The sequence below is a fragment of the Gloeocapsa sp. DLM2.Bin57 genome (assembly GCA_007693955.1).
Lineage (GTDB): Bacteria > Cyanobacteriota > Cyanobacteriia > Cyanobacteriales > Gloeocapsaceae > Gloeocapsa.
This window is the reverse complement of sequence record RECR01000112.1, coordinates 1-57,671: the sequence shown is the minus strand read 5'-3', so window position 1 is coordinate 57,671 and position 57,671 is coordinate 1. Positions and strand designations below refer to the sequence as shown.

Sequence of the window (57,671 nt, the reverse complement as noted above, 5' to 3'; positions counted from 1 at the left end):
TCCTTCCTGTAGCTGCTAAACTCACTGCATCCACTAGTAAGATTTCTTCTTCTTCTTGGTCTTGTTGTTTAATATATACTTTTAATCCTTCCTCTGTTTTTTCTATTTTGCTGGGTATAGTATGAGTGAGGATATTAATACCATGTCTAATCATTTCTTCTTGAATCGTGGTTCGAATATCTTCATCAAAACCGCGCAAGATTTTATCTTTTCTTACTAATTGAGTTACTGTTGTGCCCAAATTGTGCATAATGCAGGCAAATTCTACACCAATATAGCCTGCACCAATGATTAAAATATTTTTAGGTTGTTCTGGTAGGGTAAACATTCCATCAGAAACCATCGCGTGTTCGATTCCGGGAATATCTGGTTTAACTGGATGTCCTCCTACTGCTATTAAAATCTTATCTGCAGTGATTTTTTTCTCCCCAACTTCTAGAGTATGGGGGTCTAATAATTTAGCATAGTGGGGAAATAACTCAACTTGGGAATTATCTAACATCTTTTGATAAATTCCGTTGAGTCGGGTAACTTCATCATTTACCGCTGTAATCATCTTTGACCAGTCTAGAGTACTACTTACAGGACTCCATCCATAGCCTACAGCTTCTTCAAATTGTCCAGGAAAATGAGAAGCGAATACCATTAATTTCTTGGGTACACACCCTCTATTAACGCAAGTTCCCCCTAATCTATCTGGTTCAGCTATTCCTACTTTAGCTCCATATTCTGCAGCTCGTCTAGCGGTAGCTATTCCACCAGATCCTGCTCCCATTACGAATAAATCAAAATCATAACTCATCTGTTATTTCCCCCTATTAATATTAAAAAAGGCAAAGAAAAGACTCTTTGCCTAGTATTCTAACAATACTGTTATTTCAGACTTTAACCAACAAAAGCTTTACGAGGCTCACAAACTCCTGTAGGTTGAGTACCTTTGAGATAGGCTAACATGGTGTCTGCATCGGATACCTCAAAAGGATCTGTAGGACAGTTGTCAGCAAAATCTGGCTCGATAAACATTTTCTCAATTTTGCAGTCGTTAACAAACATAGAGTAACGCCAAGAACGCATACCAAACCCTAGGTTGGATTTATCTACGAGCATTCCCATTTTACGGGTAAATTCACCGTTACCATCTGGTAGTAATTTTACTTTCTCTGCTCCGATTTCTTTACCCCATTTGAACATTACAAAAGCATCATTAACTGAAATACACATGATTTCATCAACTCCTAATGCTTTGAACTCTTCGTAAAGTTCTTCGTAACGAGGTAGGTGATTTGAGGAACAAGTAGGGGTAAATGCACCAGGTAACGAAAATACGATTACTTTTTTACCGCCAAAAATTTCTTTGGTAGTTGTGTCTTGCCAACGGTAAGGGTTGGGTTTGATTGATTCGTCACGAACACGGGTTTTAAATACTACGTCTGGTACGGTGTCTAGTACTGGCATATTTACCTCTTTAAAATATTTATTTTTGACTCTATCTCAGAATAATTCTTATTTAGGAATAAGTCAATAGTAATAAATACTTATTTTAAAGTAGTGTTATAATCAAAGAATAAGAAAAATCTTTAAGATGATAATGAAAGCTCATCAAATTATTAACGCTCTTAAGTCTAGAGGACTTCGCGTTACTCCACAACGATTCGCTGTTTATGCTAATTTGTTAGGACGTCGTGATCATCCTACTGCTGAACAAATTCTTTTGGATCTCAATCAAGATAGCCCCATTTCTTCTCAAGCGACTGTTTATAGTTGCTTACAAGCTCTACAAGAGGTAGGATTAGTTAGACAGGTTTTATTGTCCGAAGGTGTGTGTCGTTATGATGCTAATATTGAACCTCATCACCACTTTTGTTGTGAAGTCTGTGGGGCGATATCTGACCTGGATTGGGATATTCTCGATGGTGTTAATCTCGATAAACTCCCTTCTGGTTTACGCGCTCAAAGTTATGAGTTAGCTATCTATGGTGTCTGTGATCTATGCGCTATTTAATTAAACATAAAACAACCTATCAATATAATCAATCAGTAATTCTCAAGCCCCATGTAATCCGCCTGCAACCTCGATCCGATGCTTGGCAAAAATTATTGCGGTTTGAGTTAAATATAGATCCACAACCAGAGGGTATCTCTCACACTACGGATCTCGATGGTAATTATTTGATTCAAGTTTGGTTTACTAAACCTACAGAGCAATTAGTAATTAATCTAGAGTCAGAGGTAGAAACCTATAAGGCAAATCCTTTTGATTATCTGCTTGAACCCTGGTCAATACAACTCCCCTTAGATTACCCTAGTTCTTTCAAAAGTCTAATTACTCCCTATCTGGAATTTTATCAGGGTTTTGTTGACCCTGTATCCTTAAAATTAGCTCAAGAAATCTCCCTACAGGTAAACGGTGATGTCACAGCTTTTTTATCTACTCTGAATCAACATATTTATAATCATTGTCGTTATCTCCATAGGGAAACAGGAGATCCTCTCCCTCCAGGGATTACCTGGAATTCTCAACAGGGTTCTTGTCGTGATTTCGCTGTTCTGTTTATGGAAGTATGTCGAACCGTGGGATTACCTAGTCGTTTTGTCAGTGGCTATCAAGAGGGCGATCGCGAACAAGAGCGACGGGATTTACACGCTTGGGCCGAAGTTTATCTCCCTGGTGGAGGTTGGCGCGGTTACGATCCTACCCATGGTCTCTTAGTCAGCGATCGCCATATAGCCTTAGTAGCTAGCAGCATATACAGTTACGCTGCTCCTATTGACGGAGGTTTTACCCCCGTACAACCTTTTCTGGTTACCCAACTAAGTCCTGAATCTTCCCTCGAAGCAGAAATTGACCTAGTTTGTCTCTAGTTAAACTCTTCTGAGACGTTGAGCAAATAATAGTAATAAGTAAATAGTACATAAATAAAGCGTAGCAAGCAAGACAATAAACATGGCAATATTCCCCATTCTCAAGTAAGGTGTACAAATCAGGAGCGAAAGAAAAACGTTGATGCAGTCAACACAAACTTACCCAACCACAACCACTAAGTTGATTAGGTAGTATAAATTTACCAACCTATCCATTAAGGATTTGGTTAATTCCCTGGATACATCGTTTCTTGTTTGATTGGAATAAAGTACTTTAGGAAATCGCTATAAGATAATAGCGACATCTCCCTCTCTGGTTGTTACTTACCTGAGAGCGCATTAGCAGAGCTATACTTATCCTAAAACAACCACGATGTTCCTAGGAATATATTCAATCTTTGTTGATGGGTTTACTTTAGTAGTTTACTTCCGTTGAGCAAAATCAGATTACTCTGACTTTCCTTAAACTCACGCATTACATACCCAAGTCTGTAACTCTCAGTAAACTGTGACCTAGAATACACTTTTATCCTCATCTCCCCAAGGAGACAAAAATTAGAGCGCTGTTCTCTAAATACTTAAATCCCTTACTTTTAAAGTAACATACATTTTGCCAATTTGGTAAAAAATTTTTAGTAAAAAATGGCAAGAAAATTTCTCTCTTGTAAAGATTAGCTTAAAATAAATTAAAGAATATGTAAACTTTCGTAACTATTTTGCCAGATGGGGCTAATCAATGATATCAGCAACTTCCCTGTTTACACCCGTAGATAAAGACCTCAGTCTTTTGACAGAAAACCTCAAGAAACTAATTGGTACACGTCACGCGATTCTAGAAGCAGCAGCAGAACACCTGTTTAGCGCAGGAGGAAAAAGAATCAGACCAGCGATCGTCTTATTAGTATCGAGAGCAACGATGGTAGATCAAGAGATTACCCCGAGACATAGACGTTTAGCGGAAATAACCGAAATGATTCATACCGCGAGTTTGGTTCACGACGACATAGTGGATGAAGCTGAATTAAGACGGAATGTCCCCACGGTTAATAATTTATTTGGTAATCGTATCGCGGTATTAGCGGGAGATTTTCTTTTTGCTCAATCCTCTTGGTATTTAGCTAATTTAGACAATCTCGAAGTAGTTAAACTTCTCTCAGAAGTAATTCGTGACTTTGCCGAAGGAGAGATTTTACAAGGAATCAATCGTTTTGATACAAGTTTATCTTTGGAAACCTATTTAGATAAAAGTTATTACAAAACCGCTTCCCTGATTGCTAATAGCGCTAAATCCGCTTGTTTGCTAAGTGATACATCAGAAACTATAGCTGATAACCTTTACCACTATGGACGTCATCTCGGTTTAGCTTTTCAAATTGTCGATGATCTTTTAGATTTCACTGGTTCTACAGATATACTAGGCAAACCCGCAGGCTCAGACTTAATCAGTGGTAACTTAACCGCACCTGTAATCTACGCTTTAGCAGAAAAACCCTCATTAACGGTATTGATTGAAAGAGAATTTAGTCAAGAAGGAGACATAGAAACAGCATTAGAATTAGTCAGAGAAAGCAAAGGTTTAGAAAAGACCAGAAATTTAGCCCTAGAACAAGCTAACTTAGCCATGCAATACTTAGAAGGGTTAAAACCCTGTCCATCCTTGCAAACCTTACAAGAATTACCAGAGTATGTGATAAGTCGTTTATACTAGATATAATCAATTCGTCTAGCTAATTCAGGTAATTTAGCCTGTTTCTGACCTATAGATCTAGCTTGAAACCCGATTAAACCAATTGGTGTTTTGAGTAAATCAATGGGTTGACCTTCTCCTGTGACGATTTTCAGAGTATCTAAGGGTAATTCTTTAAGTAACCAACGACTTAAACGGTAAACCGTTGCACTGAAGGTTAATTCTGGTCCTAATTCCACTCCGTGTAACTCATGTAGATAACGATTAGAATTGCCATAACGTCGCCATTGTTGGTAAAAATCCCCCAGATTACTACGATGACGATGGTAAACTAGGGCATGGGGAACATATGCTAATTGCCATTGGGTTTGACTCTGAATACGCCAACATAAATCAGCATCACCCCCTGATGTTAAATAAGGACGAAATAAACCCACCTCGGCGATCGCTTTTTGTCTGATCGCTAAATTAGCAGTTTGACCATAGGGAGAAAAAGGATGCTCTACTAACCACTTTTGTGACATCATGTTAACACGTTCAGCGTATTGCTCTAACCAAGTATTTCCTGGTAAAGCTTGAATTTCCCCCACAACTAGAGCGATATTATCTTGAACAAAAGGTTGTACTATTTCGGTTAACCAATCAGCATCAGGACGACAATCAGCGTCGGTAAAGACGAGAATCTCACCAACAGCATCCCGAATCGCGCGATTACGAGCAGCGTAAGCGCTTTGAATCTCCATTTCACTAAGATATTGTAGATTTAAACCTTTTTCGGTTGCGTATTGTACAGCTTGAGTTAATATTTCAGCAGTGCGATCGCTACTATTATTGTCAACCAAGAGATATTCTACTGCAGTCACAGGATAACGTTGCTGATAAATAGCCTCTAACAATCCTGGTAAATCTGCTTCCCCGTTATAAATAGGAATAATTACAGAAACAGTAGGAACGAATTCTAACGTCATATGCCAAAAATTCTCAGACAAATTTGTTTTAACTTAAAAATAATCTCGGTATCCCCCCTATTAATAGCCTTTTTACTTACTGATCAACAAGCAATAATTCGCCAAGACATTGACAGATGGGAGGATTGTTTATCTTGGTCAAAGCGATCGCCCCTTAAACAACTCTTAGCATTACTCCAAGAAGCCCAAGAATTCCGTAATCTCTATTACTATCGTCTCTTCAAGGGTAATATAGCAGGTAAACTAGCCATGTTTTGCCTAAAAATATTCTACCCACCTTGTCCCTACTTATTTCTTGACTTATCCTGTGAAATTGGACCAGGGTTATTCATCCAACACGGGTTTAGTACAATTATTATGGCGGAGTTAGGGGCCAACTGCTGGATTAATCAACAAGTAACCATTGGTTATAAAGACAAAACAGGAAGACCTAAAATAGGTGATAACGTGAGAATAACCGCAGGAGCGAAAGTACTAGGTAACATACAAATAGGTAACAACGTAACCGTAGGAGCTAACGCAGTAGTAGTCAAAGACGTTCCCGATGACTGTGTTGTAGTGGGAATACCCGCTTATGTCCTGAAAAGAAATGGTATCACCGTCAAAGAAAAACTGTAAACAACTATTTTGTTATTATTATTAACCATCCTAATCTTAAAAAAAAGTTAAAGTGTTAAATAGTAGATCTAAATTCAATAGGCCGATATGCACCTAAGTGAAATTACTCACCCGAACCAGTTACATGGCTTGTCGGTTCGTCAACTCGAAACCATAGCACGGCAAATTCGCGAAAAACATTTACAAACCGTAGCCACTAGCGGTGGACATCTAGGACCAGGATTAGGAGTAGTAGAATTAACCATAGCACTTTACCAAACCCTAGACCTAGACAGAGACAAAGTAATCTGGGATGTAGGACATCAAGCCTATCCCCACAAAATGCTCACAGGAAGATACCACGAATTCCATACCCTACGTCAAAAAGAAGGAATAGCCGGTTATCTCAAACGCTGTGAGAGCAAATTTGACCATTTTGGCGCCGGACACGCTTCTACCAGTATCTCAGCAGGTCTCGGTATGGCTTTAGCTAGAGACGCCCAAGGAGAAGATTACAAAGTTGTTTCAGTCATCGGAGATGGTGCTTTAACAGGTGGAATGGCTTTAGAAGCAATCAACCACGCAGGACACCTACCCCATACTAACCTGATGGTTGTACTTAACGACAATGAAATGTCTATTTCTCCCAATGTTGGGGCTATCTCTCGTTATCTTAATAAAGTTCGTTTAAGCGATCCTATACAATTTCTCTCGGATAATTTAGAAGAACAATTTAAACACCTCCCCTTTTTAGGAGAATCTTTGACACCAGAAATGGAGAGAGTCAAAGAAGGGATGAAGCGTTTAGCGGTTTCTAAAGTTGGTGCAGTTATTGAAGAACTAGGTTTTACCTACTTTGGACCAATCGATGGACATAACCTCGAAGAATTAATCAATACCTTTAAACAAGGACACCGCATCAAAGGTCCTGTACTTGTTCACGTAGCTACAGTTAAAGGGAAAGGTTACGAACTCGCCGAACAAGATCAAGTCGGTTATCACGCACAAAACCCCTTTAATCTCTCTACCGGTAAACCTATACCCTCCAATAAACCCAAACCCCCAGGTTATTCCAAAGTATTTGGTCATACACTCACCAAACTAGCTGAAGATAATCCCAAAATTATGGCGATCACCGCAGCTATGGCTACTGGTACAGGTTTAGATAAATTACACGCTAAATTACCGAAACAGTATATAGACGTGGGTATAGCTGAACAACACGCCGTCACCCTAGCCGCAGGTTTAGCTTGTGAAGGAATGCGCCCCGTTGTAGCTATTTATTCTACTTTCCTACAACGTGCTTACGACCAGATTATTCACGACGTTTGTATTCAAAATTTACCCGTCTTCTTCTGTTTAGATCGCGCGGGAATCGTTGGGGCTGATGGTCCTACTCACCAGGGAATGTACGATATAGCCTATTTACGTTGTATTCCTAACATGGTGATCATGGCTCCGAAAGACGAAGCAGAATTACAAGAAATGATCGTCACAGGAATTAATTACACCACAGGACCGATCGCCATGCGTTATCCTCGTGGTAGTGGTTTCGGTGTTCCACTCATGGAAGAAGGATGGGAAGGATTACCCATAGGTAAAGCCGAAATTCTGCGCAATGGGGAAGATGTCTTATTGCTAGGTTACGGTTCAATGGTTTATACGGCTATGCAAACCGCCGAAGTTCTCAGCGAACACGGTATAGAAGCTACTGTGATTAATGCTCGTTTTGTCAAACCCTTAGATACTGAGTTAATTTTACCTTTAGCTCAACGTATCGGTAAAGTGGTTACCCTAGAAGAGGGTTGTTTAATGGGTGGATTCGGTTCAGCAGTAGCCGAAGCGTTAATGGATAATAATATTCTTGTTCCACTTAAACGCTTTGGTATCCCTGATAAATTAGTAGAACACGCCGAGCCTAATCAATCTAAAGCTGATTTAGGTTTAACTAGTCCTCAAATTGCTCAAGAAATTAGAGAGGTTTTCTTTAAAGAGCAATTATCTACTGTTAGTTAGTTATCAAAATGGCTTCAGAATTAATTCTGAAGCTAATCTTTAACTTACTTCAGTAACTGCTCATAAACTTCTACCATTCTCTGAGCTTTTGCAGTCCAAGTAAACTCTTGGGCACGCTTAACAGCATTAACAGACATTGCTTCTCTTAAGGAAGGATTTTCTACTAATGTCTCAATATTTTCTTTAAGTTTTGTTACAATAAATTCTCTAGAGTTCGGCTCAATCTTAAACCCTGTTTCTTCAGTGACATATTCACCAATCCCCCCATTGTTAACTACAATTGCAGGCAGACCATTAGCGAATGCTTCTAAAACAACTGCCCCGCCAAATTCCCGAACCGAAGGGAAACAAAAAATATCAGCATTTCGATAATAATCTACTGTTTGCTCTTGAGGAACCCAACCACTAAATAAGACCTTTGATTCTAAGTTTAACTGTCTAATTTGTTCTTCTAGTTTCTGTCGTTCTGATCCGTCTCCAACAATAGTTAACAAGATTTTTTCTTGCACTAATTGCTTTAAATTACCAATAGCTTCTATGACCATGTCAGCACCTTTATAAGGAACTAGCCTCCCCACAAATAATAGCTTGATAGTTCGTTTTTCACCTTCTTGATCCTTGGCTTCTTCTTTTGACTCTGGATATTTAAAAAACGATTCAGTTAATCCATTTTCATATAGCAATTCTAAACGTTCATCTTCAATGTTAAATAATTCTTTAACTAAGTTTAAAGTATAAGTAGAACCAGCAAATATATAATTAGCTTTTTCGTAAGTTTCTCTATATCCAGGAATAATAAATCTTCCTACTGAACGCAAAAAATTGAAATCACTAAATTCTTGCTTAGCCACTTCTTGTAATCCTTTTGGATAAGGTACACCTCCATTAACAGGACCAATAACGACAGGAGTATTCTGACATACCCTAATCAGCTTTAAAGGATAACGTGGCATCATAGGAGTAAAGAAATGAACTAAATTATATTCCCCTTGAAGAATAGGTTGTTTAAATTGATTATAAACAATATTATTAAATTCTTCGTAAACAGGATATGTAAGAGTGTGATGTATTGGCCAAATAGTCCTATTTTTAAAAGTACTGAGTTTGGCTGCTAATTTATAATACTGCTTAATAGTTTTAGATTCTTCTATGTAAACTATATCTCTATTGTTACGAATTTTTTCTAGTGCATCTTTATTTCGTTCATGAGTCACAAGAGTTAGATCGACAAGCTTGCTTAGATGCTCAAATACCTGATAACCTTCTAATGGAACTGAAGAAAAAGTTGGGTTACACTGTTCACAGACCAATAAAGTTTTTATTTTTTGCCTAAACATAACTACTATTACAGACTAATAAAACTGACTCCAGTATATACCATATTATGAACAAGTCAATTTATGAAATAACCTGTTATTATGTTTATGTCAATAAAGTTTTGTAAATATTCAAAATAATGCTTGCGAAAAAAAACTATATAATAATCGCTTTATTCTTGATTACACTTTTGTCTATTATTTTGTTAAACAGTGTGACTCAACCTCAAAACAATTCAGCGGGATTGGTCGAATCTAAAACAATGGCTCAAAATCCAAGCAATCAGGCTAGTATAGCAGCTAAACCAGCTTTAGGCAATGATATAGGTGGACTAGCTTATTATTCTACTCAATGGGTGTTTGTTGACTTAATGAAACAAGGTTCAGAATGGATTACTCAAAATGTGACTCCAGGAGGTCCTGGGAATACACAAATGATTGATCAGATTCCCCTGGATGAAAACGGTTATCCTTTAGAACTTCCCTTTATTGCACCTGATGGTACTCCTCAAAGAGTTATTACCTTAACAGGTAATCCAAGCTATCCATCAGGAGATTATATCTTATTATTTGACGGAGAGGGAGAAATAGAAATATTTGGCAGAAACCTGAGTTATCGACAAGAAGGACCAGGACGTTATAGAATCACTCGAACCGATGGGGATAGAATTAATATCGCTATTGTTAAATCTGTTAAAGGTAATCATATCCGTAATATGCGTTTGATTATGCCAGGATTTGAGGATAATTACGCAGAACAAATCTTTCATCCACTTTTCCTAGAGCGATTACAACCTTTTGCAGTACTACGTTTTATGAATTTAATGAATACCAATAATAATCAAGTAATAACCTGGGAAGACCGCACAAGGACTGATACTTACACCCAAGCCAGAAATGGCTATGGTATGGCTCCTGAATATATTCCTCAACTTGCTAATAGAACACAAGCTGATATTTGGATCAATATGCCACATCAAGCCGACGATAACTATATCAGAGAATTGGCTACATTATTAAAACAAGAATTAAATCCAGATAAGAAAATTTATGTAGAGTATTCTAATGAAGTTTGGAATGGTCAGTTTCGACAAACTCAATGGTTGTACCAAGTGGGCTGTGATAATCCTGATACTTTTGTAGCAAATCAAGGTAATAATGATTGGGGAATAGCAGGATGTGATGATTTTTTATCCAGTGTTAATTTTCATGTGCAAAGGTTAGCAAGAATAGCTGAAATATTCGATGAAGTTTTTCAAGAGAACTTTGAAGATCGCATTATTATAGTTGCTGCTTCTCAAGCGGTTGGCCCTTATCTATCAGAGCAACTATTAGAACGCTTCAGTAATCCTAAGCTTAATCCTCAAGGATATAAACCTGCAGCATTAGCGGTTGCTCCTTATTTTGCTTTTAGAGCAGATCGAGCGGAAAAAGTTGACGAAAACATTACTGTTGATGAGTTGCTAGACTTAGCTCAAGAACATATAGAAACTAGGGTTTTAGAATTCGCCTTGCAACAAAAACAAATAGCCGATAAGTACAATGTTGCTTTAATCGCCTATGAAGGTGGACAACATTTAGTGCCACGTCCTATGCAAAGACAAACTCAATTAACACAAACCATGATTGAAGCTAATAGACATCCACGTATGGGTGATTTATATCGGGAGTATCTCAAAAACTGGTTTGATACAGTAGGAGGAGGAGTTTTTGCTAATTTCTCTAATGTAGGTACTCCTACTCACTTTGGTAGTTGGGGTGTATTAGAATATCAAGACCAAGCTATTAGCGAAGCACCTAAATATCAAGCTCTTTTGGATATTATTGATTATTTAGAGCAAAAAGCGGGAGTTAACTAGGCTAATCCCCCATTTAATCGCTTCTTGAAAACTAGTAGCATCGGCTTGACCACAACCTGCAATATCAAAAGCTGTACCATGATCAGGGGAAGTTCTTACAAAAGGCAACCCAATAGTAGTATTAACCGCTTGGGCAAAAGCCATTAACTTGACAGGAATTAAACCTTGGTCGTGGTATAGTGCTAGATAAGCGTCAGCAGTCTTAATGGTTTCGGTATTTTGATACCAAGCTTGACCAGGTTTCACCCACAGAGTATCAGGTGGTATTGGACCGCTTAATTTAATATTCTGATAACTTTGGGTTTGTTCTGCTAACCAAGGTATTAACCAATCTTGTTCCTCTGTTCCTAATTTCCCTTCCTCTCCACTGTGGGGGTTTAATCCAGAAATCATAATCTCGGGGTGAGTAATCCCAAAATCTTGAACTAAACAATCAATTAATAACTCTAGTTTCTCTGTCAGGAGTTGGGGGTTAAGTCTTAGGGGAACTTCTGCTAAAGGGATATGAGTAGTAGCCAGAAGAGTTCTCAACACCCAGTTACTATAGGGCGATCGCCCCACAAATAACATTCCATATTTACTCACACCTGCTCTACTCGCTAAAACCTCTGTTTGTCCTGGATAATTATACCCCGCTTTTTGCCATAAAGATTTAGCAATGGGTGCTGTTACAATCCCTGCAAACTTCCCCTCAAGAGTAGCGGCGATCGCTTTTTCTAAATAAATAAAACTAGCTTCTCCTGTAGCTGCTGTTCCCTTTCCAGGTTCAATCTTACTCTCTAAGGGGACATCCCAGACTAAGATATCCTCGGGATTGACTAAGTTTAATTGTTTGTGTAAGCGTTGATAAGTATTTTTCAGTACCTCTAAACTACCAATCACAGTAATATTGCACTCAGTCTGAAATTGAGGGTTACTCAAAGCTTGTAGAATAATTTCTGGACCTATCCCCGCAGGATCGCCCATAGTAATAGCTAGATTAGGTAAAAATGATTTAGGCATATTGTGTCTGAACTGCTTTAAAATAAGTATGATATCTTAGGAGTAAAGTTAATGACAGCAGAAAGTATGTTACTATGGGGTACAATTTTATGCCCTGTTTTGATTCTCTTTGGTTTAGCTTGGGGTTTTCTACTACTCAAAATCCAAGGAAGTCAAGCTGAATAATTTAGCAATTTTGCCCTCTTTAAGAAGATTTTAGCTTCACAGAGGGCAATTGGGGATTACTCAAATCAATATACTCTATCTTACTAAAATCCAAAGGTTCTCTAGCTCCTTTCATGAGTCTAATTACTTCTAACTGTGATTCCAGCTGAGTAGGATAATTACCAAGATAAAATAACCCTAACTCAGTTTTTAACATGATCACTGTAGAACTTGTCCACTCAACCTCAAAGATTCTCACTCCCGAATTTTGACTAAAATTAAAAATATCCACCCAATAAGACTGATATTGAGGAGAAAACCCAATCACAGTCAGGGTAGGTTGAGTAAAATCATCACCATCGCGATAAAAATGCTCAGGAATAAACACCCCTTCTCTATCTAAAAACCCCAATAAGATTTTACTAGGTGAAAGGGTTTGTTGATTTAACTCCGAAGCCAAGACTAAAGCAACGGGTTGTCTCTCTTGAATATAAACATTAACACGCACAGGAAGTACCTGACGTGTAATTTCAGCATCAATAATTGGTTGACTAGATTCTAATTGTTCAATAAGATTATTAATATTCAGACGCCACAAATATTCAGGGTAATCCAGAGCAATCAGAGAACGCACATCATCCTCACCCATTAACCGATTACCCCTAACTTCGATTTGTTGATTAGTTTCAACCATCCAATAGGGTAACTTCAATCCCCAAAATACCCCAGCAGTCAAGCTACTAAAAAACACTAATCGCCAAGTAGCTTGCCAAAAATTAAGACTACGACGCCAACGCAACTCTTTACGTCTTTGTTTGTCAATATTGCTATTAATAGGTTCTATTCTGACCATGGTTATAAGATTTGACTAGAATAAAGAATATTCTACAATTTTTTAGGCTAATCAAATTAGCGCGAAAATACCTTAAAATAAATTTTCAACTAAATCATGGAGTCAAAAATTAGTGTTAGATCTCAAACAAATTAGAAATAATCCTCAAGAGGTACAAAATCGCTTAAACTTGCGGACAGCTAACACATCAGTCTATGATTTAGCCGCAATACTCAAGCTAGATCAAGCACAACTAGAATTAGAAGCTACTCGTACCAGTTTACAGTCTCGTAGTAACGAAATTGGTAAGTTGATTGGGCAAAAAATGCAAAAAGGTGCTACCCCTCAAAGTAACGAAATTACAGAACTCAAAGCCGAGGGTAATCAAATTAAAGCACAATTGAGCGAGTTAGAACCCCAAGAGAAAGAATTAAAAAGCCAAATAGAAGATTTATTATTACAGTTACCTAATTTACCTAGTATCTCAACCCCTATCGGTAAAAGTGAAGCAGATAACATAGAAATTACTACTTGGGGAGATGAATATAAAAACCCTAACCCCAGTATCCTACCTCATTGGGAAATAGGCGAAAAATTAGGTCTTCTCGAATTTGAAAAAGCCGTCAAAATATCTCAAAGTCGCTTTGTCAATCTGATTGGAGTAGGTGCAGCTTTAGAACGTGCTTTAATTAACTTTATGCTAGATAGGCAAATCGCTGCAGGTTATGTAGAAGTAATGCCACCAGTACTAGTCAATAGTAAAAGTTTAACAGGAACTGGACAATTACCCAAATTTGCTGAAGAAAGTTTTAAATGTGCCCAGGATGATTTATGGTTAACTCCTACAGCTGAAGTTCCCCTAACCAATCTCTATCGAGAGGAAATTTTAGAAGAGAGTCAATTACCTATTTTACATTGTGCTTACACTCCCTGTTTTCGTAGAGAAGCGGGAAGTTATGGGAAAGACACCCGAGGATTAATTCGACTACACCAGTTTAATAAGGTGGAATTGGTGAAAATTGTTCACCCTGATACTTCAGAAGTTGAACACCAAAAGATGGTTAAAAATGCTAGCGCTATTTTAGAAGCTTTGCAGTTACCCTATAGAATCATTGAACTCTGTACAGGAGATATCGGTTTTAGTGCGGCTAAATGTTATGATTTGGAAGTTTGGTTACCCTCTGCGGGTAAATATCGGGAAATCTCTAGTTGTTCTAATTGTACAGACTTTCAAGCTAGACGGGCAAATATTCGTTTTAAACAAGCAGGGAAAAAAGGTACTCAGTTTGTCCATACTCTCAATGGATCTGGTTTAGCTGTAGGTAGAACTATGTCTGCTATCTTAGAAAATTATCAACAACCCGATGGAACTATTAAAGTTCCTGAAGTCTTACAACCATATCTAAAAAGAGATGAAATTAAGCCAAATTGTCCCTAAAGTTAGCCATCTAGCACATAGTTTAACTAATAATCCCGAAATTGACCCAGAACTAAGCGGAATCTCTGCTATAGATGAAGCAGTGACAGGGACTATCAGTTATATAGAGGGAAAAAAATACGCTCATTGGGTAGCTAAAACTAACGCTTCCGCTCTGATTATACCTCCTGATCCAGCCTTAGAGGCGATCGCTTCTGAACGTCAGATTCCTTGGTTAACTAGTCGTGAACCACGCTTGAGTTTTGCTCAGGTTATTGCTTTATTCTATCAACCCTTTCGCCCTCAACCTGGTGTCCATCCTACTGCAGTCATTCACCCTTCGGTTAGGTTAAGGAAAAATACTTATATAGGTGCTCACGTAGTTATCGAACAAGATGTTTTTCTCGGGGATGATGTTTGTATTTATCCTAATGTGGTGATTTATCCGGAGGTAACTATAGGCGATCGCACTATCCTCCACGCTAATTGTACTATCCACGAACGCAGTCAAATAGGTAAAGATTGTGTTATCCATAGTGGCGCTGTAATCGGTGCTGAAGGATTCGGTTTTGTGCCTACTCCCACGGGATGGTATAAAATGCAGCAATCTGGCATAACAGTTTTAGAAGAGGGGGTAGAAGTAGGTTGTAATAGCGCCATCGATCGCCCTGCGGTAGGACAAACCCGTATCGGTAAACAAACCAAAATAGATAATCAAGTGCATATAGGACATGGTTGTACTATCGGTGAAAATTGTGCTTTAGCAGGACAAGTAGGCTTAGCAGGAGGTGTAACTATAGGTAATCGAGTGATTCTCGCAGGACAAGTAGGTATAGCCAATCAAGCTAACATAGGAGATGGGGCGATCGCTTCTGCACAAGCAGGTATTCATAATGATATTAAAGCAGGAGAAATAGTCTCGGGTAGTCCTGCTATTAACCATAAAACTTATCTCAAAATAGCGGCTATTACCCTACGTCTTCCTGATATTTATCAATTCTTTCGGGATAAACAGAAATAATCACCAGATTATGAGTACAATTATCTTAGTTACAGGACCTGCTCGTTCTGGTAAAAGCGAATGGGCAGAAAGCCTAGCTCAACAATACCCAAGGGTTACTTATATTGCTACTGCTATACTGACTCCCGATGATGCAGAATGGAATAACAGAATTACTCTGCACCAGCAAAGAAGACCCCAAAATTGGCAAACTTGGGAAATACCCCAGGATTTAAGTACAGCTATTACTCAAGCTAAACCTCCTGGTTGTCTTTTAGTTGATTCTCTAGGAACTTGGATCGCTAATCTTTTAGAAGAAGATGAGTTAAGTTGGCAACAAATCCAAACAGAATTGTTAATCACTCTCCAATCATCCCCCTTAACGATTATATTAGTAGCAGAAGAAACGGGATGGGGAGTAGTCCCCTCTTATCCTCTTGGTCGCCAATTTCGCGATCGCTTAGGTACATTGGTAAGAGAGTTAGGACAAATCGCTAATACTACTTATCTAGTTACCGCAGGTCATGTTCTTAATCTTACTAAAATTGCTACCCCTTTATCTAGTTCGTTAGAATAAAAATTTGGCTGGTCAATATGGCATCAATGACAGAAGTACAACAATATTTAGCCTACTGGTTTCAGTTAGGCAAAAAAATGATTCTCAGCAAAAGCGATCGCACTCTTTTACCCCATAAAGTTTACGAAGGCGATCGCTATTGTGCTGAATTTCTCTCTTGTTGGGAAGAGATTATCTCTCACCCCGAAGAAAACCCTCATCTTGAGGGTACTTATCAAACCATCTCGGAGTTACTTTCCCCTAAATGGGATATCATACCCTGTGCGCGCTGTAATATGCCAGTACCGATGATTAATCTAGGGTTTATTTCTCCTAGTTGTCCTTGCGCTGATATGGATAGCTGGCCCAATCAAGAGTTACCCTCTCCTCGCGCACCCATTAATACACACCAACATCTCGATAAACTTACTCAACGCTTACAAGCTAAAGAATTAGAAGGTAACTAGTTGATTAGTACGATTTCTTGGTATCTCATAGCTCAAAAAATCATAAGCTAATTTAGTATTAGGAAAAATCGCCCTAGCTTCTGCTAAAAGATCATTTAAACTCAAAGCATTTGCAGGACCATAACGAGGACTAAAATGAGTCATCAGTAAAAGTTTAACTTGGGCGGCTAAAGCTACTTGAGCTGCCATAGTTGAGGTAGAATGTAAACGTTCAAACGCCATTTGTGCGTCTTGATGAGCAAAAGTTGCCTCATGAATCAAGACATCAACCTTCTCAGCTAAGGCGATCGCCCCTTCACAAAAAACCGTATCTGTACAATAAGCCATTTTGCGTCCTATTTCTACAGGTCCACACAATTGTTTTCCGTGTATTTTTCTCCCATCAGCAAGAGTAACTATTTCCCCACGTTTGAGGTTACTATAGATAGGTCCTGGAGGGATACCTAAAGCTTTAGCTTTCTCTTGGTTAAATTTACCTGGTTTATCTTTTTCCACAACCCGATAACCATAAGCGGGAATACGATGTTTTAACAGTTGACAACTGACGCTAAATTCTTCGTCTTCGTAGATTAAGCCACCTTTGACAGTGTGTACTCTAATAGTATAGGCAAAATGAGTCTGGGAATACTTCGTACAAGCGCTTAAATATGCTTCTAAACCTTCTGGTCCATAGATATCAATCTCTTGAGCGTGTCCCGCCATACCACAACTAGCTAATAACCCCATGAGACCAAAAATATGATCACCGTGTAAATGGGTAATAAAAATACGTCTGAGTTGGGAAACTTTTAAATCACTCCGTAAGACTTGATGTTGTGTTCCTTCTCCACAGTCAAATAACCACATTTCTGCTCTTTGGGGAAGACGTAAAGCAATACTAGAGACATTGCGCGATCGCGTTGGTACTCCTGAACTAGTTCCTAAAAATGTTATTTCCACTATCTGTTGTTTTTTTCTTCTATTTTAACTAAAATACAATCTCCCAACTTTAATTTTAACCTGTGGGCTGCATTACCACCATTAACCGCGATTTCTAGCCAACCCTCGCTATTAATTAAAGCCAATAATTCTCCTAGTTTCTGTCCACTATAACTAGTTTGAGACTTAATCATTATCCCTACAACTTCCACAAACCAAGTTTTACCCTCCACCACCTTTGCTGGAATATTACTGATTAAATTACCAAAATGGTCTATATCTTGAATTACTCCCCTTATTCCCTCAGAGGTTAGCTGATAACTCGGTAGAGGAAGTCTCACTAAACTATCTACCTCAATAGAATTACCCAACTCAGTAAAAGCTACCCCACTAGCCAAATGTGCTCCCACAGGTGCAAAAATATCTCTACCATGAAAAGTATAACTAGGGTTATGACTACGCCAATAATCAGGATTAGTTAACTCTCTGGCAGCTATTACCTTAATTTGGTTCAAAATACCCGTAAATATACCGTTGTCAGGTCCAACCAAATATGCGCCATTAGCACATTCAAGGGCAATTGCTCTTCTCTGACTACCTACTCCAGGATCTACCACTGCTACATAGACAGTATCAGCAGGAAAATAAGCAAAAGCATTCCCTAGACAAAAACTAGCTTTAAATACATCTTGGGGTGGTATATTGTGGGTTAAATCAACGATCGTCAAATCACGACTAATGTTACTGATAACTCCTTTAAGAACACCTACATAGATATCTTGTAACCCAAAATCGGTGAGTAAAGCGATGTTCATGATGATAGAATAGATAAAGGAGAAAATAAACGTCGAGAACTGAAATAATTATTCTAACCTAGCCAATTTATAATACTAGAAGTTTAAGCTCAAAGGTTAGTTAAGATGAAAAAAGGTTCACTAGTACGTGTAGTCAGAGAAAAATTAGAAAATAGCCTCGAAGCCAAAGCCAGCGATTCACGCTTCCCCGATTATCTATTTAACAGCAAAGGGGAAATCCTAGAAGTTGATGCAGAATACGCCCTAGTTAAATTTTATGTTCCTACTCCTAGTGTTTGGCTTCGTCTTGACCAATTAGAATTAGCATAAGGATAGAATCATGGAACTTGCCCCTACTTTACTCCCAAGCTGTGCATCTATTAAGGTTTCGGTAATCGGCGCAGGTAAAGTTGGTAGTACATTAACCCAACGCATAGCTGAAAAAAACCTCGCTGACGTAGTCTTAGTAGATATCGTCGAAGGATTACCCCAAGGTATCGCCCTAGACTTAATGGCAGCCCAAGGGATAGAATTACACGATAGCCAGATTATCGGGACTAATGACTATGGGGCAACCGCCAATTCTGATATAATTGTTATTACAGCGGGAATGGCGCGCAAACCTAATATGACTAGGGATGATTTAACCTTAATCAACGCTAAAATTGTCGCCGATATCGCTAAAGAAACCATCCAACACTCCCCCCATGCTATCTATATTGTCATTACTAATCCCTTAGATGTGATGACCTATCTAGTCTGGAAAGTCACAGGATTACCTACTTATAGAGTTATGGGGATGGCGGGGGTGTTAGACTCCTCACGTTTACAAGCTTTTATCGCTATGAAACTAGGAGTCTATACTGCTGATGTCTCAGCCATGGTTTTAGGAGGTCACGGTGATTTAATGTTACCCCTACCTCGTTATTGTACAGTAAGAGGTGTTCCCATTACCGAGTTAATGGATGAAACCACTATTAATGAATTGGTAGAAAGAACGCGTCATGGTGGAGCCGAAATTGTTAAGCTGTTACAAACAGGTGGCGCTTATTTTGCTCCCGCTTCTTCTGCTTGTTTAATGGTAGAAGCAATTATACGCAATCAATCTCGTCTGTTACCAGCTGCAACCTATCTACAAGGAGAATATGGGATTAATGATTTATTTCTCGGTGTTCCCTGTCGGATCAGTTGTCGCGGTGTAGAAAAGATTTTAGAAGTTGATTTGACTGAAGCAGAATCTCGAGCTTTACAAGCTTCCGCTGAGTCCGTACGCCAAAATATTGACGTAGCCTTATCAGTCTTGTAGAATATGGACAACCATGATCTGGTTAAAATGCAAAACAACTATTAAATCATAGGTGGGTTTTCAGTGAAAAAATACTTAAACCTAATACTAAGAAAAATACTTTCTTCAAGAGGGTTAGACATAACCTCAAAAACAATTATTGAGTTGCATGATGTATATTCATATGTAGAGAAACAGAGAGAATTAAATATTTTTGAGCTTTTTTTAGAAAAAGTAGTAGCTAGTCTCAACGAAAAAAATCAAGACCCCTTTTTTATGCAAATTGGAGCTAATGATGGCGTTTATGACGATAATTTTAACAGATGTATTAAAGAATTCAACTTGAAAGGAATTCTAGTTGAACCATTACCAGAACTCTTTGAAAAACTTAAATTAAATTATAAAGATTATGCAGACACACTAATATTTGAAAATGTAGCTATTGCATCAGATGAACAGAAAGAGATTCAACTATATACTTTTGATAAACAAGATGAAGGTGAGTTAGTTAGACTTGATGTTTTTACGACGAGTGATAAAGCCAGGTTAGAAAAGGTCAAAAAAAATCTAAATCTTCAAGCAAATATTATAAATTTAACATTACCAGCTACTAGCATAGAATCTCTTCTAAACAAGCATAATGTTAATTCATTGCCGATAATTATAATTGATACTGAAGGTTATGATTTTGAGATACTTAAACAGATTAACTTTGATAAATATCAACCCTTAATAATACAATTTGAACATTGTAATTTGACGCCAAAAACAAGATTAGAATGCTATCAGTATATGAGTAAAAAAGGATATAATTTATATCTTTCCTGGAAGGACACTATTGCTGTATTGCCAAAAGAAAAATTTGATGCTGAGATAGAAGAAACTGATGGGTAATTGAAGAAAATTTGACCTTAATTTTTATTAAGAAATTATAAATGTTTGAGAAAACTTAAGGTCATAGCATGTTTGGTTTGAAATGACTATACTAAAAATAGTAACTGATAATTGCTGATTAAATTTCTATGGTCAAAAAAATCTGGGTAGTCATTTGTGTATTCATATTAGCGATCGCTTTGGTAAGAACTCCAGTAGCCTTAGCTTATACAACAGAACAAGATCTCTTGTTACAATCCTGGCGCATTGTCAACCAAGCTTATATAGATGAAAGCTTTAATCATCAGAATTGGTGGTTACTCAGACAAAAACTACTTAAAAAACCCCTGGCTAATCGCGAAGAGACTTATCAAACCATCAAAGAGATGTTAGCGTCTCTAGAAGATCCTTATACCAGATTACTACCTCCTCAAGAATACCGTAGCTTAAAGGTAAATACTAGTGGTGAATTATCTGGTGTTGGTTTACAAATAGATTTAGAACCAAACACAAAACAATTAGAAGTAGTCGCCCCCCTAGCTGGATCACCCGCGGAAGCAGCAGGAATACAAGCACGCGATCGCATTCTGGCTATCGACGATAAAAACACCACTAATCTAACTTTAGATCAAGCAGCGATGTTAATGCGTGGACCTGTGGGTACACCCGTATCTTTAACCATTCAATCACCTCCACAAACCGAATCCAGAATCATTAAACTGATCCGCGATCGCATTTCCTTAAATCCAGTCTATAGTTATTTAGATCAAAGTAACCCCGAAAAACCGATCGCTTATCTACGTTTAAGTCAATTTAGCGCCAACGCAAGTACCGAAATTGCTCACTCTATTGTTAGAATGAGCCAAGAAGGTGCTCAAGGTTATATTCTCGATCTGCGTAACAACCCAGGAGGATTACTACAAGCAGGTATTGAAATCGCTAGACTCTGGTTAGAAGATGGAGTAATCGTTTATACCGTCAACCGTCAAGGAATCTTAGACAGTTACGACGCTAATTATACCGCAATTACTGACACACCTCTAGTTTTACTAGTTAACAAGGGAACAGCAAGCGCTTCAGAAATACTTGCAGGAGCACTACAAGACCAACACCGGGCCCTTTTAGTAGGAGAGAAAACCTTCGGAAAAGGTTTAATTCAATCCCTGTTTGAACTCCCCGATGGTTCAGGTTTAGCCGTAACTGTAGCTAAATACGAAACACCAGCACACAAAGACATCAATAAATTAGGCATTATTCCCGATATTATTGTATCCCAAGCAGCTATTAGACTCAACGAAGTAGGTACAGAAGCAGATCTCCAATACCAAAAAGCCAAAGAATTATTAATAAATAGCTAAACTCATGGAGATTCCCCGTCTTCACCCAGAGACTATCACCGCGGTTAAAGAAAAAGTCGATCTTGTCGATGTTGTTTCTGATTACGTAGTTTTAAAAAAACGCGGTAAAAACTATCTGGGGTTATGTCCCTTTCATTCCGAAAAAACCCCGAGTTTTAGTGTCAATCCCGAGAAGCAATTCTACCATTGTTTCGGTTGTGGTGCAGGTGGTAACGTCTTCAACTTCCTGATGGAAATAAACAAAAGCAGTTTTAGTGATATAGTCCTAGAATTAGCCCAACGTTATCACCTTCCCGTTAAAACCCTTCAACCTGAGCAAAGACAACAATTAGAACGTCAACTCTCCCTGAAAGAACAACTCAGAGAAATAGTCGCAGTAGCAGCTAATTTTTATCAACATACTTTGTTTGAGTCAGAGGGAAAAATAGCTTTAAATTATTTAAGCAAAGAAAGAGGGTTAGAACATACTACTATACAAAAGTTTCAATTAGGTTACGCACCTGATGCTTGGGAGACTCTCTATCGTTATCTTGTAGATGTTAAACGCTATCCCGTGGGATTAGTCCTCGCAGCGGGGTTAATCCAACAACGGGAATCCCAACAAAGCAGTTATTACGATCGCTTTCGTAACCGTTTGATTATTCCTATTCGAGATGTACAAGGTAGAGTCATCGCTTTTGGAAGTCGTACTCTCACTAACGATGAACCTAAATATCTCAACTCTCCTGAGACTCCCTTATTTAATAAAAGTCAGACTCTGTTTGCTTTAGACCAAGCTTACCGCTATATCAGCGATCAAGACCAAGTAATCATCGTTGAGGGTTATTTTGACGCGATCGCCCTCCATCAAGCTAAAATCAATAACGTTGTCGCTTCTCTAGGAACAGCATTAACTCAATCTCACCTGAAAAAAGTTTTACGCTATACCCCCTCTAAACGAGTTATTCTCAACTTTGATACGGATCAAGCAGGTACTCAAGCTACAGAAAGAATTATCGAAAACGTCGCCCCTCTAGTTTACGCAGGACAAATCCAACTCAGAGTCTTACATCTACCAGAAGGTAAAGACGCAGCAGAATATCTCCAACAAGACTCTCAAGCTGCTGATAACTACTCTCAAGCAGTAGCTAACGCCCCTTTGTGGTTGGATTGGCAGTTAGAACAAGTTCTCAAAGGCTGCGATCTCGCACAAGGAGACCAATTTCAACAAGTTGCTAGCAAAATCGTCAAAATTCTCGCTAAACTCACCAATTTTGACTTACAAGCCCATTATTTAGGTTATTGCGCTGAATTACTAAGTCAGGGAAACCCTCAACTAGTTCGTCTCTACGCTGAAAAATTACAAGTTCAACTCAAAAAACCCCAAGTAGGACAAACAGTAGAACTCCCCTCTACTCCTGAACAAACTATTCTTTGTGAAGCAGAATCTATTTTATTGCGTATTTATCTCCATCATCAGGATTATCGTTTATTGATTAGTGAAAATTTAGCTAATCGAGAATTACTCTTTACCCTCAATCCTCACCGTCAATTATGGTTTAAGATAGTTGAGTTAGAAGAAAACGCTACACCACCAGAACATTTACTCGCTATTTTACAAGAATACTATCTTCAACAACAGGAAATCCCAACAGAAATAAAAAAACTCTTTAATATGGACGAAAAAACCCTCTGGGAGGAAGAATCGAGACTACCTGTACTTATTCAAGCGGCGATCGCTTCAGTTGAACAAGTTAGCTTAATCAAACAACGTAATTATTGTTTAGCTAAATGGCAAAAACTAGATCCTCAGACGCAAATTGAAGAGATGACCTCTTTATATTCTCTTTTTCAGTCAGTTTCACAAAAATTGCAAGCATTAGAAAAAATACGTTCACTCTCAACCTTGATTCAATAAGATTATGAGTAAAACAACCATTAAATTTATTGATTTATTCGCGGGATTAGGAGGTATGAGAATAGGGCTAGAACAAGCTTGTCAGGAATTGAAACTCGATTCACAATGTGTTTTTACTTCAGAAATTAAACAGTCAGCTATACAAGTATATCAACAAAATTTTACCGGTGAAAAAAATTGGGGAGATATTACCAAAATTGCTAGTAATAATCTGCCTGATTTTGATATTCTTTTAGCCGAATTTCCTTGTCAACCTTTTAGTAGCGCAGGAACAAGAAAAGGATTTTTAGATACTAGGGGAACATTATTTTTTGAGATAGAAAGAATTTGACAAGCTAAATCTCCTCTAGGCTTTATTTTAGAAAATGTAGAAGGTTTAGTTAAACACAATCAAGGTAAAACTTTAAAAACAATTTTAACTCATTTAGAATGTCTTGGTTATCAGGTTACTTGGAAAGTTATTAATGCTAAAGATTTTGGTATTCCTCAAGATAGAAAAAGAATTTATATTATTGGAACTAAAAATTATCCTATATCTTTAGATTTTTCTACATATCCACCTGTTAAACTCTCTGACATTCTAGAGGTTGGACATCCTTGCTTAGAAACGCCTTTTACTCAACGCCTGTTAAGCTATTATACAATTAAGGAATTACAGGGAAAAGCTATTAAAGATAAAAGAGGAGGTCAAAATAATATTCATAGTTGGGATTTAGAATTGAAAGGAAAAATTAGTACCACACAAAAATTATTACTCAATCAACTTCTGAAAGAAAGACGTAAAAAAATTTGGGCACACAAAAAAGGTATTCACTGGATGGATGGAATGCCATTAACTTTAGAAGAAATTTCTAGTTTTTTTACAAGTAATAACCTCAAAGAAATTCTAGATGATTTAGTTACTAAAGGTTATCTCAGATACGAATATCCTAAAGATCTTATAACAGTTACTAACATTAATGGTACAATTACCAAAGAAAGAGAATATCGGACTGATTTACCCAAAGGATATAATATAGTTGTCGGTAAACTTAGTTTTGAAATCAATAAAATTCTTGATTCTAATGATCTTGCCCCAACTTTAGTAGCAACTGATCTGGATAAAATTGTTGTTGTTGATGGTCAAGGTTTAAGAAAATTAACCATTAGAGAAGGATTAAATCTCTTTGGCTTTCCCGATAACTATCAAATCGATTTACCTACTAAGAAAGCATTTGATTTATTAGGAAATACAGTTGTTGTAACAATTATTAAAGAAATAACTAAATGTATGCTTAGGCAAGAATTCAGGTTAATTAATCCTTGACCTTATCACATTTCTCCTGTATGTTCCAAGTAATTATTGGTGACAATTGCTAGCCAATCCTCATTCTGCTAACCATTCCTGAAATAAATCACCAATAGCACTTTTTTGATTAATTTTAATAGTCAGATTAAGCAAGTTAAATATTATTTCTCCATTGCTACCGATAATATTTTGTTGCCTTAGTAAATTATAAAGTTCCTGAGCATTGATAATGCGTTGAGATTCATTATTCATTAAGATTATTAAAGTAATAAGATTTAATTATTTATTTGTCTAATTACCCAATTAACCCCGTCAGCAACATCAACGGCAACATAATCGGGGTAGGTTTGGTGTTGATACTGTTGTTTAATAACTTGAGTACCATAACCAGTTTGTACTAGAATACCCTTAGCACCAGCATTATGAGCTAAATCTATATCTGTAGCTTTATCCCCGAGGACAAAACTTTTAGTTAAATCTAAATCATAATCCCAAGCAGCAGCTAGCAGCATTCCTGTATTAGGTTTGCGCCAGCTACTCCAGCGCGCGTATTCGGGGTGAATACCTCCGTTGTTGGGACTTAAATAAGGACAATAGTAATAAGCGTCTAATTTTGCTTGGGCTTCTTGCCAAAGTAACTCAGCAAGACGTTGATGTAAGGCTTCAACGTGACTGATGGGGTAGTAGTTGCGCGCAGGTCCTGATTGATTAGAAATTAAACAACAAAATATCTGTTGTTCATTCAGTGTGCGTACTCCTTGGGCTGCCCCTGGAATCAGGATTAAATCTTCACAAGAGTAAAGATATCCTTTTTCCACGTTGAGAACCCCATCTCGATCAAAAAAGACGCCCGGTTTAGACATTGCTGATTTTGTCTAGAATACTTTCAGGAACGATATCAGAAATTTTCTTAGTAGGAGATTGTATAGGTATCACTCTATCACTATCCGGGGGAATGAGTTTATTAGCTTCTGTTGGTCCAAATAAAGCGATAGTCGGGGTTTTTAAAGCAATAGCTAGGTGCATTGGTGCACTATCAGTACATAACATTAAACGAGCATTTTTAATCATCGCTGCTAGTTTACCGATATCTGGGGGTGAGGTAACTTTTAAGTTACTGGAATTTTTCAGCATTTGTTCTACCCAGACTTCATCTTCTGGACCTTTGACTATAACAATAGGTAATTCGGGTTTTTGTCTTTGAATATCTTGTACGACAATTTGCCATTTAGTGACAGGATAAATTTTATCTATACCTTTGAGTTGGGCTAATTGACTACAACCACCGTGAATCAAGATATAATTATCCCTTTGGAGATCTAAACGTTGTTTTTCAGTTGTTCCCCAATCGAGATCTTCAGGGAGAATATCTATACTCAAGGGAGGACAGGGTTTATTTATCCCTACTCCCTGGAGTAAATCATGGTACATATAGGCTGCGTATTGTTCTGTTTTCAAGGGAACAGGATTGGAAATAAACCAAGAATTACCTCCTTGATAACCAACGCGATTAGGAATACCATTTAACCATAATAATAACCCAACAGTCCAACGTTGTCCTAAAGCTAGAGCTAATTCATATTCGCGATCGCGGATTATCCCTAGTAAATTCAGATAATCAGCCATACTGTTACGATCTTTATAATCAAAGGTCAAAACTTCGTTAACTATATTGCAAACGCGATAAGCGCTTTTAGCCCTAGGTTCAACGATAACGTCAATGACAGCTTGAGGATATTGTTCTTTAAGATCTCTAAGAGTTGGTAAAAATAGAATCTGATCACCAATTCCACCAGGTACAAGTGCTAGTATTCTCATCGGATTTTTTAAAATAGACCATAACTATCACGTCAATTCTATTAGAAGATAGACCTAGATGGACAATTATCTTAATGAAGATTATGTATTTACTAATTCCTGCTGCAGGATCAGGACGTCGTATGGGCAGCGATCGCAATAAATTGTTACTCACCCTACAAGATAAACCCTTACTGGCTTGGACTCTTTTAGCGGCTGAAGCTGCAACAGAGATTACTTGGATTGGGGTAATTGGTCAACCCTATGACTTGACTGAGTTTAAGCAGATTATCCAAAGGTTAAACCTTACTAAACCAGTAGAATTAATTATTGGGGGAGAAACTCGCCAAGAATCTGTTAATAATGGTTTACAAGCCCTTCCTGACATAGCTACACGAGTTTTAATCCATGATGGTGCGCGTTGTTTAGCTACTCCTCAACTATTCAATGATTGTGCACAAGCTTTAACTACCTGTGATGGTTTAATCGCTGCGATTCCCGTCAAAGATACCATTAAAATTGTTGACGATCGCAACTATATTATTGATACACCAGATCGCCGTCAACTATGGGCCGCCCAAACTCCCCAAGGATTTAAGGTAGATATTCTCAAACAATGTCACAATTATGGACGTCAACAGGGATGGGAAGTCACTGACGATGCTGCTTTACTAGAAAAATGCTCTATACCAGTTAAAATTGTCATGGGAGAGGAAACCAATTTAAAGGTTACTACCCCTGTTGATTTAGCCATTGCTGAATTTATTCTACATCAGCGGAATTTGAGATAGTGCATCAAATCAGCGATCGCCTCTTTCTCCAAACCCAAACGTTGAGCAAAATCAACTAAATTACGATATTTACCCTTTTCTTGGCGATTTTCCACGATTTTAATCGCTAAATACTCACTAATTCCCGGAATTTTGCCTAATTGCTCTTGAGAAGCTAAATTAGGATTAACTTGCACCGGGATACCCTCTAAATCATAATAATAAAAACATAAGGCAGATTCCCAGGCTTTTACCTGTGTCACCGACATAGACAAAGCTGCTGCTAAATCTTCTAGAGACAACATCTGTACCCCCATACCCACTAATTCTACGAGATATTGGGCTTGGCGGATAGAAATACCTGGTAATTTGAGCCAATCATCTACTGTGGCGCGATTAACGTCGATTTTCTTCATCAGAGCAATTCTAATAACTTCCGACGTTTTTGTTCAAATTCTCCCTCGGAAATTAATCCCTCTTCCCGTAACTTATCTAATTCTCTAATCGTTGTCGGGATATCCTGCACTGGATTAGAATGATCAGGAAGTAGAGTAACCGAACTAGCAGCAATAGTATTCTGATTAAAACAGTAATCAAACTGAGCTGTATTTTGGACAAAATACCACACCGCGTCAATAGTAGCAGCAATCCTAGGAATTGGTGTTGACCATAACAAGAAATACACCAAACCCCACACTGGTTGTCCCAAATAAAACTTATGTAATCCTGCTAGAGGAATTGGGGAAATCACCCCAACTAAAGCTAAAATTATAGCGATTTCACGACGTTTAGGTTCTAAAAACATAATAGGGTTTTCCGTATTGTTTTGCTTTTTGGCTTTGCCCTAAAATAAAAATATAATGATATCTAGTTTAACTTAAGTAAAATACTATGGGATTTTTTGATTCGGAAATTGTCCAACAAGAAGCCAAAGAATTGTTTCAAGATTATCAAAACCTCATGCAGTTAGGCGCTGAGTACGGTAAATTTGATCGCGAGGGTAAAAAAATTTTTATCGACAAAATGGAAACCCTGATGGAACGTTATCAAATCTTTATGAAACGTTTTGAGCTTTCTGAGGATTTTATGGCGCAAATGACCGTAGAACAAATGAAAACTCAATTAAACCAATTCGGAATTACTCCCGATCAGATGTTCAAACAAATGCAGCAAACCCTAGAAACCATGAAAGCACAAATCGAAAAACCTTAATCTTCGGGAACAGGAAAATCTTGAGGATCACGGAAATTTTCGATCGGTTCATTTTGCAAAGCATTAAGCATAAACTTCCTCCAGATCGGTGCTGCGTGTTGACCTCCTGTTACATCCTTCCCAAGAGGTTCAAATTGGTCATTCCCCACCCAAACTGCTACAGCTAATTGTGGTACATAACCCACAAACCAAACGTCCCTTTCTGAACTAGTTGTCCCGGTTTTACCCGCGGCTGGACGTCCTATATTAGCAGACATTCCCGTACCTTCTGTAATTACTTTTTGCAACATTTGATTTAAAGTAGCAGTCGCCCAAGGATTGAGTACTAATTCTGGTTCTGGTGTATTATCTACTAATAATTCTCCCTGTCTATTAGTAACTCGTAAAATTAAGGTAGTATCAGAATGCCAACCATTACTAGCAAAAGTAGCATAAGCTCCCGCCATTTCTAAGGGAGTAATACCCATCGAACCCAAGGGGAGAGAAATAATGGGGATTAATTCACTCTCTATACCCAAACTCTCACAAACCTCAATCACTTTTGTTAATAAAATTTCGTTCTCTTCTCCCCACCTAATTTGACCTAAATTAACCGCAGGAATATTACGAGAAATGACCAAGGATCTCTCAAAAGAAATATCACCGAGGAACTCATCATCATAGTTTTTGGGCTCATAAGGACCTTGGATGTCTTGATAGACTACTTCTTTATCCTCGACAATCGTCTCAGGTTTAAATTGACCAGTAGCTAAAGCTGCATAATAAACAAAAGGTTTAAAAGATGATCCAGGTTGACGATTAGATTGGGTAGCACGATTAAACTGACTCTTCCTATGGTCAACTCCACCTACTAAAACTTTGACAAAGTGAGTACGAGGATCTACCGCTACTAAAGCTACTTGATCCGCGTTGACTCCTCTTGCTTGTAAACTTTTGATTTCTTCACGTATTAACACTTCAGCCATACGTTGTAAATCATAATCAATAGTCGTTTGAATGTATAATCCCCCTTGTTCGATTTCTGCGGGAGTAAAATAGTTCTCTAATTCTTTTTGGACAGCATCGGTTACATAAGGTAGTGTACTTTGAGACCAAGCCGTTGGTCTAGCTACTAATAATGGCTCTGCTAAAGCCTCTTGCTCTTGTTCAGGAGAAATCCAGCCTAATTCGCGCATTCTCCTTAATACTACTGCTTGCCGTCTTTTGGTTGCTGCGTAGTCAATAAAAGGGCTATATTGTTCAGGTGCTTGGATTAAACCCGCCATCATCGCGGCTTCAGCTAAGGTTAACTCAGCAGCTGATTTTCCAAAATAACTCTCAGCTGCGGTTTGCACACCGTAACTATTATGACCCCAATAAATATTATTTAAATAAAATTCTAAAATCTCATCTTTACTAAAAACTTGCTCTAATCGAACAGCTAAAACCGCTTCAGGAAGTTTACGATTAAAGGTTCTCTCCCGAGACAGAAACAGGTTTTTCACCAACTGCATAGTAATGGTGGATGCTCCTTCTGCTACTACACCTTTTTGCCAATTTGCTCGTAATGCTCTGACAACACTGTTAGGATTAATCCCCTCATGCTCATAAAAGTGACTATCTTCGATCGCTACTACCGCCAATTTAAGATGGGGTGAAACCTGATCTAGGGTAACTAGTTTACGATTTTCTTCACCATGAAAAGTACTTAAAAGTCTTCCTTTGATATCATAAATATAACTAGTTTGTTTCGGTACATAAGTTTTTAACATCCTTACGTCTGGTAAATTGCGAAAACTGATCGCTAAACCTAATACTCCCCCAGCCATCACTGCGCTGACTAGGGTTGTTGTACCTAATAAAGTTATACCCGCGGTTTTGGCTACACCTTTTAAAAAAGGTCGCCACTGTGGTAACCAACTGTGCTCACTCTTTTCCTCTACTGTGCTGTATGACACTCTCGTTCTTCACTCCCAATTAGCTTAAATTTAGTTTATCAAAAAATTTTGGTTGCACAAACCTAGAAAATCGCTATAAATAATTTTAAATAAGTCCATTCCTAGAGGTAATCAGATTATGAATGCTTCAGAACAAGCTAAAAGTTTAGATATGACTAGTAAAATAGCCACCACAGTAAATTTATTTAAAACTCATTTTCCCGATGCTAAAGCTGATCTCAAACCCTGGAAAGATGACTATGATACCCGTAAAACAGTTGATCCCGATTCCATTGACATTGGCTTTCATTTTCCAGGTTGGAGTCCTCGTCTGCAAAGCCGTAGCCTTTTAGTCCAAATCCGTTTTTATCGTGATATAATAGAACAGGAACTTAAATTAATTGGTATAGAAATTATCGGGTTTAACCACCAAGGACAAGCTTGGCGACTGTCAACTGTGGCTGACTGGGAGTTAGAAGGATCTGCTCTACCCGTTCCAGAAATAGCTACCAGACTTAAAAACTTCTGTCGTCAGGTATTTGAATTGTTTAATCTGCAACAAAATGAGTGAATATACTAAAAATCTTAAACTAAAACCTAGAAAGAATTTTCCTAAACCCCAAACACCAGTACAGGAAACAACCCCTAACCCACCAGAAGACTTGGATCTTGTCTATGGTAAACATTCTGTACTGTCTTTATTAAATAGCGATCGCCAAATTAATCGCATTTGGGTTACTGAAAAGTTACACTATGATCCCCGCTTCTATTCCCTTCTCACCGCGGCTAAATCCCGTGGGACGATTATCGATGAAGTAGAAATGCTGCGTCTATCCCAAATTACCAATAATGGTAATCATCAAGGGATAGCTGCTCAAGTTTCTCCTTATGTCTATACAGAATTAGAAGACTTAATTACTAAGGCTAAAAGCCAAAAAGAAGCACCCGTAATTGTTATCCTCGACGGGATTAATGATCCCCAAAATCTCGGAGCAATTATTCGCTCTACAGAAGCGTTAGGAGCACAAGGAGTGATTATACCCCAACGCAGAGCCGCGGGGATTACCTCAGCAGTGGTTAAAGCTGCAGCAGGAGCATTAGAACATTTATCCGTAGCTCGTGTAGTCAATCTTTCTCGTGCTCTCGAACAACTTAAAGAAGCAGGATTCTGGATTTATGGGACAGTAGCTGATCAGGGTCAACCTCTAGAAGCTATTGATAGTAAAGGTCCGATTGGTTTAGTTATTGGCTCAGAAGGAAAAGGATTAAGTTTGTTAACCCAACGTTACTGCGATGTCTTGGTATCTATCCCTCTGTTGGGTAAAACCCCTAGTCTTAACGCTTCAGTAGCTACGGCGATCGCTCTCTATGAAGTCAATCGTCAAAGAGCAATGGATAAAGTTTATTTAGAATCTGTGTTAGAGAATACTTTTCAAACAGAGAACTAGAGGCTATAACTAGATTAAGCAAAAATCTATAAAACCTGGTTACAATAGCCTTTAAAAAAATACTTATTTAGAGGATTTCATAATGAAAGAGTTGTTGATTGAACTTTTAAATTTTCTCGGGTTGGCTTTTTGGGTGGAAATTATCACCGATAATCCTAAATGTACTTATTATTTTGGTCCTTTTCTACAAGCCAAGATAGCTGAGGATGCGAGTGAGGGTTATTTAGAAGATCTCAAGAATGAGGGAGCAACAGGTATTAAGGTAACAGTAAAACGCTGTAAACCTGGTGAACTGACTGTTTTTGATGAATATGAGGTAAAAAAAACTCAAAGTATAATACCTAAATTTAGCTAAAACCTTAGTACTTCAATAATTATACCCCAACGAGTATCTTTAAGAGCGACTGAGTTAACCTGTTCTATATCTGTAGAAATTCGTACTTGAGGAGTAAGAGCATAACCCAAGGAAACAGTAGTTATCCCCACCTGCTCTCCACTCCCTGAGATAACGAAATTCTGCGTCACAAACAGATCAGCAGATCCTTGAGAAGAGAGTACTAATACTAGTCTAGCACCAAGATTAGCCCCATTAGTACTATAATCTTCAATTTGGAGATAACGATAACCCAAAACAGGAGCTATATTGACGTTTTTCCCTAGGGGTAATAAATAATATTGTACTTGTGCTCCTAATGCTGTATAATCTCCTGAAACTGAATCTTGATAATCCGCACTAAAAGTTAACTTACCGCGATTTATACCTACATCTTCGACACCTATTAACCAACCCCTAGTATTAGAAGGTAATTGAGTATAACCTAAGCGGAAACGACTAGAGAAACGCGGTCGATTTTGAATATCTTTAAACACATCAGGTGTTTTTTCTAACCAGCGCTGTAATACAGGGCTGTTTTCTTTTATGTCAGGGGGTAAAGCCAATTCATCAGCCCAAACTGGTTGACGTACCCAAGTCAGGCAACTACATACAGCCAATAAGAAAGGGTTAAGTAAAAAACTCAACCCAGAATAAGAATTCAAGAGCAAACCTAACGCACGCTTCCCTGTAAATGCTCTACAGGAATAGGACTCATTAGATATAAGCGCACAAATTGCCAACCATTAGAAACAAAGATAGGTAATTTGCGTAAGACTTTAATCACTCCAGGATTGTTGCTAGCATCAATCTCTCTTAATTTCTCGTTATTATTAACGCAAGTTTCTAAACGGTTATAGAATTCGGGGTTATCCACGTCTAGAGTAATGGGGAAAACTCTCCCTGCGGTTTCGTTAGTTTTCTCGATCACCTCTTTATCATAGCTACGAGCGTCTAAACCGATCGCTTTGTAAAAATCAGAGCGTTGGATATCGTTGAGATACATAGTAGCGAAAACAGAGAGGAGGAAGAAGCGACACCATAATCTAGCTTTCCAGTCGTTGAGAATATCTGGTTGTGCTTTCATCAAAGCATCGAAAAAGTCACCGTGTCTGTTTTCATCTTGACACCAGTTTTCAAAGAAACTGAAGATAGGATAGATTTGATCTTCGGGATGAGCTTGTAAATGACGATAGATAGTGATATAGCGCCAATAGCCGATTTTTTCAGAGAGATAGGTAGCGTAAAAGATAAATTTGGGTTTAAAGAAGGTATATTTACGGCTTTTGGTTAAAAAACCTAAATCAAGAGATAGATTAAAATCTGACATCGCTTTATTTAAAAATCCCGCGTGACGTGCTTCATCGCGAGACATAAGGGTAAAGCATTCAGCTAAGAGGGGGTTTTTATCCTTGAGACGACGTCCTAATTCTTTGTAGAGTAGGAAACCAGAGAATTCAGCGGTACAAGAGCGCTCTAAAAATTCTACAAATAAACGGCGTTTTTCTCCGTCGATATGTTCCCAAGATTGGTCAAATAGCTCGTTGCGCACGAAATGATGACGATTATAGTCGGTGCGAAACTCTTCGAGAATCGCTCTTAACTCATCTTCATTAACAGAAATATCCATTTCTGCCATAGCGTCAAAATCTGTGGTGTAAAATCTAGGGGTGAGGATAGTTTCTTTAGCGGGAGTCTTGACTCCAGGACGCAATTCGTCAAATTCAGGTTTGTTAAGGGTGTTTACCATATCTATATTTTTGCAACAAGCTTGTTCACCATTAATTTTAGCTTAACAAGCTTAGGAACATTCTTTTTATTAAAAGTTACAACAGATTGTCAATTTATGTTAAGAATATAAATAAGTCAATAAATTATATGTTATCAAAAATCAATTTTACAGTAAATAATCAATGTGTGGGTAACATCATTACATAATCAAATTCTGCAACCAAACGCGATCGCTCTTGGGAACTTTGACGGAATACATAAAGGTCACAAAGAAGTTTTGCAGCCAGTGCTCAAAGCAACAGAAGTGATTGGGTGTCAGAAAGGTAGTAATCCTAGCAATTGGGAAAAGCAATCCTTATACAAAACAGTAGTTAGTTTTACACCCCATCCCCAAGAATACTTTACAGGTCAACAGAAGAAGTTGTTAACTCCTCTAGCAGAAAAAGTGAGCTATTTAGAAGAATTGGGGATAGAACAACTAATCTTACTACCATTTGACCGCGAATTAGCCTCATTGAGTCCTCAAGAATTTGTCGAAAAATTACTGATAGACAAAATAGGAGCACGTTTAATCAGCGTCGGGGAAGACTTTCGCTTTGGTTATCAAAGAACAGGAAATGCACAAACCCTCAAAGCGATCGCCCATAATTACGGAGTAGAGGTGAATATTACCCATTTACAAAACTTAAAAGCAACGAGAATAAGTAGCTCCCAAATACGTCAAGCTTTAACAACAGGGAAGATAGAAACAGCCAACGCCATGTTGGGGCGAGAATATCAAATTAGAGGTAAAGTAATTAAAGGGCAACAATTAGGACAAAAATTAGGTTTTCCTACTGCTAACCTAGAAATACCGAGCATTAAATTTTTACCCAAATATGGAGTATATTTAGTGCGAGTAAGCTTACTAGAACAACCAGAAAGGATATATTGGGGTTTAACCAATGTTGGTTATCGTCCCACTGTTAATGGTCAACAACTGACCGTAGAAACCCATATTCTGGACTTCTCGGGTGATTTATATAATCAAGATATATCCCTTAACCTAGTCAAATTTCTCCGCCCTGAGCGCAAATTTGACTCTCTAGAAGCCTTAATTAACCAAATTAGTACAGATATTCAAATAGCCCGCGAATTAACCATCTCCTATGACTAACTCTCTCAAACGACTTACAGAAAATCTTAGTAAAACTATAGTTGGTAAAGATGACGCCATTCGTTTAGTTCTAGTAGCCTTACTTAGCGGTGGTCACGCGCTGTTAGAAGACGTTCCCGGGGTGGGTAAAACCTTACTCGCTAAATCATTAGCTAAATCCATAAACGGTAAATTCCAACGGATTCAATGTACCCCCGATTTACTCCCCACAGATATAACAGGAACAAACATCTGGAATCCGAGTACGAGAGAATTTGAGTTTCTCTCAGGTCCTGTCTTTGCTAATGTATTATTAGCAGATGAAATTAATCGCGCCACACCAAGAACTCAATCAGCCTTGTTAGAGGTAATGGAGGAGAAACAGGTAACGGTAGATGGTGAAGCTAGAGTAGTACCTTTACCTTTTTTTGTGATTGCTACCCAAAACCCGATTGAGTATCAGGGAACTTTCCCTTTACCTGAAGCTCAGATGGATCGTTTTGCTTTATCTTTAAGTTTAGGGTATCCTAGTGCCAGTGAAGAGTTACAAATGCTTCAACAACAAAAAAATCGCCTAGAAGTAGAAAAACTGCAACCCTGTATTAGTCTAGAAGAAGTAATAGATTTACGTAACCAAGTTAATCAAGTTAGAGTAGAACAACCCCTACAAGAGTATATAGTGCGTCTAGTTAGAGCTTCTCGTCAACATGAAGATATCGTTCTCGGTGTAAGTCCTCGGGGAACAGTAGTTCTACAAAAAGCAGCTATGGCGATCGCCTTTTTAGATAATCGTGACTATGCGATCGACGACGACGTCAAAGAATTAGCCCCTCATGTCCTTTCTCATCGTCTCATACCCGCGCCAGGACGTAAAGCTAAAACCGTCGTAGCCAATTTATTAAATTCAGTTAATACTCCTTAAAGACTTCGGAGTTAGGGGTTAGGTAGAACGGTAGAACGGTATTAGGTGTTATGCCAAATGCGCGAATGCGCGAATTAATTATTTTTTCGCACATTCCCCCTCTCCCCATCTCCCCTTCTCCGAAGTCTCCCCCTCTCCGAAGTCTCCCTACTCCCTACACCCTACACCCTGCACCCTTTTCTTACATTTTTAGCTTTCTTTTAGTCCATTCGATATTATTGCTCGTCCTTTCTAGCCAATTGAGCTAAAATATCTAAAATTTGACTCGGCATCTGTGCTTGCTTCTCTTCGATTTTTTCGAGTATATTGTAGTGTTCTGCTTGAGCTTCATAAAAATCTGCCTCGGCAGCTGCAAGGCGACTCATCCATTCAAATACTGGACGGCGGTCTTGTCTCCACTGTCTTTTAAATTGTTTGAGTTCTTCTCTGTCAGCAGTGATCGCGTCGGTTAAAGCTTGAATCGATTTAGAGTTAGACTCTACCAGTTTTTGTAGTTCTTCATTTGACATAATGCTATCCTCAAAGTGAGTAAAGGTTTTTCCGTCCTAATAGTTGTGGCAGTTACTACTTTACTAGATTCTCCTTGTATTACTTTTTCCCTATTTTGCTCAGAGAACACAACTTAGTATAAAGTACCTTTGCTAGTATGTATAATAATTATTATCTAATCATTGCCCATGTGTCGTTTATTAGGTTACATTGGTAACAAAACACAACTACATCAGCTTCTCTATCAACCTAAACATTCTCTCATCGTTCAAAGTTACCAACCCAAAGAAATGACCGCGGGTTTACTAAACGCTGATGGGTTTGGTTTAGGTTGGTATCATCCCCATAAACAAGATTCACCCTATATATATAAAAACACTCTACCGATTTGGACTGATATTAATCTTCCTCATCTGAGTCGTTATGTAGATTCTCAATGTTTTTTGGGTTATGTACGTAGTGCTACCCCCCCATTGGCGGTAGATTTAAGCAACTGTCAACCCTTTACTCACCAACAAATACTATTTATTCATAACGGTTTTATTAATAACTTCCGTAGTAGCCTCTATCGTCCTCTGCGTAATAGTCTCAGTGATGATATCTATCAATTAATCCACGGAACAACCGATTCTGAGCATATTTTTGCACTGATTATCGAACAATGGCGACAATCACCCCACCTTAACTTGACAGAAGTTTTAAGTCAATCCCTAACTTATTTAACACAATTAGCTCGTACTCATCAAGTTTATTTCTCAGCCAATATTCTGATTAGTGATGGTCAACAAATGGTAGCTTCTCGCTATTCTAACCGTTCTCTTGCACCTAGTCTCTATTGGGTTAAAGATGACTTAAACTATCCTGATGGAGTGATTATAGCCTCTGAACCATTATTTGAGGGAAAATGGTTGAGTTGTCCTGAAAATACAATTATTACCGTAGGAGAAACCCTTGAAGTTCAGTTACAATCAATCTGTTAAAACAGAGATTGAGCAAGATTTATACCTTTGTCGTCAGTTGACTCTGAATATCTTTGAGCAACTAGAATTAGAACAATTTTCACAACAAGCTCACCCCGATTTTAGCCCAATCGGTTGGCATTTAGGACATATCGCCTTTACGGAAGCTTATTGGATTTTAGAACGTTTAGCTGGTAATGAGCCTATTTTTACTGAATATAAACGTTTATTCGCGGCTGATGGCTTACCCAAAGCTGAACGTCAAAACCTACCCTCACCCCAATTTATCCGCGATTATCTCCATATCGTCAGAGATAAAGTACTAGTCTATCTTGAAAAAGCACCTTTTGTACAACAAGAGCGTTTATGGCGTTGGTTGCTTCAACACGAAAGTCAACACGGTGAAACTATCGAGATCATTCTACATCTGTTGGGGGTGCGCACAGCTAAAACTCAATTCCACTTACCCCCACCTATCCCGACAATGGTGGAGATTCCCGCGGGAGAGTTTCTCCTAGGTAGTGAGGAGATTTACTCTCAAGATAACGAACGTCCTATCAATTTAGTCTATGTAGATAGTTATTATTTGGCTCAATATCCTGTTACTTGTGCAGAATATGATCAATTTATGCTCTCAGGGGGCTATGATCATCCTCACTGGTGGAGTAAACCAGGATGGCTATGGAAACAGTCTCACTCTATCACTCAACCTCTTTACTGGGATGAAACCTGTATTAATAGTTATACTCCCGTTTATGGTGTTAGTTATTATGAAGCTGAAGCTTATGCTCGTTTCGTCGGTAAGCGTCTCCCTACTGAGATAGAATGGGAAAAAGCGGCTAGATGGAATCATCAAGCACAACAACAGTATCTTTATCCTTGGGGTGATCACTTACCTAATGCTAATTACTGTAATTATCATCTGAATTTGAGACAGACTACCCCTGTTAATGCTTATCCTTTGGGTAAGTCTCCTACGGGTTGTGAGGATCTTCTCGGTAATGTTTGGGAATGGACTTGTTCTGATTTTTCAGGTTACCCAGGTTTTGTTAGTTATCCCTATCACGGTTATTCTCAAGCTTATTTTGATGGACAACATAAGGTATTGCGCGGGGGAAGTTGGGCTACCCGTAGTTGGGCGTTGCGCGCTAGTTTTCGTAATTGGTATAATATGGGAGTGCGACAAATATTAGCTGGATTTCGCTGCGCTAGTTAAGAGGGATTGTATTATTTTGAGTGAGTTAACAATTACACAGCTCTGGACTCAGGTTTTAGAAAGTCTCCGTCAGCAGTTAAATAGTCCTACTTATGAAACTTGGATTGAAACTGCTACCCCTGAATATTGGCAAGATAATATCTTGGTTTTGCGCATACCTAATCGTTTTATTCTTAATCATGTGCAAAAAAATTATCTCAATATTATTCGGTCAACGGTAGAAGCGATCGCTTCTGAGTCGGTAGAGGTTCAGTTAATTACCAATGATGGGGATAATCTCAGTAGTTATGTGGGTTTGAGTGAAAAACAAGGTTTACATCAAACTTTACCAACGAAGTTAAACCCTAAATATACTTTTTATCGCTTTGTAGTTGGTCCAACTAATCGTATGGCTCACGCTGCTTCTCTAGCTGTAGCGGAATCTCCCGGACGAGATTTTAACCCTTTGTTTCTCTGTGGTGGGGTTGGTTTGGGGAAAACTCACCTGATGCAAGCGATTGGACATTATCATCTAGAAATTAGTACCTCTGCTAAGGTTTTTTATGTTTCTACAGAACAGTTTACTAATGATTTAATCGCTGCTATTCGTAATGATCAAATGGCGAATTTTCGAGAACATTATCGCAGTGCGGATATTTTGTTAATCGATGATATTCAGTTTATTGAAGGGAAAGAATATACTCAAGAAGAGTTTTTTCATACTTTTAATACTCTCCACGAAGCGGGTAAACAAATCGTCTTAGCTAGCGATCGCCCTCCTCATCAAATTCCTACTTTACAAGCGCGTTTAATCTCTCGTTTTTCCATGGGTTTAATCGCCGATATACAAGTACCAGATTTAGAAACTCGTATAGCGATTTTGCAAAAAAAAGCACAATATGAAAAAATTAAACTCTCTAGAGAGATAGTAGAATATATCGCTACTCAATACACTTCTAATATTAGAGAACTCGAAGGGGCGTTTATTCGCGCGATTACTCATTTATCTATCTCGGGGTTACCGATGAATGTAGAGAATGTGGCTTCTATTTTGTGTCCAGTGGTACAACCTCTGATGACTACCCCAGAAATTATTTTACAAGCTCTCTCAGAAACCTTTAATATCTCCATAGAGGAGTTAAAAAGCAGTTCTCGTCGTCGTGAGATTAGTTTAGCTAGACAAATAGGGATGTATGTTATGCGTCAATATACTGATTTGAGTTTCCCTCGCATTGGTCAAGTTTTTGGGGGAAAAGATCATACAACAGTTCTTTATAGTTGTGAAAAAATTAATCAACTTCAACAAAATGATCAACAAATTGCCCAAAAAATCTCTCAATTAAACGATCGCATTGGTATCCTCAATCATAGATAAATCATGGATAAAATTATTATCAACGAAATTCGCGCCTACGGTTATACTGGGTTTCTTCCTGAGGAACAGGTATTAGGTCAATGGTTTAGCGTTCATTTGACTCTCTGGTTAGATTTAACTCCCGCGGGAACTAGCGATCGCCTAGAAGACACTCTCGATTATCGTCAAGCTATTGATCTAGTTAAACAGCAAATAACCCAGACTAAATTTGCTTTAGTAGAAAAATTAGCCTCGGTTATTGCTACAGAAATACTCAAACTCACAGGAGTTAGCAAAGTACGTGTACAGTTGTGTAAATTAGCTCCTCCTATTCCTGATTTTGGTGGCTCAATTACTATTGAACTCACCAGAGAGAAATCTTAATCCGCTAACTCAATGGTAAAATCAGGGCTGAGTTGGTCTGCTGCTTCTGCTACTTTGGCTTTCACTTCAGGAGGAAGAGGAATATAGCCTAATTGTTCTGCTTGTACTTGACCTTGGTTTAAACCGTATTGAATCATCGCTTCTAGGGCGATCGGTTTATTGGGATCATCGTATTCTTTAAATAACATCATCCAAGAGTAGGTAACGATTGGATAGGAATCTTCCCCATCGGGATCGGTGATAAAAGCTAGTAAATTATCTGGTAATTCTACCGCAGCTAGGGTAGCTGAACCAGATTCAGGAGTAGGAAGGATAAAATTACCGGCTTTATTTTCTAAAGATGCCATGGTTAGATTGTTATTTTTCGCAAAACTATACTCAATAAAGCCGATTGAATCTGCGGTTGTGGATACAGCTGCGGTTACCCCTTCATTTCCTCTGGCTCCCACAAAATTACCACCTGTTGGCCATTGTACCGCTGTTCCCCCACCGATAGTATTTGCCCAGTCGGAGCTAACTTCACTCAAGTGATTGGTAAATACCGCTGTTGTACCACTACCATCAGACCTATGAACTACGATAATGTCTCGGTCTGGTAAATCTACACCAGGATTAGCTGCAGCTATTTTAGGATCATTCCATCTGGTAATCTTACCCTGGAAAATCTCTACATAAGCCTCTCTGGTAAGATTTAAGTTATCTATTCCTGGTAGATTATAAGCTAGAACAATCTTTCCTGCGGTCATGGGTAATAAGATTACTCCTCTACTGACCTGATCAATTTGTTCTTGTGTCATCCCAATATCACTAGCGCCAAAGTCTAATGTACCTTGGATAAATTGTTCTATACCCGCACCACTACCGATAGAAGCATAGTTAAAACGCAATTGGGGGACTTCTCTACTTAAGTTGGAAAACCAACCTTGATATAGAGGTGCTGGGAAGCTTGCACCCCCTCCATTTACGGAAGCATTACCAGTAAAGGGAAGATCAATGGCGGGAAAATCACTTTGGGCTGTTTGAGCTGGGGGTTGACCACCTCCACCACCTCCAGTGGTTTGTTCTCCTCCCCCACAAGCGGCTAATCCCATGGTAATAGCTAAAAAAGATAACCAACTGACGACGCGATAACGTGAGGTTTTTGTTGTTATTAGATTGAGCATTGATATGATAATCCTTACAAAATTTGACTATATATTATCTTGTCTTTGTTATTTTACTGTAAAAAAATCATAAGTCAACTGACTTAATAAATCCCTTGAAAATAACCTGGGTTTCTTAACTTTTCCTTAACCTAAATAACCTCAGTTTATCTCTCCTTTTTTTGTCCCGATTTTTGCTCCCGAACTCAGGTTATTTTAGCTCTTTTTAGCCTCTCGGTGCACCTGTGGTGATAAGTAAATTTTAGATATCGTAGGGTGGGTTAGGCGCGGGTCATAATTTGTGAATTCTAGTAAAGTTTTCCAGGGAGCGCCGTAACCCACTTTATCTTTTTTGTAACTTAATGTACAGTTTACACCCCTGTGTCAGGAGAGCCTAATTTGTGCTCAAAAAATTAAAGATTTTACCTGGTTGATAATTTTTACCAAGACCTAAATAACTTAAGTAATGGTTGGTTTTAGCTTCATTTAAAACCCATTGAACGTAAGTATTACTATTAGGACCGGGCCAATATCTATACTTATACTTATAGGGATAAATTTCAGGACTATTTTTGATAGTATTTATTAATAAATCAGCTTCACTATCTAACCATTGGGCTTCTAGCCAACTGTCACCATTTCCTACTCCTTGGGAATATTGCAGTAAATTTTTATGCAAATGACCCCAACTATATTGACAACAATTAGCTCTTTGCCATACTTCCCAACGTTCTACACTTTGATTTTGCCAGATGACGAGCCAATAATGTACAGCTATATTGCCAACTAGAGGAATTTTAGCAGCTCTTAATTGTACTATGTTAGACATCTAAAAACTTAAACCTAAACCAATAGCGATCGCCGCTCCTAAAAAAGTATTAATCACATTGACTAATTCATTACTTAGCCAAGTTAATCTAGATTGTAAGGTAGCACCGATTAAACTTTCTATAGTAGTTGCTATAAATGCAGCGATAACACAATAAATAATTTCTCTAAGGTTGATTAAACCTACTCCCCAAGCTACTAGAGCGATCGCCACTGAGCCTAGGATTCCTGCGAGAGTACCTTCTAGACTAACTGCTCCTTCAGTTCCCCGAGGAACGGGTTTAAGGGTAGTAATTAAAAAGGTGGTTTTACCATAGGCTTTACCAATTTCACTAGCAGTAGTATCAGATAATTTAGTACTAAAACTAGCGACATAACCTAATAATAATAAGGGTTGGTAGTCTGGTAACCAGATGATCGCTAAAGCACAAAGAGCAGCAATTAAAGCCGAACCCCAGACATTTTCTGGACCTCTTGCACCTGAGCGCTTTTCAGCGATTCCCTCTGCTTCTTTTTGGGCTAGACCAACTTTAGTGACTGCAGATCCCACTAAAAAATAGAACATAACCACGAGGTAACCTGGTAAACCCAGAGTACCCCAGATAATTACGCCTAGTAACCAAGCGTTAGCTAAACCACCAAGAGTTAGTAATTTTTTTGGAGCAATCAAAGCGATCGCTAATAGCAGGGTATTAATTGCTGTTCCTATTAACCAGGGATTGGATAACCCTAACTCTGATAGCATAATTTACCTCTGTGGCAGAACCTTAGTTACTGTTGAAAATTATACAGAAACGGGACTATGTTCAGCAATATAACCTAACTCTTGTAATTTTGCTAAAACTTTATTGATACTTTCTGAAAGTTCTTCTAAATCGGTACGACATTCTACTTCAGGATTAACAGGAGGTTCATAGGGGTCATCGATTCCTGTAAAAGATTTAATTTCTCCTGCTCTAGCACGTTTATACAGACCTTTAACGTCTCTTCCTTCACACACAGCTAAAGGTGCATTGACAAAGACTTCGACGAAATCACCTATTTTTCCGCGTACTTCTTCGCGAATCTCACGATAGGGAGAGATAGCCGAAACTAGGACAATTACACCATGACGAGTTAACAAATTAGCTACAAATCCAATACGGCGTATATTCTCATCGCGATCTGCTTTACTAAATCCTAAACCTTTAGTGAGATTTTCCCTGACGATATCACCATCGAGAACCTCTAGAGGATATCCCTGTTCTCTTAAAAACTGAGCCACTGCTGTGGTTATAGTAGTTTTGCCTGCGCCACTGAGACCTGTAAACCAAACTGTTACACCGCGTTGTTTCATTTGTTGATTACTGTAAAAAAAGTTAACAAAAATCTTAAAACATCATAAACGTTTCTGGACACTTTTGCTTAATTCCATTCAAAGAAAACTGTAGGACCTGCTAATAAAAGCATTGCAGCGATAAAGTAAATAATCATCAAAGGAATCATCCAACGTAGCCAAACGTCATAGGGAATCCGTGCAATGGAAAGTACACCCATGGTTACCCCACTAGTAGGAAGAACCATATTACTAAGACCATCACCAAACTGGAAAGCTAACACCGCGGTTTGACGAGAAACTCCCAACAAGTCTCCTAAAGGCGCCATAATGGGCATAGTTAAAGCAGCTTGACCTGAACCAGAGGGTACAAAGAAATTCAAGAAGGATTGCAGGATAAACATTGCTTGTGCTGAGATCACAGGAGGCATATCAGAAAGTACATTGGACATAGAGTTGAGGATGGTATCAATAATATTAGCGTCTTCGGCTATCACCAAAATACCTCTACAGAAAGCCACCACTAAACAAGCACCCATCATTTCTTTAGCCCCATCGCTAAAAGCTTTAACCATGGTTGACATAGATAATCCCCCAATTAAAGCTGAAAAGATCCCCAAACCAAAAAATAAACCTGAGATTTCGGTGATATACCAATCTCTTTGGGTTACTCCCCAAGCTAATACTACTATAGCCAGAGCAAATAACAACAGGATAATGATGCGGTTGCTAGTTAAAGGTAGTTCTCTAGGTTGAGTTGTGTCAATATCTAGGGTATCGTCTTCTGAATAAATCGGACTAATGGTTTTATCTTTTTCTAATCTAGAAATATAAAACATGATGTAGGCGATGGTCAACAAAGAAAAAACCACCCAAGCAAAGATACGATAAGCCATACCACTAAATAAAGGTATTCCCGCGATTCCTTGAGCTACACCCACGGTAAAAGGGTTTAAAAATGCTCCGGCAAAACCTGCACCAGCACCAACTAAAGGAATAGCTACACCCACTAGGCGATCGTATCCCAAGGAGATAGCCAAAGGTATAGTAATCAGAACAAATACCAATACTTCCTCACTCATGCCAAAAGTACCACCTGCTAAAGCAAAAGCGAGAATTAATAATGGAATAACCACCCATTTATATAGTGGATTACTCAAAGTAAAACCTACTAACTTTAATAATCCTGCGTTAATTGCACCAGTGGCGTTAATCATCCCAAAAGCACCACCAATGAAGAAAATAAAAGCTATTACTCCTACTGCTTCTTTAAAACCCAGATAAGGGGCAGTAAAAAAGGTGAGAATACTTTGGGGGGCCGGCTCTATAGTTTGGAACGTACCTGGTACTATCACTTCCCGACCATCTACTACTTCTTTAGCAAATTCCCCACCAGGAACTATCCAAGTTAGTACAATTGTTATTAATAAAATGGCAGAAGCAATTACAAGTGTATCTGGTAATTTAAACTTATTCATACTAACTATTTATAGCTATAATTCTCAATAATTAGATGCTTTTTTCCTCCAAAAAAATGTATCGAAATTTACAATTTAGGCAAAAATTTATTTTTTATAAAGATTCTCACTCAGATACAATAATCGAGTAAGAATAAAATTCAGAGTAAATTAGTAGTCAAGAAAGTAATAAAGTTGTGAGTAAAAAACGAGCCGAAACCTTTGATATTTTTAACATTAAAGAATACGAAGGTCCAAACCCTTATCTCAATACACGTGCTGTAGTATTTGATTTTACCTTTGGCCAAGATGCTAAACCCTTAAAGGTTAAAGAATATTTGCAAGAAATGGGTGATTATTTACCTCAATTACGAGGATTAAAGGTTAAAACCCACGCCGAAATGTTGGCAGCAACTATGTCAGAAGTTAGTCAATTAGAAATGGGATTATATGTTGAAAGGTTCAGCATTAAACCCGAAACCGATAAATTTACCATCGCTATTCAATCGATACACCACGAAACCACCAGAGGAGTAATTAATTTAGTCTGGGATTGTCTCGAAGCAATTACCAGAGATAAAAACTTCGACTTTCACCGTGAATTAACCTATCTCCAAGAATTATTTCGCGACTCCACTTATGGTGGTCCAACCCTTTACTCTATTCTACAGACAGCTTATCATCGTCAGATACCCACCTTTTACCTACCTGATGAACGTTTAATTCAATACGGTTATGGTAAATATCAAATCAGAGGGGTAGCGACAACCTTTAACTGTGATAGTCAACTAGACTCAGACTTTACCACCCAGAAAGACGACTGTAAAGCTTTTTTAGCTACCTGTGGTTTTCCTGTACCCAAGGGAGAAATTGTCTATACCCTAGACGAAGCTTTTGACGCGGTTAAAGAAATCGGTTACCCTGTAGCGGTTAAACCAGTAGTCGGACATAAAGGGATTGGGGTTACCGCTAACGTTAGAGACGATCGCGGTTTAGAATTCGCTTTTGGTAAAGCTAAAGAAGCTACCGAAGAAGGATCATCTTCTATTATCGTTGAACAGAGTATCACTGGTTCTGATTTTCGTCTTCTCTGTGTAGGAGGGAAATTCGCAGCAGCGGTAGAACGTCGTCCCGCTTTTGTTACAGGTGACGGTAAATCGACAATTGAAGAATTAATCGAGAAAGAGAACGCTACCGAAGCGCGTCAAGACACTCCTACTTCAGCTTTAGGTAAAATTATCACCGATGAGGTCATGGATAAATACCTAGAGGAACAGGGTTTATACCTAGATACCATTCTTGAATCAGGAGAAGTTGTTTATTTACGTAAAGTAGCTAATCTCTCTTCTGGTGGTGTGAGTATTGATTCTACTAGCAATATTCACCCAGATAATATGATTCTAGCTCAAGATATCGCTCAATACTTCCGTCTGGTTTGTATGGGTGTTGATGTCATCGCTGAAGATATTTCTCGTTCTTGGAAAGAGGGGAATTTTGGGATCATTGAGATTAACGCCGCACCAGGTATCTTTATGCACCTAAATCCTGCTGTAGGTGAGAGTGTAGATGTTCCAGGCTATATTCTTGACTATCTATTTCCTTCCACTCAACCCTGTCGCGTTCCCATTATTACCTTTAATAAACTTTACCGAGAGGAAATCTACGAAATCGTCGATCATATTCTCTTACGTCATCCTGATTGGTTGATTGGTTCGGTTTGTCAAGACGCGATGTTTCTCAATCGTTCTGAAAAAGTGATTAACAAAGATTACAATAGTAATATCAAAAGTTTACTACGTCATCCCAAATTAGATCTTTTAATCGCTGAATATCCAGAACGGGTTTTCTCTGAAGATGGTATGGTTTATGAAGGAAGCGATTTAATCGTTTTAGATGAGCCTACAGAAACAGAGATGATTTTAGCCAGAGATTTACTCCCCAATAAAACCCTGATTATTAAACAAGGTGACTCTATTTCTGTTAAGGTTCAAGGAATGATGGAGAGTTATACTCTAGCTGAATCGGAATCCTTTAGTTACGTCTATCTCAAAGAAATTACCCGTTTACTGACGTGTTGAACTACTCTATGATTAGGGCTGTACGTCGAACTTTTTGCCCTTTGAGGGTATATAAATAGGTACATTGGGTACACTCTCTGTTCGCTATTAGTTTTTTCGCTTTAGTTTCTTTGATTTGCATTAGTCTAGCTAATTCATCTTCAGACTGAAGCGGAAAACTAGTACCAGAGAGGTTATCTTCATTGATCACAGTTATTCTCCTAAACAGTGTTTACCATAACTAATTTTAAATATTATCTCGGTCCTAATCCCTATCTTAATACGGGAGCATTAGTTTTTGACTTTAGCCTATCTCATCAAGCTAAACCTCTGAGTGTGGAAACTTATCAAGATAAGATGAGTCAATATTTACCAGCTTTACAAAAGTTAAAACTTAACGGTTATGGAGAATTACTCACCGAGACGCTTTATTACTTTAGCCAATTAGATATGGACTTGTATTTAAACCGTGTGAGTAAACATAATTATCCTGATTTTGAACGTATAGCTTTACAATCTCTGCATTATGCTACTAGTCGCGCGATCGTAGAAACAGTTTATCAATGGTTAGAGAATATTACTCTGGGTAAAGATTTTGATTTTGAGCAACAATTACAGATTTTACAACAAAAATTTGGTAATTCTATTTATGGAAATCCGACTATCTATTCTTTATTAAATACAGCTTACCAGATGGATATTCCTACTTTTCTTGTCTGGGAAGAAGGATTAATACAATATGGTTATGGTAAATATCAAATTCGGGGATTATCTACTATTTTTGACTGTGATAGTCTTTTGGATTCAGATTTAACCACACAAAAAGACGATTCTAAAGATTTTCTGATTAATCTCGGTTTTCCTGTACCTAAAGGTAAAATTGTTTATACCCTAGCATCCGCTTTAGCTGTTATTGAAGAGATTGGTTATCCAGTAGCTATTAAACCAGTAGCGGGACATGAAGGAATCGGTGTTACTGCACAAATTAACGATAAAAATAGCTTAATTAATGCTTTTGAAAAAGCCCAAGCTACCTCTACCACTAATCCTATTGTAATCGAAGAAAGTTTAACAGGTTCAGATTTTCGTCTGGTTTGTGTTGGTGAACAATTTGTCGCTGCGGTGGAACGCCGTCCTCCCTATGTAATAGGTAATGGGGCTCAAACTTTGGCTGAATTAATTACAGAAGAAAACAAAAAAGAAATACGTAAAGATACACCTATTTCCCCTCTAACTAAAATCTTAGTTGATGAGATCTTAGAAAGTTATATACAAGAACAAGGTTTATCTTTAGATACAGTAATTCCTCTTAACCAAACGGTTTATTTACGCAAAGTCGCTAATATTTCCGCGGGTGGAGTTAGTATCGATTGCACTAGTGAGATTCATCCCGATAATCGACAATTAGCTGAAGATATCGCCCAATATCTTGGTCTTGCTTGTTTAGGTATTGATGTCATTGCTACGGATATCTCTAAATCCTGGAAAGAGGGCAATTTTGGGATAATTGAAATTAACGCTTCTCCTGGGGTTTTTATGCACCTTAAACCCGCACAAGGTAACAGTATTGATGTTCCCCGTCATATTTTTAATTTCTTTTTCCCTAAGGATAAACCTTCGCGAATTCCTATTGTTACTTTTAATCGTTTAAGTCAACAAGAATTAGCTGAACTGATTCAATCTATTTTAACTAGTTATCCTGATTATTTAATCGGCGGTATTTGTCAAGAAGGTGTTTATTTAAACCAACGCCAACGCATCCAACAACAACCCTATAATGTTAATATTCAGAGTTTGTTACGTCATCCTCACTTAGATTTATTAATCGCTGAATATCCAGAGACAATTTTTGAAAATGAAGGGTTATTTTATCAAGGTAGTGATTTAGTTATTCTAGTTGAACCTACTAGTAAAGAAACTATGTTAGCATCATCTTTATTACCTAATGGTATTTTACTAACCCAAACTGGTGATAATATTGTTAAACACACTCCACAAGGTAGAAAAACTTTTCAACTAGATAATCTTGAGCAATATTTAGATATTTGTTATCAAAGTATTTTAGATATAGCGCTACGGGATAGGGAATAGGGAGTAGGTAAATAAAAGAATGAAGAATGAAGAATTATTATTGTCTCTAAATTTGCCCATATCCTATTACAGCTACTTTTCCTGCTAATACTACAGCAGTCGAAGTTGACCTTTTACAGCAGTACAAGTTAAGATTAGAACATTTTAAAGTTATGAAACCCAGTACTAATCTACTTTTGCGTGAGTGCATGAGTGCTTTGCACGTAGGTAGTGCTATATATCGGCTCTCTCGGCATTATGGGGTTAATTGTATCTAAAGTTACATTTTCTTCTCTTTTGCATCTCGTGTCTATAAACGATAAGTGAAAGCTTATCACCATTCCGCACCTAAAATCGTATTATAAAGTAGCATTCACGAGTCAGAATATTCAGTATATAAGTAATAATCCATAGCATAATGCCGAAAGAGCCTAATGTTCATCAGGAACTTTTGCTGAGATCTCTCAACTGTAAAATAGCAGCCATTAATCATCTTATTGAGATTCAGAGGAAAAATAAATGTCATTTACCTATTTTAAAGAAGGTTCTTTCTCTAGCTTATTTGCTGAAGATATTAGCGACGGTAACTATGGTTTTATTCTTAATTATCCTTCTACGGCTAGTTGGGCTATTTATCCTAATTATAAAAAGTATTTCATTCAAGACGGAAGCGAGGAAGCTACTAAAGCATCTTATGATAAACTCTGTCAAAAAGAACCTTGGAAAAATTTGGCTGTATTAGGAGATGATATTACTGGCATTATTTTTAAATCTCCTCGTAACGTCTTAGTTAGCTATTGGCAAGAACAATTTGGTTATAAATATAATAACATCGAAACCTTAGAGCGTAAAATTTACTTAGATTATCTCAACCAAAGTCCCAAATATGATAAGTTAATCACTCTGTTTCCTTTTGATTCTCTTTTACCAAAAAAACACGCAGTAGATCCTGATGTTCATTATCAGTTATTGAGCAAAACTAGTTTAGCTGAAACAGGAGTTCAAGCACCTAAATACGATATCTATGATGTTAATGAAACTCCAATAGACGAGATAAAAATTACTCATAATTTTCCCTATTTAGTTAAGGTATCACATGGATTATCAGGAGAAGGAACGTATATTATTAAATCAGCCAGTGATTTAGATTATTGTATCCGAGAAATGAAAAAATATTATTATAATCAGTTACTAGACTATATTATTATCTCTGATTTTGTTAAGAATGAAGTCCAAAACTATTGTGTGCAATTTTATGTCTCTAAATCTGGTCAAGTTACGTTGATTGGTGCAACTAGTCAAATGGTAACTAGTGAAGGTAAATTCCTTGGAGGATTGATTCACTATGAAGGAGTAGATATGAGTAAATTTACAACCATTATTACTAAAGTATCTGCTTATGCTCATGAAAAAGGTTATTTTGGGGTGATTGGTTGCGATGTTTTAGAAGATAAAGACGGAGGATTACACGTGATTGATATTAATTATCGCGTCAATGGTTCAACTCCTTTATGTTTACAACGTCATCGCTTGCTTGAGTCGGGTAAAAATGTAGCTAAATATTCAGGAGATTATCAGATGAATGGTACTTTAGATGAAATACTAGTTACCTTAAAACCAGAATTAGACAAGAAAGATTTCTTGATCTTATCTGCTTTAGAAAAGGTTAAGTATGGTAAAATCTATACAGATATCTACGGTATAGTTGCTGGAGAAGATACTAAAGAAATGTTATTAGTTGAGGAAAAATTAGCCCAAAAAGGTTTACGAATAGTTAGCAATTAATATTCAGGGTGGATGTTCAGAAAAGCATAAATATGCTAGAGATAGGGTAAAGTTAATTAAATCTCTTTGAGCTTAACAAGTATGTATTTAAACCAGCAACTATTCTGGAAAGCGATTAAAACCAGTTTCTCTAGACAACATTTCCACCCTCTCCACGCTACCTACGTTACTCTTTTTAGTAGTGCTTTTTTAGGGTTACATTCTTTTGTCTCTCTAGTGCGTAAATTAGAGAGCATCCCCTATTCTTCTTATCGTCAACAACCGATTATAGCTCCTATTTATATCACTGGTAACCCTCGCAGTGGTACAACTTTTTTACATCGTTTACTCTGTGAGGATGAGCAGTTTACCTATACTAAACTCTATCACACTATTTTTCCCTCTATCAGCATCTATCAGCTTTTGGATAGGTTAGAAAAGTTAAAGATATTTACCAATATGCTGACATCTTTAGAAAAAAAAGGTTTTAGTGGTTGGGAAACGATTCACACTACTAAATTAAATGAAGCGGAAGAAGACGAACAATTCTTTGTCTTTACGATGTTATCCCCAGTCATTACTCTCTTATTTCCCTTTTTTAATGAACTTGAGGAGTCTGGTTGGGTAGATAGATTACCAATTTCAACCCGCGAAAAATTAATGTCTCATTATCTAGATTGTTTGCAAAGACATTTATACGCAATAGGTAGAGATAAAACCCTACTGATTAAAAATACTACTTGTACAGGAAGATTGCAAACCATGTTAGACGCTATACCAGATTTAAAGGTTATTCACCTTATTCGTCATCCTTATCAAGCGATTCCCTCTCTCTTGAGTATGTATAATGCTTCCTGGAATAGTTTTGTTCCCCAAACACGCAACAATTTTGATAGTAGTAAAGCTCTAGCAAAGCTATACGCTGATTATTACCGTCAAAGACTGCAAATTTTCCAAAAATTGCGCCAAAAACAGCCAGAAAGGTTTTTAGAGGTTAGATACGAAGATTTAATTACCAATACTCTGGAGGTTATTGAGCAGATTTATAGTCAATTTGACCTATCTTTAACTACTGAAACTTTGACTAAATTTAAAACCCAAATTCAAGCAGCACAACAAGGATATAAAAGTAAACATAAATATTCTCTAGAACAATTTGGTTTAACTCAAGAAACGATTTATGATTTTATGCCAGATGTTTTTACTGAGTATAATTTTACTAAATAAATGCAATGTTAAAAAACAAGAAGATTATTTTGGGTTTATTAAGCTTTTGTTTAGTTATTCTAACCTCAATTCCTCTTAAAGCTGCTGAAAAAATATTGCTATCTTATCCACCTTTAATGTTTTCTGTGAAGGTAGAATCTTTAGAAGCTTTTGCTGTTAATGGGACAATTAATCCAGATTTAGCCTTCTTTTTAAATCGAGTTACTCCTGAACAACAGCAAGAGTTTCAAGAATCACTAACTAAAAAAATAGATCTAGAACCTGTTTTAGTTTCCCGCTTTTTTAATACTAAAATGGGAGAATCTATCCTAATGCGTTTAGGAAAAGGGATTACTCTTGAGGGAGGAAGCAATGGGGGATACGCTTTAAGAGGAGCGATCGTTCAAGCTAGCTTTGCACCAGAGGGTTTAACATTATTAAATGTCCTCAAACAATTTCCTACTAATCTTCAGTTACAAGGATTATTAATCCAGGGATTAGCTGAAGAAACAGAAAGAGCTGCTAGAGCTACACAAGAATTAGTAGAACAAATGCAACTTTGGACATCAACAGAAGCGGAGACTAACCCTGTGGTTGATTATGCTGGTTTAAGAGATATTCGTCAAGAAGGTGAATATCAGGTAGAAAAACAAGTTTGGAATTTAACCGATACCAATCGCAACCGTAGTTTTTATGTTGATGTTTATCTCCCTCAAGAGGTATCTACCGCAAAAATTCCTGTAGTTATCTTTTCTCATGGTTTATCATCACGTCCAGAAGATTACGAAGAAGGACTTAATCATTTAGCATCCTATGGTTATTTAGTAGCAGCTCCTCAACATGTTGGTAGTGATATAATTTATCTAGAAGAAATGTTTCAGGGATACCATAGAGATATCTTTGATAGAGATGAGTTTATCAATCGTCCTTTAGATATTAGCTTTGTTATCGATGAATTAACTCAACGTAATCAAGAACAATTTCAGGGTAAACTTGATGTAGAAAGTGTAGGGGTAGGTGGTCATTCTTTTGGTGGTTATACTGCCTTAGCTACAGCTGGTGCTACAATAGATTTTAATTACCTTCAGCAAGGGTGTGATCGTCTTTATGGCGCTGTAGATGTTGCTTTATTGCTACAATGTCAAGCTTTAGAATTACCCCGAGAAAATTATCAGTTTCGTGATCATCGTGTTAAAGCTGTTTTAGTTGGTAATCCCGTAAATCGCTATATTTTTGGAGAAACTGGTATTAGTAACATCGATATTCCCGTTATCTTCTTATCTGGTTCAAAAGATCCTGCTGCTCCTCCTATTTTTGAACAAGCTGTACCTTTTACTTGGTTAAGTAGTGCTGATAAATATTGGGGATTAATTGAAGGACAAGCTCACGTTAATTTTACTAAACTCGATGGTGGAATTCAAGAAGCACTTAACGCGACTAATCATTTGAGTTTCCCAAGTCAAAGTCTGATTGGTAGTTATGTCAATGCTATTTCTCTAGCTTTTTTTCAGGTTCATCTGTTAAATAATCAGGATTATCGACCCTATTTACAGTCAGCTTATGCTGAATATCTTAGTCAAGATGAGAGCTTTAAAGTTAGTTTGATTACTAAAGCTTCTGCTGATGAGGTAAGAGAAACTATTGACCGATTAAAAATATAGCGTTTCTGTTATTATGGAAGTTTTAGGAATAAATTTTAGATGGCGATTCACTTAGTAACTGGTGTAGCGGGTTTTATTGGCTCTAATTTAGCTGAAACTCTACTTAATCAAGGAGAACGAGTTATTGGCATTGATAGCTTTAATGATTATTATAACCCCAAACTTAAACGCCAAAATGTTAGTAATTTAACTAAATATGATTCATTTAAGCTGATTGAGGGAGATATCCTACACTTGAACTGGTTGGAGTTATTAGACTCAGTCGAATATCTGTATCATCAAGCTGCACAAGCGGGAGTAAGGGCGAGTTGGGGTAAAAGCTTCTCTGACTATACCACCAGAAATATTAACGCGACTCAAATTATCCTAGAAGCTGCTAAAGAAAGTAAGTCTCTTCAACGTCTGGTATTTGCTTCTACATCCTCTGTCTATGGTAATGCGGAAACTTTCCCTACTCCTGAGTCAGTATGTCCTCAACCAGTCTCACCTTATGGTATTACTAAACTAGCTGCAGAGAGAATGTGTTGGTTATATCAGCAAAATTTTGGTGTACCTGTTACTGCTTTACGCTATTTTACCGTTTATGGACCGCGTCAACGTCCTGATATGGCTTTTCACAAGTTCTTTAAAGCTGCGTTAAATTCTCAACCAATTGATGTCTATGGAGATGGACAACAAACCCGGGATTTTACCTTTATTAGTGATATCGTAGCTGCTAATTTAGCTGCTGCTAACGTTAAAGATGCTGTCGGAGAGGTATTTAATATCGGTGGTGGTAGTAGGGTAGTTTTAACAGAAGTACTCGATCAAATTGAAAAAATTATTAATCAACCTCTGATCCGTAATTATCTATCTCCCGCTAGGGGTGACGCGCGTCATACCAGTGCTGATATTTCTAAAGCGCAAAAAATCCTTAATTATCAACCTCAAGTCTCCCTTACTAATGGTTTGACTCAGGAATGGGAATGGTTATATAGTAATAGAGACTTAAATTAGGACTCAAAAGTTATCCTTTGAGGGAAGAGAGTGGGAGAGGGGGAGAGTGGGAGCTTCTGAGCATATTATATAGGAATAATAGCACCGTTCAACCGTTCCACCGTTCCACCTAATACCTAACTTATCCTAAACTAAAGTCTTTAATAAAGACTGTAACTTAAGTTGTACTTCCGCATACTCTTTGTCAGGGGTTGAACCCGCTACTATCCCTGCTCCACCGTATAATCTAGCTTGATTACCTTGTATTAAAGCCGAACGAATCCCCACGATAAATTTACTATTACCTTGGTAATCTAGCCAACCTATGGGGGCTGCATAAAGGGAACGTTCAAAAGATTCATAGCGTCTGATTTCTTGACAAGCTGTTTCTGTGGGGACTCCTGCTACTGCTGGAGTGGGGTGCAGTTGTGCGACAATGTCTAAGGGGTGAAGTCTGGGGGGAATTTCTGCGTAAATAGCTGTCCACAAATGTTGAATGTTAGCTAATTGTAGTAGTTCTAGTGGCATAATTTTTGGTTCTAAACCTAATTGACGCAAGCGTTGTTGAATAAATTCTCTTACTGCTTCATGTTCCCTTCTTTCTTTTTCGTTATTTAATAGTAATTCACCAATTTGTTTGTCTTCTTCTACTGTTTTACCTCTAGGGGCTGAACCAGCTAAAGCATCAGTGATTAGTTGTTTATTATTAATAGTTAATAGTCTTTCAGGACTTGCTCCTATAAAATGAATATCTTCACCATTACTAGTGGCAAATAAGTAACAATCGGGATGTTGTTGACGCAAGTTTTGTAAGGATTTTATCAGGTTAAATGGTTGAGATGCTGTTAAGTCTATAGCGTGAGCTAATACTATTTTACTAAACTTTTTCTGCTCAATTGATGTTAAGGCTGAGTTGACTGATTGTTTAAATTCTCTATCTTTATCTTGAATAGTTAGATAAGTGTTTTTCTTCTCATGATTAATCGTTATTTTAGTATTGACTTTAGCTTTAATTTTACTAATTATCAAGTTTATCTTATTTAAGTTTTTGGCTAAAGTATTGATTACTAAAACCGTACTATTTTTTTGGCAATAAATTTGTATCTCTGGTAAAAATATTGTTGCACTAGGAAATTGAGCCTCTTTTCTTTGTTGCTCAAAAAAACTAAAACTGCAAAAAAAATGAGGACCACTACCAGGAAGTTGTAAGTCCCCAATTGTGAGAATTTCGGTTAAACAGTTGTTAATAAATTGTTGCGATCGCCTAAATCTATCTGCTGAATTTAACTTTAAACATCTAATCGTCCCATAAGCGATGATAGCTTCTGACTGACGGGGATTTTCCCAATAAAAATATAACTGTTTGGTTAGAGAGATTGTCGCTAAAAAATCGAGAGGATCAAGGTTATCTATTCTTTGGGAAAAACTGATTATTTTCGGATGATGTTGAGGTTGAATATCCCTGAGCAATCCTTCTAATTCCTTAACTTCTCCTTGAAACCCAGGAGAGGAGTTATTGATTGATTGAGAAATCCGAAATTGCGTCATTGAAGCAAATACCTGTTAGGCTTTGAGTAAAAGTTTATGTTAAAATTTATTAAATTTATCTTAGTTTATTAGTAATTTCTTAACTTTAGCACAAAAATACTCAGAAAATGAATAAGTTATCTGTAGCTGATTTACGACAAAACTACACTCGGGCAGGGTTAATGGAAGCCGAAGCCCCCCTTAACCCGATAGAGTTATTTGACTTGTGGTTATCTCAGGCGATCGCCGCTGAAATCTTAGAACCTAATAGTATGACTTTAGCTACAACTAACTCAGCTGGTTATCCAGTAGCGAGAATGGTTTTACTCAAAGGCTTCGATCACAGAGGTTTCGTCTTCTATACTAATTATAACAGTGACAAAGCCCAACAACTCCTGGCTAATCCCCAGGCAGCTTTAGTATTTTGGTGGTCAGAATTAGAACGTCAAGTCCGTATCGAAGGAACAATAACTCAAACTACACCAGAAGAGTCAGACGAGTATTTCTCTAGTCGTCCCCGAGGCTCTCAATTAGGCGCTTGGGTATCTAATCAAAGTAGCGTCATTCCTAATCGAGAAGTTTTAGAACAAGAATTAGCCAATCTTGAGATCAAATATCAAGAACAAGATATCCCACGTCCTCCTCATTGGGGGGGATTTCTGCTTAAACCTATGCTAATCGAATTTTGGCAAGGTCGCCCTAATCGTTTACACGATCGCCTTCGTTATCAACTTAAAGAGGATGAGTGGATAAGAGAGAGACTCGCTCCTTAAGAAGAGGGAGAAGGGGAGAGCTCACAGGTGTAGGTTTTTGACAATGAGATTCTGGCGAAGGTGAGACAAGGAAGA

57 protein-coding genes and 1 pseudogene (1 of these 58 running past the window's edge) are annotated in these 57,671 nt (G+C 37.8%); 35 read left to right on the top strand and 23 right to left on the bottom strand.

Annotation, left to right across the window (positions count from 1 at the left end):
- Positions 1 to 802, bottom strand: the 5' portion of a protein-coding gene (gor, locus tag EA365_14685) for a glutathione-disulfide reductase (protein TVQ42635.1). 557 nt of this gene lie to the left of the window's left edge; the window shows 802 of its 1,359 coding nt (coding positions 1-802); it begins with the start codon at positions 800 to 802; its stop codon lies beyond the left edge, outside the window.
- Between the two features lie 83 nt (positions 803 to 885).
- Positions 886 to 1,455, bottom strand: coding sequence for a peroxiredoxin (locus tag EA365_14680; GenBank protein ID TVQ42634.1), 570 nt, complete (start codon positions 1,453 to 1,455; stop codon positions 886 to 888).
- Positions 1,456 to 1,582: 127 nt separating this feature from the next.
- Here EA365_14680 and EA365_14675 point away from each other — a divergent pair, with 127 nt between their 5' ends.
- The 3 genes from EA365_14675 (at position 1,583) to sds (ending at position 4,570) form a co-directional block, all read left to right on the top strand.
- Positions 1,583 to 2,002 (top strand): transcriptional repressor, encoded by a 420-nt coding sequence (locus tag EA365_14675; GenBank protein TVQ42633.1) that lies wholly within the window; start codon positions 1,583 to 1,585, stop codon positions 2,000 to 2,002.
- Positions 1,990 to 2,862: a transglutaminase family protein gene (locus EA365_14670; protein ID TVQ42632.1), complete on the top strand. Its 873-nt coding sequence runs from the start codon at positions 1,990 to 1,992 to the stop codon at positions 2,860 to 2,862. The genes EA365_14675 and EA365_14670 overlap by 13 nt, the downstream gene beginning before the upstream one ends.
- A gap of 736 nt (positions 2,863 to 3,598) precedes the next feature.
- The gene (sds, locus tag EA365_14665) at positions 3,599 to 4,570 is read left to right on the top strand and encodes a solanesyl diphosphate synthase (GenBank protein TVQ42631.1); all 972 of its coding nucleotides are present in this window, start codon (positions 3,599 to 3,601) and stop codon (positions 4,568 to 4,570) included.
- Here the strand turns inward: sds and EA365_14660 are convergent.
- Positions 4,567 to 5,517 (bottom strand): glycosyltransferase, encoded by a 951-nt coding sequence (locus EA365_14660; protein ID TVQ42630.1) that lies wholly within the window; start codon positions 5,515 to 5,517, stop codon positions 4,567 to 4,569. The genes sds and EA365_14660 overlap by 4 nt on opposite strands.
- Here EA365_14660 and EA365_14655 point away from each other — a divergent pair, their 5' ends adjacent.
- On the top strand, positions 5,518 to 6,135 hold the full coding sequence (locus EA365_14655) for a serine acetyltransferase (protein TVQ42629.1): 618 nt from the start codon (positions 5,518 to 5,520) through the stop codon (positions 6,133 to 6,135).
- Positions 6,136 to 6,222: 87 nt separating this feature from the next.
- Positions 6,223 to 8,130 carry a 1-deoxy-D-xylulose-5-phosphate synthase gene (locus EA365_14650; protein TVQ42628.1) on the top strand — a complete coding sequence of 636 codons (1,908 nt, stop codon included), beginning with the start codon at positions 6,223 to 6,225 and terminating at the stop codon, positions 8,128 to 8,130.
- A 44-nt stretch (positions 8,131 to 8,174) separates the two neighbouring features.
- Here EA365_14650 and EA365_14645 read toward each other — a convergent pair whose 3' ends face one another.
- Positions 8,175 to 9,467 (bottom strand): glycosyltransferase family 1 protein, encoded by a 1,293-nt coding sequence (locus tag EA365_14645; protein ID TVQ42627.1) that lies wholly within the window; start codon positions 9,465 to 9,467, stop codon positions 8,175 to 8,177.
- Positions 9,468 to 9,661: 194 nt separating this feature from the next.
- Between EA365_14645 and EA365_14640 the strand changes: the two genes are divergently transcribed.
- On the top strand, positions 9,662 to 11,305 hold the full coding sequence (locus tag EA365_14640) for a hypothetical protein (GenBank protein ID TVQ42626.1): 1,644 nt from the start codon (positions 9,662 to 9,664) through the stop codon (positions 11,303 to 11,305).
- Here EA365_14640 and pdxA read toward each other — a convergent pair.
- Positions 11,279 to 12,307, bottom strand: a complete 1,029-nt coding sequence (pdxA, locus tag EA365_14635) for a 4-hydroxythreonine-4-phosphate dehydrogenase PdxA (protein ID TVQ42625.1) — start codon at positions 12,305 to 12,307, stop codon at positions 11,279 to 11,281. The genes EA365_14640 and pdxA overlap by 27 nt on opposite strands.
- A 51-nt stretch (positions 12,308 to 12,358) precedes the next feature.
- Here pdxA and EA365_14630 point away from each other — a divergent pair, with 51 nt between their 5' ends.
- Complete coding sequence (locus EA365_14630; protein ID TVQ42624.1) at positions 12,359 to 12,472, top strand: cytochrome B6; 114 nt, start codon at positions 12,359 to 12,361, stop codon at positions 12,470 to 12,472.
- A gap of 19 nt (positions 12,473 to 12,491) precedes the next feature.
- On the opposite strand, the gene EA365_14625 is transcribed toward EA365_14630, so the two are convergent.
- Positions 12,492 to 13,304, bottom strand: coding sequence for an FtsQ-type POTRA domain-containing protein (locus tag EA365_14625; GenBank protein ID TVQ42623.1), 813 nt, complete (start codon positions 13,302 to 13,304; stop codon positions 12,492 to 12,494).
- A 112-nt stretch (positions 13,305 to 13,416) separates the two neighbouring features.
- Here EA365_14625 and EA365_14620 point away from each other — a divergent pair, with 112 nt between their 5' ends.
- From EA365_14620 to EA365_14605, 4 genes are read left to right on the top strand one after another with little or no spacing between them, the layout of a single operon-like run.
- Complete coding sequence (locus EA365_14620) at positions 13,417 to 14,721, top strand: serine--tRNA ligase (protein ID TVQ42622.1); 1,305 nt, start codon at positions 13,417 to 13,419, stop codon at positions 14,719 to 14,721.
- The gene (gene lpxD / locus EA365_14615) at positions 14,696 to 15,721 is read left to right on the top strand and encodes a UDP-3-O-(3-hydroxymyristoyl)glucosamine N-acyltransferase (protein ID TVQ42621.1); all 1,026 of its coding nucleotides are present in this window, start codon (positions 14,696 to 14,698) and stop codon (positions 15,719 to 15,721) included. The genes EA365_14620 and lpxD overlap by 26 nt, the downstream gene beginning before the upstream one ends.
- 10 nt (positions 15,722 to 15,731) lie before the next feature.
- Entirely contained in the window at positions 15,732 to 16,277 is a 546-nt protein-coding gene (locus EA365_14610) for a bifunctional adenosylcobinamide kinase/adenosylcobinamide-phosphate guanylyltransferase (protein ID TVQ42620.1), read from the top strand.
- A gap of 17 nt (positions 16,278 to 16,294) precedes the next feature.
- A complete protein-coding gene (locus EA365_14605) occupies positions 16,295 to 16,723 on the top strand; it encodes a hypothetical protein (protein TVQ42619.1) in 429 nt (142 codons plus the stop codon).
- On the opposite strand, the gene EA365_14600 is transcribed toward EA365_14605, so the two are convergent.
- Both EA365_14600 and EA365_14595 read right to left on the bottom strand, forming a co-directional pair.
- Positions 16,709 to 17,662, bottom strand: coding sequence for a ribonuclease Z (locus EA365_14600; protein TVQ42618.1), 954 nt, complete (start codon positions 17,660 to 17,662; stop codon positions 16,709 to 16,711). The genes EA365_14605 and EA365_14600 overlap by 15 nt on opposite strands.
- Positions 17,662 to 18,456 (bottom strand): hypothetical protein, encoded by a 795-nt coding sequence (locus EA365_14595; protein TVQ42617.1) that lies wholly within the window; start codon positions 18,454 to 18,456, stop codon positions 17,662 to 17,664. Before EA365_14595 ends, EA365_14600 begins: the two co-directional genes overlap by 1 nt.
- Positions 18,457 to 18,561: 105 nt before the next feature.
- Between EA365_14595 and EA365_14590 the strand changes: the two genes are divergently transcribed.
- The 6 genes and pseudogenes from EA365_14590 (at position 18,562) to dcm (ending at position 25,154) form a co-directional block, all read left to right on the top strand.
- Entirely contained in the window at positions 18,562 to 18,765 is a 204-nt protein-coding gene (locus tag EA365_14590) for an NAD(P)H-quinone oxidoreductase (GenBank protein TVQ42616.1), read from the top strand.
- 10 nt (positions 18,766 to 18,775) lie between these two features.
- The gene (mdh, locus tag EA365_14585; GenBank protein TVQ42615.1) at positions 18,776 to 19,741 is read left to right on the top strand and encodes a malate dehydrogenase; all 966 of its coding nucleotides are present in this window, start codon (positions 18,776 to 18,778) and stop codon (positions 19,739 to 19,741) included.
- 63 nt (positions 19,742 to 19,804) lie between these two features.
- A complete protein-coding gene (locus EA365_14580) occupies positions 19,805 to 20,614 on the top strand; it encodes an FkbM family methyltransferase (GenBank protein ID TVQ42614.1) in 810 nt (269 codons plus the stop codon).
- Between the two features lie 128 nt (positions 20,615 to 20,742).
- On the top strand, positions 20,743 to 21,951 hold the full coding sequence (locus tag EA365_14575) for a PDZ domain-containing protein (protein TVQ42613.1): 1,209 nt from the start codon (positions 20,743 to 20,745) through the stop codon (positions 21,949 to 21,951).
- Between the two features lie 4 nt (positions 21,952 to 21,955).
- A complete protein-coding gene (locus tag EA365_14570) occupies positions 21,956 to 23,848 on the top strand; it encodes a DNA primase (protein ID TVQ42612.1) in 1,893 nt (630 codons plus the stop codon).
- 4 nt (positions 23,849 to 23,852) lie between these two features.
- Positions 23,853 to 25,154: pseudogene (gene dcm, locus EA365_14565) on the top strand (DNA (cytosine-5-)-methyltransferase).
- Positions 25,155 to 25,411: 257 nt separating this feature from the next.
- Here dcm and EA365_14560 read toward each other — a convergent pair.
- Together EA365_14560 and EA365_14555 are read right to left on the bottom strand one after the other, a co-directional pair.
- Complete coding sequence (locus EA365_14560; GenBank protein ID TVQ42611.1) at positions 25,412 to 25,999, bottom strand: HAD family hydrolase; 588 nt, start codon at positions 25,997 to 25,999, stop codon at positions 25,412 to 25,414.
- Positions 25,992 to 26,954, bottom strand: coding sequence for a lipopolysaccharide heptosyltransferase family protein (locus EA365_14555; protein TVQ42610.1), 963 nt, complete (start codon positions 26,952 to 26,954; stop codon positions 25,992 to 25,994). The genes EA365_14560 and EA365_14555 overlap by 8 nt, the downstream gene beginning before the upstream one ends.
- 83 nt (positions 26,955 to 27,037) lie before the next feature.
- Here EA365_14555 and EA365_14550 point away from each other — a divergent pair, with 83 nt between their 5' ends.
- Positions 27,038 to 27,724, top strand: coding sequence for a 2-C-methyl-D-erythritol 4-phosphate cytidylyltransferase (locus tag EA365_14550; protein ID TVQ42609.1), 687 nt, complete (start codon positions 27,038 to 27,040; stop codon positions 27,722 to 27,724).
- On the opposite strand, the gene EA365_14545 is transcribed toward EA365_14550, so the two are convergent.
- Both EA365_14545 and EA365_14540 read right to left on the bottom strand, forming a co-directional pair.
- Complete coding sequence (locus EA365_14545) at positions 27,706 to 28,119, bottom strand: ComEA family DNA-binding protein (GenBank protein TVQ42608.1); 414 nt, start codon at positions 28,117 to 28,119, stop codon at positions 27,706 to 27,708. The genes EA365_14550 and EA365_14545 overlap by 19 nt on opposite strands.
- On the bottom strand, positions 28,119 to 28,508 hold the full coding sequence (locus tag EA365_14540; protein TVQ42607.1) for a hypothetical protein: 390 nt from the start codon (positions 28,506 to 28,508) through the stop codon (positions 28,119 to 28,121). The genes EA365_14545 and EA365_14540 overlap by 1 nt, the downstream gene beginning before the upstream one ends.
- A gap of 86 nt (positions 28,509 to 28,594) precedes the next feature.
- On the opposite strand from EA365_14540, the gene EA365_14535 reads away from it, so the two are divergent.
- Positions 28,595 to 28,915 carry a DUF1825 family protein gene (locus EA365_14535; GenBank protein TVQ42606.1) on the top strand — a complete coding sequence of 107 codons (321 nt, stop codon included), beginning with the start codon at positions 28,595 to 28,597 and terminating at the stop codon, positions 28,913 to 28,915.
- Here EA365_14535 and EA365_14530 read toward each other — a convergent pair.
- On the bottom strand, positions 28,912 to 30,852 hold the full coding sequence (locus EA365_14530; protein ID TVQ42605.1) for a PBP1A family penicillin-binding protein: 1,941 nt from the start codon (positions 30,850 to 30,852) through the stop codon (positions 28,912 to 28,914). The two genes, EA365_14535 and EA365_14530, sit on opposite strands and share 4 nt — an antisense overlap.
- A gap of 118 nt (positions 30,853 to 30,970) precedes the next feature.
- On the opposite strand from EA365_14530, the gene EA365_14525 reads away from it, so the two are divergent.
- The 3 genes from EA365_14525 to EA365_14515 all read left to right on the top strand — a co-directional run bounded on the left by EA365_14525 (position 30,971) and on the right by EA365_14515 (position 32,634).
- The gene (locus EA365_14525) at positions 30,971 to 31,402 is read left to right on the top strand and encodes a hypothetical protein (GenBank protein TVQ42604.1); all 432 of its coding nucleotides are present in this window, start codon (positions 30,971 to 30,973) and stop codon (positions 31,400 to 31,402) included.
- Positions 31,395 to 32,279 (top strand): 23S rRNA (guanosine(2251)-2'-O)-methyltransferase RlmB, encoded by an 885-nt coding sequence (gene rlmB / locus EA365_14520; protein ID TVQ42603.1) that lies wholly within the window; start codon positions 31,395 to 31,397, stop codon positions 32,277 to 32,279. Before EA365_14525 ends, rlmB begins: the two co-directional genes overlap by 8 nt.
- 82 nt (positions 32,280 to 32,361) lie before the next feature.
- Positions 32,362 to 32,634, top strand: a complete 273-nt coding sequence (locus EA365_14515; GenBank protein ID TVQ42602.1) for a DUF1816 domain-containing protein — start codon at positions 32,362 to 32,364, stop codon at positions 32,632 to 32,634.
- Here the strand turns inward: EA365_14515 and EA365_14510 are convergent.
- Together EA365_14510 and acsF are read right to left on the bottom strand one after the other, a co-directional pair.
- Positions 32,631 to 33,317: a hypothetical protein gene (locus tag EA365_14510; GenBank protein ID TVQ42672.1), complete on the bottom strand. Its 687-nt coding sequence runs from the start codon at positions 33,315 to 33,317 to the stop codon at positions 32,631 to 32,633. The genes EA365_14515 and EA365_14510 overlap by 4 nt on opposite strands.
- Positions 33,318 to 33,325: 8 nt before the next feature.
- Complete coding sequence (acsF, locus tag EA365_14505) at positions 33,326 to 34,402, bottom strand: magnesium-protoporphyrin IX monomethyl ester (oxidative) cyclase (GenBank protein TVQ42601.1); 1,077 nt, start codon at positions 34,400 to 34,402, stop codon at positions 33,326 to 33,328.
- Positions 34,403 to 34,567: 165 nt separating this feature from the next.
- Between acsF and EA365_14500 the strand changes: the two genes are divergently transcribed.
- Positions 34,568 to 35,539: a bifunctional riboflavin kinase/FAD synthetase gene (locus tag EA365_14500; GenBank protein ID TVQ42600.1), complete on the top strand. Its 972-nt coding sequence runs from the start codon at positions 34,568 to 34,570 to the stop codon at positions 35,537 to 35,539.
- On the top strand, positions 35,532 to 36,440 hold the full coding sequence (locus EA365_14495; protein TVQ42599.1) for a MoxR family ATPase: 909 nt from the start codon (positions 35,532 to 35,534) through the stop codon (positions 36,438 to 36,440). Before EA365_14500 ends, EA365_14495 begins: the two co-directional genes overlap by 8 nt.
- A 215-nt stretch (positions 36,441 to 36,655) precedes the next feature.
- On the opposite strand, the gene EA365_14490 is transcribed toward EA365_14495, so the two are convergent.
- Complete coding sequence (locus EA365_14490; GenBank protein TVQ42598.1) at positions 36,656 to 36,949, bottom strand: hypothetical protein; 294 nt, start codon at positions 36,947 to 36,949, stop codon at positions 36,656 to 36,658.
- Positions 36,950 to 37,117: 168 nt separating this feature from the next.
- Here EA365_14490 and egtC point away from each other — a divergent pair, with 168 nt between their 5' ends.
- Genes egtC through folB form a run of 4 tightly spaced genes read left to right on the top strand, consistent with a single transcriptional unit; the run spans position 37,118 to position 40,821 of the window.
- Positions 37,118 to 37,909 (top strand): ergothioneine biosynthesis protein EgtC, encoded by a 792-nt coding sequence (gene egtC, locus EA365_14485; GenBank protein ID TVQ42597.1) that lies wholly within the window; start codon positions 37,118 to 37,120, stop codon positions 37,907 to 37,909.
- Positions 37,881 to 39,104 (top strand): ergothioneine biosynthesis protein EgtB, encoded by a 1,224-nt coding sequence (gene egtB / locus EA365_14480; GenBank protein ID TVQ42596.1) that lies wholly within the window; start codon positions 37,881 to 37,883, stop codon positions 39,102 to 39,104. The genes egtC and egtB overlap by 29 nt, the downstream gene beginning before the upstream one ends.
- A 16-nt stretch (positions 39,105 to 39,120) precedes the next feature.
- A complete protein-coding gene (gene dnaA / locus EA365_14475) occupies positions 39,121 to 40,458 on the top strand; it encodes a chromosomal replication initiator protein DnaA (GenBank protein ID TVQ42595.1) in 1,338 nt (445 codons plus the stop codon).
- A gap of 3 nt (positions 40,459 to 40,461) precedes the next feature.
- Positions 40,462 to 40,821 (top strand): dihydroneopterin aldolase, encoded by a 360-nt coding sequence (folB, locus tag EA365_14470; protein ID TVQ42594.1) that lies wholly within the window; start codon positions 40,462 to 40,464, stop codon positions 40,819 to 40,821.
- Here the strand turns inward: folB and pstS are convergent.
- The 5 genes from pstS to yfcC form a co-directional block, all read right to left on the bottom strand.
- Positions 40,818 to 41,984, bottom strand: a complete 1,167-nt coding sequence (gene pstS / locus EA365_14465) for a phosphate ABC transporter substrate-binding protein PstS (protein TVQ42593.1) — start codon at positions 41,982 to 41,984, stop codon at positions 40,818 to 40,820. The genes folB and pstS overlap by 4 nt on opposite strands.
- Positions 41,985 to 42,357: 373 nt before the next feature.
- Positions 42,358 to 42,792, bottom strand: coding sequence for a DUF3750 domain-containing protein (locus EA365_14460; GenBank protein TVQ42592.1), 435 nt, complete (start codon positions 42,790 to 42,792; stop codon positions 42,358 to 42,360).
- Positions 42,793 to 43,536 (bottom strand): TIGR00297 family protein, encoded by a 744-nt coding sequence (locus EA365_14455; GenBank protein TVQ42591.1) that lies wholly within the window; start codon positions 43,534 to 43,536, stop codon positions 42,793 to 42,795.
- Between the two features lie 39 nt (positions 43,537 to 43,575).
- Positions 43,576 to 44,127 carry an adenylyl-sulfate kinase gene (cysC, locus tag EA365_14450; protein TVQ42590.1) on the bottom strand — a complete coding sequence of 184 codons (552 nt, stop codon included), beginning with the start codon at positions 44,125 to 44,127 and terminating at the stop codon, positions 43,576 to 43,578.
- 68 nt (positions 44,128 to 44,195) lie between these two features.
- Positions 44,196 to 45,584 (bottom strand): putative basic amino acid antiporter YfcC, encoded by a 1,389-nt coding sequence (gene yfcC, locus EA365_14445; GenBank protein TVQ42589.1) that lies wholly within the window; start codon positions 45,582 to 45,584, stop codon positions 44,196 to 44,198.
- A 176-nt stretch (positions 45,585 to 45,760) separates the two neighbouring features.
- Between yfcC and EA365_14440 the strand changes: the two genes are divergently transcribed.
- The gene (locus EA365_14440; protein TVQ42588.1) at positions 45,761 to 47,641 is read left to right on the top strand and encodes a cyanophycin synthetase; all 1,881 of its coding nucleotides are present in this window, start codon (positions 45,761 to 45,763) and stop codon (positions 47,639 to 47,641) included.
- A gap of 1 nt (position 47,642) precedes the next feature.
- Here the strand turns inward: EA365_14440 and EA365_14435 are convergent, their stop codons facing one another.
- Positions 47,643 to 47,831, bottom strand: coding sequence for a hypothetical protein (locus tag EA365_14435; GenBank protein TVQ42587.1), 189 nt, complete (start codon positions 47,829 to 47,831; stop codon positions 47,643 to 47,645).
- Between the two features lie 17 nt (positions 47,832 to 47,848).
- On the opposite strand from EA365_14435, the gene EA365_14430 reads away from it, so the two are divergent.
- The 5 genes from EA365_14430 (at position 47,849) to EA365_14410 (ending at position 55,317) form a co-directional block, all read left to right on the top strand.
- Positions 47,849 to 49,711, top strand: a complete 1,863-nt coding sequence (locus EA365_14430; GenBank protein ID TVQ42586.1) for a cyanophycin synthetase — start codon at positions 47,849 to 47,851, stop codon at positions 49,709 to 49,711.
- Positions 49,712 to 50,209: 498 nt separating this feature from the next.
- Positions 50,210 to 51,475, top strand: coding sequence for an ATP-grasp domain-containing protein (locus tag EA365_14425; GenBank protein ID TVQ42585.1), 1,266 nt, complete (start codon positions 50,210 to 50,212; stop codon positions 51,473 to 51,475).
- Positions 51,476 to 51,556: 81 nt separating this feature from the next.
- Positions 51,557 to 52,681, top strand: a complete 1,125-nt coding sequence (locus EA365_14420; protein TVQ42584.1) for a sulfotransferase — start codon at positions 51,557 to 51,559, stop codon at positions 52,679 to 52,681.
- Positions 52,682 to 52,686: 5 nt separating this feature from the next.
- On the top strand, positions 52,687 to 54,321 hold the full coding sequence (locus EA365_14415) for an alpha/beta hydrolase (protein TVQ42583.1): 1,635 nt from the start codon (positions 52,687 to 52,689) through the stop codon (positions 54,319 to 54,321).
- 39 nt (positions 54,322 to 54,360) lie between these two features.
- Entirely contained in the window at positions 54,361 to 55,317 is a 957-nt protein-coding gene (locus tag EA365_14410) for an NAD-dependent epimerase/dehydratase family protein (GenBank protein TVQ42582.1), read from the top strand.
- 126 nt (positions 55,318 to 55,443) lie between these two features.
- On the opposite strand, the gene EA365_14405 is transcribed toward EA365_14410, so the two are convergent.
- Positions 55,444 to 56,844, bottom strand: a complete 1,401-nt coding sequence (locus EA365_14405; GenBank protein ID TVQ42581.1) for an isochorismate synthase — start codon at positions 56,842 to 56,844, stop codon at positions 55,444 to 55,446.
- Positions 56,845 to 56,951: 107 nt separating this feature from the next.
- On the opposite strand from EA365_14405, the gene pdxH reads away from it, so the two are divergent.
- Complete coding sequence (gene pdxH / locus EA365_14400) at positions 56,952 to 57,596, top strand: pyridoxamine 5'-phosphate oxidase (GenBank protein ID TVQ42580.1); 645 nt, start codon at positions 56,952 to 56,954, stop codon at positions 57,594 to 57,596.
- Positions 57,597 to 57,671 lie beyond the last annotated feature (75 nt).

Bases quoted from the DNA above. Each gene is read 5' to 3' on its own strand.
- EA365_14680 (TVQ42634.1), bottom strand. From the start codon at position 1,455: ATGCCAGTACTAGACACCGTACCAGACGTAGTATTTAAAACCCGTGTT.
- EA365_14675 (TVQ42633.1), top strand. From the start codon at position 1,583: ATGATAATGAAAGCTCATCAAATTATTAACGCTCTTAAGTCTAGAGGA.
- EA365_14670 (TVQ42632.1), top strand. From the start codon at position 1,990: ATGCGCTATTTAATTAAACATAAAACAACCTATCAATATAATCAATCA.
- sds (TVQ42631.1), top strand. From the start codon at position 3,599: ATGATATCAGCAACTTCCCTGTTTACACCCGTAGATAAAGACCTCAGT.
- EA365_14660 (TVQ42630.1), bottom strand. From the start codon at position 5,517: ATGACGTTAGAATTCGTTCCTACTGTTTCTGTAATTATTCCTATTTAT.
- EA365_14655 (TVQ42629.1), top strand. From the start codon at position 5,518: ATGCCAAAAATTCTCAGACAAATTTGTTTTAACTTAAAAATAATCTCG.
- EA365_14650 (TVQ42628.1), top strand. From the start codon at position 6,223: ATGCACCTAAGTGAAATTACTCACCCGAACCAGTTACATGGCTTGTCG.
- EA365_14645 (TVQ42627.1), bottom strand. From the start codon at position 9,467: ATGTTTAGGCAAAAAATAAAAACTTTATTGGTCTGTGAACAGTGTAAC.
- pdxA (TVQ42625.1), bottom strand. From the start codon at position 12,307: ATGCCTAAATCATTTTTACCTAATCTAGCTATTACTATGGGCGATCCT.
- EA365_14630 (TVQ42624.1), top strand. From the start codon at position 12,359: ATGACAGCAGAAAGTATGTTACTATGGGGTACAATTTTATGCCCTGTT.
- EA365_14625 (TVQ42623.1), bottom strand. From the start codon at position 13,304: ATGGTCAGAATAGAACCTATTAATAGCAATATTGACAAACAAAGACGT.
- lpxD (TVQ42621.1), top strand. From the start codon at position 14,696: ATGAAATTAAGCCAAATTGTCCCTAAAGTTAGCCATCTAGCACATAGT.
- EA365_14610 (TVQ42620.1), top strand. From the start codon at position 15,732: ATGAGTACAATTATCTTAGTTACAGGACCTGCTCGTTCTGGTAAAAGC.
- EA365_14605 (TVQ42619.1), top strand. From the start codon at position 16,295: ATGGCATCAATGACAGAAGTACAACAATATTTAGCCTACTGGTTTCAG.
- EA365_14595 (TVQ42617.1), bottom strand. From the start codon at position 18,456: ATGAACATCGCTTTACTCACCGATTTTGGGTTACAAGATATCTATGTA.
- EA365_14590 (TVQ42616.1), top strand. From the start codon at position 18,562: ATGAAAAAAGGTTCACTAGTACGTGTAGTCAGAGAAAAATTAGAAAAT.
- mdh (TVQ42615.1), top strand. From the start codon at position 18,776: ATGGAACTTGCCCCTACTTTACTCCCAAGCTGTGCATCTATTAAGGTT.
- EA365_14575 (TVQ42613.1), top strand. From the start codon at position 20,743: ATGGTCAAAAAAATCTGGGTAGTCATTTGTGTATTCATATTAGCGATC.
- EA365_14570 (TVQ42612.1), top strand. From the start codon at position 21,956: ATGGAGATTCCCCGTCTTCACCCAGAGACTATCACCGCGGTTAAAGAA.
- EA365_14560 (TVQ42611.1), bottom strand. From the start codon at position 25,999: ATGTCTAAACCGGGCGTCTTTTTTGATCGAGATGGGGTTCTCAACGTG.
- EA365_14555 (TVQ42610.1), bottom strand. From the start codon at position 26,954: ATGAGAATACTAGCACTTGTACCTGGTGGAATTGGTGATCAGATTCTA.
- EA365_14550 (TVQ42609.1), top strand. From the start codon at position 27,038: ATGTATTTACTAATTCCTGCTGCAGGATCAGGACGTCGTATGGGCAGC.
- EA365_14545 (TVQ42608.1), bottom strand. From the start codon at position 28,119: ATGAAGAAAATCGACGTTAATCGCGCCACAGTAGATGATTGGCTCAAA.
- EA365_14540 (TVQ42607.1), bottom strand. From the start codon at position 28,508: ATGTTTTTAGAACCTAAACGTCGTGAAATCGCTATAATTTTAGCTTTA.
- EA365_14535 (TVQ42606.1), top strand. From the start codon at position 28,595: ATGGGATTTTTTGATTCGGAAATTGTCCAACAAGAAGCCAAAGAATTG.
- EA365_14525 (TVQ42604.1), top strand. From the start codon at position 30,971: ATGAATGCTTCAGAACAAGCTAAAAGTTTAGATATGACTAGTAAAATA.
- rlmB (TVQ42603.1), top strand. From the start codon at position 31,395: ATGAGTGAATATACTAAAAATCTTAAACTAAAACCTAGAAAGAATTTT.
- EA365_14515 (TVQ42602.1), top strand. From the start codon at position 32,362: ATGAAAGAGTTGTTGATTGAACTTTTAAATTTTCTCGGGTTGGCTTTT.
- acsF (TVQ42601.1), bottom strand. From the start codon at position 34,402: ATGGTAAACACCCTTAACAAACCTGAATTTGACGAATTGCGTCCTGGA.
- EA365_14495 (TVQ42599.1), top strand. From the start codon at position 35,532: ATGACTAACTCTCTCAAACGACTTACAGAAAATCTTAGTAAAACTATA.
- EA365_14490 (TVQ42598.1), bottom strand. From the start codon at position 36,949: ATGTCAAATGAAGAACTACAAAAACTGGTAGAGTCTAACTCTAAATCG.
- egtC (TVQ42597.1), top strand. From the start codon at position 37,118: ATGTGTCGTTTATTAGGTTACATTGGTAACAAAACACAACTACATCAG.
- folB (TVQ42594.1), top strand. From the start codon at position 40,462: ATGGATAAAATTATTATCAACGAAATTCGCGCCTACGGTTATACTGGG.
- pstS (TVQ42593.1), bottom strand. From the start codon at position 41,984: ATGCTCAATCTAATAACAACAAAAACCTCACGTTATCGCGTCGTCAGT.
- EA365_14460 (TVQ42592.1), bottom strand. From the start codon at position 42,792: ATGTCTAACATAGTACAATTAAGAGCTGCTAAAATTCCTCTAGTTGGC.
- EA365_14455 (TVQ42591.1), bottom strand. From the start codon at position 43,536: ATGCTATCAGAGTTAGGGTTATCCAATCCCTGGTTAATAGGAACAGCA.
- cysC (TVQ42590.1), bottom strand. From the start codon at position 44,127: ATGAAACAACGCGGTGTAACAGTTTGGTTTACAGGTCTCAGTGGCGCA.
- yfcC (TVQ42589.1), bottom strand. From the start codon at position 45,584: ATGAATAAGTTTAAATTACCAGATACACTTGTAATTGCTTCTGCCATT.
- EA365_14425 (TVQ42585.1), top strand. From the start codon at position 50,210: ATGTCATTTACCTATTTTAAAGAAGGTTCTTTCTCTAGCTTATTTGCT.
- EA365_14420 (TVQ42584.1), top strand. From the start codon at position 51,557: ATGTATTTAAACCAGCAACTATTCTGGAAAGCGATTAAAACCAGTTTC.
- EA365_14415 (TVQ42583.1), top strand. From the start codon at position 52,687: ATGTTAAAAAACAAGAAGATTATTTTGGGTTTATTAAGCTTTTGTTTA.
- EA365_14410 (TVQ42582.1), top strand. From the start codon at position 54,361: ATGGCGATTCACTTAGTAACTGGTGTAGCGGGTTTTATTGGCTCTAAT.
- EA365_14405 (TVQ42581.1), bottom strand. From the start codon at position 56,844: ATGACGCAATTTCGGATTTCTCAATCAATCAATAACTCCTCTCCTGGG.
- pdxH (TVQ42580.1), top strand. From the start codon at position 56,952: ATGAATAAGTTATCTGTAGCTGATTTACGACAAAACTACACTCGGGCA.